57 protein-coding genes and 1 other annotated feature (1 of these 58 only partly in view) are annotated in these 57,671 nt (G+C 40.5%); of the genes, 10 read left to right on the top strand and 47 right to left on the bottom strand.

Annotated elements, in window-relative coordinates; translation table 11 throughout:
• Nucleotides 1-15: 15 nt before the first annotated feature.
• The 3 genes from metK to ACOXXR_RS03635 all read right to left on the bottom strand — a co-directional run bounded on the left by metK (nucleotide 16) and on the right by ACOXXR_RS03635 (nucleotide 2,593).
• The gene (gene metK / locus ACOXXR_RS03645; RefSeq protein ID WP_287515917.1) at nucleotides 16-1,206 is read right to left on the bottom strand and encodes a methionine adenosyltransferase; all 1,191 of its coding nucleotides are present in this window, start codon (nucleotides 1,204-1,206) and stop codon (nucleotides 16-18) included.
• A 208-nt stretch (nucleotides 1,207-1,414) separates the two neighbouring features.
• Nucleotides 1,415-1,951, bottom strand: coding sequence for a hypothetical protein (locus tag ACOXXR_RS03640; protein ID WP_445278752.1), 537 nt, complete (start codon nucleotides 1,949-1,951; stop codon nucleotides 1,415-1,417).
• 192 nt (nucleotides 1,952-2,143) lie between these two features.
• Complete coding sequence (locus tag ACOXXR_RS03635; RefSeq protein WP_445278751.1) at nucleotides 2,144-2,593, bottom strand: hypothetical protein; 450 nt, start codon at nucleotides 2,591-2,593, stop codon at nucleotides 2,144-2,146.
• 687 nt (nucleotides 2,594-3,280) lie between these two features.
• On the opposite strand from ACOXXR_RS03635, the gene ACOXXR_RS03630 reads away from it, so the two are divergent.
• Genes ACOXXR_RS03630 through ACOXXR_RS03615 form a run of 4 tightly spaced genes read left to right on the top strand, consistent with a single transcriptional unit; the run spans nucleotide 3,281 to nucleotide 6,227 of the window.
• Entirely contained in the window at nucleotides 3,281-3,928 is a 648-nt protein-coding gene (locus ACOXXR_RS03630) for an amino acid ABC transporter permease (RefSeq protein WP_343093716.1), read from the top strand.
• A complete protein-coding gene (locus tag ACOXXR_RS03625) occupies nucleotides 3,921-4,598 on the top strand; it encodes an amino acid ABC transporter permease (RefSeq protein WP_343093717.1) in 678 nt (225 codons plus the stop codon). Before ACOXXR_RS03630 ends, ACOXXR_RS03625 begins: the two co-directional genes overlap by 8 nt.
• A 1-nt stretch (nucleotide 4,599) precedes the next feature.
• Entirely contained in the window at nucleotides 4,600-5,358 is a 759-nt protein-coding gene (locus ACOXXR_RS03620; protein ID WP_048716917.1) for an amino acid ABC transporter ATP-binding protein, read from the top strand.
• Between the two features lie 11 nt (nucleotides 5,359-5,369).
• Nucleotides 5,370-6,227: a cysteine ABC transporter substrate-binding protein gene (locus tag ACOXXR_RS03615; RefSeq protein WP_445278750.1), complete on the top strand. Its 858-nt coding sequence runs from the start codon at nucleotides 5,370-5,372 to the stop codon at nucleotides 6,225-6,227.
• Nucleotides 6,228-6,614: 387 nt separating this feature from the next.
• Here the strand turns inward: ACOXXR_RS03615 and ACOXXR_RS03610 are convergent, their stop codons facing one another.
• From ACOXXR_RS03610 to ACOXXR_RS03585, 6 genes are all read right to left on the bottom strand, one after another.
• Nucleotides 6,615-7,082, bottom strand: a complete 468-nt coding sequence (locus ACOXXR_RS03610) for a deoxycytidylate deaminase (protein ID WP_006597396.1) — start codon at nucleotides 7,080-7,082, stop codon at nucleotides 6,615-6,617.
• A gap of 374 nt (nucleotides 7,083-7,456) precedes the next feature.
• Nucleotides 7,457-7,816 (bottom strand): 50S ribosomal protein L20, encoded by a 360-nt coding sequence (gene rplT / locus ACOXXR_RS03605; protein ID WP_000124834.1) that lies wholly within the window; start codon nucleotides 7,814-7,816, stop codon nucleotides 7,457-7,459.
• A gap of 49 nt (nucleotides 7,817-7,865) precedes the next feature.
• Complete coding sequence (gene rpmI, locus ACOXXR_RS03600; RefSeq protein ID WP_003003453.1) at nucleotides 7,866-8,066, bottom strand: 50S ribosomal protein L35; 201 nt, start codon at nucleotides 8,064-8,066, stop codon at nucleotides 7,866-7,868.
• Nucleotides 8,067-8,099: 33 nt separating this feature from the next.
• Nucleotides 8,100-8,630, bottom strand: a complete 531-nt coding sequence (gene infC / locus ACOXXR_RS03595; RefSeq protein ID WP_006597373.1) for a translation initiation factor IF-3 — start codon at nucleotides 8,628-8,630, stop codon at nucleotides 8,100-8,102.
• Nucleotides 8,631-8,645: 15 nt separating this feature from the next.
• Nucleotides 8,646-8,776 (bottom strand) — a sequence feature (ribosomal protein L20 leader region).
• 20 nt (nucleotides 8,777-8,796) lie between these two features.
• Complete coding sequence (cmk, locus tag ACOXXR_RS03590) at nucleotides 8,797-9,480, bottom strand: (d)CMP kinase (RefSeq protein WP_006596044.1); 684 nt, start codon at nucleotides 9,478-9,480, stop codon at nucleotides 8,797-8,799.
• A gap of 10 nt (nucleotides 9,481-9,490) precedes the next feature.
• Nucleotides 9,491-9,931, bottom strand: coding sequence for an SAG1386/EF1546 family surface-associated protein (locus ACOXXR_RS03585; protein ID WP_129269454.1), 441 nt, complete (start codon nucleotides 9,929-9,931; stop codon nucleotides 9,491-9,493).
• 45 nt (nucleotides 9,932-9,976) lie between these two features.
• Here ACOXXR_RS03585 and ACOXXR_RS03580 point away from each other — a divergent pair, with 45 nt between their 5' ends.
• Entirely contained in the window at nucleotides 9,977-10,174 is a 198-nt protein-coding gene (locus ACOXXR_RS03580; protein WP_006596042.1) for a ferredoxin, read from the top strand.
• Here the strand turns inward: ACOXXR_RS03580 and ACOXXR_RS03575 are convergent.
• The 25 genes from ACOXXR_RS03575 to ACOXXR_RS03455 form a co-directional block, all read right to left on the bottom strand.
• The gene (locus ACOXXR_RS03575) at nucleotides 10,171-10,659 is read right to left on the bottom strand and encodes an EbsA family protein (RefSeq protein ID WP_129269458.1); all 489 of its coding nucleotides are present in this window, start codon (nucleotides 10,657-10,659) and stop codon (nucleotides 10,171-10,173) included. The genes ACOXXR_RS03580 and ACOXXR_RS03575 overlap by 4 nt on opposite strands.
• Nucleotides 10,660-10,787: 128 nt before the next feature.
• Nucleotides 10,788-13,310, bottom strand: coding sequence for an LTA synthase family protein (locus tag ACOXXR_RS03570; RefSeq protein ID WP_445278749.1), 2,523 nt, complete (start codon nucleotides 13,308-13,310; stop codon nucleotides 10,788-10,790).
• Complete coding sequence (locus ACOXXR_RS03565; protein WP_445278748.1) at nucleotides 13,310-15,058, bottom strand: rhamnan synthesis F family protein; 1,749 nt, start codon at nucleotides 15,056-15,058, stop codon at nucleotides 13,310-13,312. Before ACOXXR_RS03565 ends, ACOXXR_RS03570 begins: the two co-directional genes overlap by 1 nt.
• A gap of 1 nt (nucleotide 15,059) precedes the next feature.
• Entirely contained in the window at nucleotides 15,060-16,409 is a 1,350-nt protein-coding gene (locus tag ACOXXR_RS03560; protein ID WP_445278747.1) for a glycosyltransferase family 2 protein, read from the bottom strand.
• Nucleotides 16,410-16,421: 12 nt separating this feature from the next.
• Nucleotides 16,422-17,645 (bottom strand): ABC transporter ATP-binding protein, encoded by a 1,224-nt coding sequence (locus ACOXXR_RS03555; protein ID WP_129821966.1) that lies wholly within the window; start codon nucleotides 17,643-17,645, stop codon nucleotides 16,422-16,424.
• Nucleotides 17,645-18,451, bottom strand: coding sequence for an ABC transporter permease (locus tag ACOXXR_RS03550; protein ID WP_048716888.1), 807 nt, complete (start codon nucleotides 18,449-18,451; stop codon nucleotides 17,645-17,647). Before ACOXXR_RS03550 ends, ACOXXR_RS03555 begins: the two co-directional genes overlap by 1 nt.
• Complete coding sequence (locus tag ACOXXR_RS03545) at nucleotides 18,451-19,392, bottom strand: glycosyltransferase family 2 protein (RefSeq protein WP_445278746.1); 942 nt, start codon at nucleotides 19,390-19,392, stop codon at nucleotides 18,451-18,453. Before ACOXXR_RS03545 ends, ACOXXR_RS03550 begins: the two co-directional genes overlap by 1 nt.
• Complete coding sequence (cps2T, locus tag ACOXXR_RS03540) at nucleotides 19,389-20,537, bottom strand: beta 1-4 rhamnosyltransferase Cps2T (protein ID WP_445278745.1); 1,149 nt, start codon at nucleotides 20,535-20,537, stop codon at nucleotides 19,389-19,391. The genes ACOXXR_RS03545 and cps2T overlap by 4 nt, the downstream gene beginning before the upstream one ends.
• A 107-nt stretch (nucleotides 20,538-20,644) precedes the next feature.
• Nucleotides 20,645-21,496 carry a dTDP-4-dehydrorhamnose reductase gene (gene rfbD / locus ACOXXR_RS03535; protein ID WP_445278744.1) on the bottom strand — a complete coding sequence of 284 codons (852 nt, stop codon included), beginning with the start codon at nucleotides 21,494-21,496 and terminating at the stop codon, nucleotides 20,645-20,647.
• Nucleotides 21,497-21,560: 64 nt separating this feature from the next.
• Entirely contained in the window at nucleotides 21,561-22,487 is a 927-nt protein-coding gene (locus tag ACOXXR_RS03530) for a glycosyltransferase family 2 protein (protein WP_445278743.1), read from the bottom strand.
• 90 nt (nucleotides 22,488-22,577) lie between these two features.
• Nucleotides 22,578-24,092: a DUF2142 domain-containing protein gene (locus ACOXXR_RS03525; protein ID WP_445278742.1), complete on the bottom strand. Its 1,515-nt coding sequence runs from the start codon at nucleotides 24,090-24,092 to the stop codon at nucleotides 22,578-22,580.
• Nucleotides 24,089-25,243, bottom strand: coding sequence for a glycosyltransferase (locus ACOXXR_RS03520; protein ID WP_445278741.1), 1,155 nt, complete (start codon nucleotides 25,241-25,243; stop codon nucleotides 24,089-24,091). The genes ACOXXR_RS03525 and ACOXXR_RS03520 overlap by 4 nt, the downstream gene beginning before the upstream one ends.
• 4 nt (nucleotides 25,244-25,247) lie before the next feature.
• Nucleotides 25,248-26,507 carry a lipopolysaccharide biosynthesis protein gene (locus ACOXXR_RS03515; RefSeq protein ID WP_445278740.1) on the bottom strand — a complete coding sequence of 420 codons (1,260 nt, stop codon included), beginning with the start codon at nucleotides 26,505-26,507 and terminating at the stop codon, nucleotides 25,248-25,250.
• Nucleotides 26,500-26,841 carry a DUF2304 domain-containing protein gene (locus ACOXXR_RS03510; RefSeq protein WP_445278739.1) on the bottom strand — a complete coding sequence of 114 codons (342 nt, stop codon included), beginning with the start codon at nucleotides 26,839-26,841 and terminating at the stop codon, nucleotides 26,500-26,502. Before ACOXXR_RS03510 ends, ACOXXR_RS03515 begins: the two co-directional genes overlap by 8 nt.
• A gap of 1 nt (nucleotide 26,842) precedes the next feature.
• Nucleotides 26,843-27,541 carry a glycosyltransferase family 2 protein gene (locus tag ACOXXR_RS03505; protein WP_445278738.1) on the bottom strand — a complete coding sequence of 233 codons (699 nt, stop codon included), beginning with the start codon at nucleotides 27,539-27,541 and terminating at the stop codon, nucleotides 26,843-26,845.
• A 160-nt stretch (nucleotides 27,542-27,701) separates the two neighbouring features.
• The gene (gene galE / locus ACOXXR_RS03500) at nucleotides 27,702-28,718 is read right to left on the bottom strand and encodes a UDP-glucose 4-epimerase GalE (protein WP_445278737.1); all 1,017 of its coding nucleotides are present in this window, start codon (nucleotides 28,716-28,718) and stop codon (nucleotides 27,702-27,704) included.
• A 169-nt stretch (nucleotides 28,719-28,887) separates the two neighbouring features.
• A complete protein-coding gene (locus ACOXXR_RS03495; RefSeq protein WP_445278736.1) occupies nucleotides 28,888-31,875 on the bottom strand; it encodes a CocE/NonD family hydrolase in 2,988 nt (995 codons plus the stop codon).
• Nucleotides 31,876-32,151: 276 nt separating this feature from the next.
• A complete protein-coding gene (locus ACOXXR_RS03490; protein WP_445278735.1) occupies nucleotides 32,152-33,222 on the bottom strand; it encodes an ABC transporter substrate-binding protein in 1,071 nt (356 codons plus the stop codon).
• A complete protein-coding gene (locus tag ACOXXR_RS03485; RefSeq protein ID WP_445278734.1) occupies nucleotides 33,219-33,992 on the bottom strand; it encodes an ABC transporter permease in 774 nt (257 codons plus the stop codon). Before ACOXXR_RS03485 ends, ACOXXR_RS03490 begins: the two co-directional genes overlap by 4 nt.
• Nucleotides 33,989-34,795, bottom strand: coding sequence for an ABC transporter permease (locus ACOXXR_RS03480; protein ID WP_048687974.1), 807 nt, complete (start codon nucleotides 34,793-34,795; stop codon nucleotides 33,989-33,991). The genes ACOXXR_RS03485 and ACOXXR_RS03480 overlap by 4 nt, the downstream gene beginning before the upstream one ends.
• Complete coding sequence (locus tag ACOXXR_RS03475; RefSeq protein ID WP_129821952.1) at nucleotides 34,776-35,933, bottom strand: ABC transporter ATP-binding protein; 1,158 nt, start codon at nucleotides 35,931-35,933, stop codon at nucleotides 34,776-34,778. The genes ACOXXR_RS03480 and ACOXXR_RS03475 overlap by 20 nt, the downstream gene beginning before the upstream one ends.
• 205 nt (nucleotides 35,934-36,138) lie before the next feature.
• Nucleotides 36,139-37,041 (bottom strand): UDP-N-acetylmuramate dehydrogenase, encoded by a 903-nt coding sequence (murB, locus tag ACOXXR_RS03470; protein ID WP_445278733.1) that lies wholly within the window; start codon nucleotides 37,039-37,041, stop codon nucleotides 36,139-36,141.
• Between the two features lie 132 nt (nucleotides 37,042-37,173).
• Complete coding sequence (locus ACOXXR_RS03465; RefSeq protein WP_445278732.1) at nucleotides 37,174-38,100, bottom strand: hypothetical protein; 927 nt, start codon at nucleotides 38,098-38,100, stop codon at nucleotides 37,174-37,176.
• Between the two features lie 157 nt (nucleotides 38,101-38,257).
• Entirely contained in the window at nucleotides 38,258-39,133 is an 876-nt protein-coding gene (gene thrB, locus ACOXXR_RS03460; protein ID WP_195213768.1) for a homoserine kinase, read from the bottom strand.
• 1 nt (nucleotide 39,134) lies between these two features.
• Nucleotides 39,135-40,421, bottom strand: a complete 1,287-nt coding sequence (locus ACOXXR_RS03455; RefSeq protein WP_445278731.1) for a homoserine dehydrogenase — start codon at nucleotides 40,419-40,421, stop codon at nucleotides 39,135-39,137.
• A 248-nt stretch (nucleotides 40,422-40,669) separates the two neighbouring features.
• On the opposite strand from ACOXXR_RS03455, the gene ACOXXR_RS03450 reads away from it, so the two are divergent.
• A complete protein-coding gene (locus ACOXXR_RS03450; protein WP_195213767.1) occupies nucleotides 40,670-41,560 on the top strand; it encodes a polysaccharide deacetylase family protein in 891 nt (296 codons plus the stop codon).
• A gap of 57 nt (nucleotides 41,561-41,617) precedes the next feature.
• Here ACOXXR_RS03450 and ACOXXR_RS03445 read toward each other — a convergent pair whose 3' ends face one another.
• The 8 genes from ACOXXR_RS03445 to ACOXXR_RS03410 all read right to left on the bottom strand — a co-directional run bounded on the left by ACOXXR_RS03445 (nucleotide 41,618) and on the right by ACOXXR_RS03410 (nucleotide 49,357).
• Nucleotides 41,618-42,574, bottom strand: coding sequence for an ABC transporter permease (locus tag ACOXXR_RS03445; RefSeq protein WP_445278730.1), 957 nt, complete (start codon nucleotides 42,572-42,574; stop codon nucleotides 41,618-41,620).
• Between the two features lie 2 nt (nucleotides 42,575-42,576).
• Nucleotides 42,577-43,632: an ABC transporter permease gene (locus ACOXXR_RS03440; RefSeq protein WP_048716841.1), complete on the bottom strand. Its 1,056-nt coding sequence runs from the start codon at nucleotides 43,630-43,632 to the stop codon at nucleotides 42,577-42,579.
• Nucleotides 43,625-45,157: an ABC transporter ATP-binding protein gene (locus ACOXXR_RS03435; protein ID WP_129269500.1), complete on the bottom strand. Its 1,533-nt coding sequence runs from the start codon at nucleotides 45,155-45,157 to the stop codon at nucleotides 43,625-43,627. Before ACOXXR_RS03435 ends, ACOXXR_RS03440 begins: the two co-directional genes overlap by 8 nt.
• Nucleotides 45,158-45,294: 137 nt before the next feature.
• Entirely contained in the window at nucleotides 45,295-46,350 is a 1,056-nt protein-coding gene (locus ACOXXR_RS03430) for a BMP family lipoprotein (protein WP_006596011.1), read from the bottom strand.
• 78 nt (nucleotides 46,351-46,428) lie between these two features.
• Nucleotides 46,429-46,818, bottom strand: coding sequence for a cytidine deaminase (locus tag ACOXXR_RS03425; protein WP_048687941.1), 390 nt, complete (start codon nucleotides 46,816-46,818; stop codon nucleotides 46,429-46,431).
• Nucleotides 46,805-47,467 carry a deoxyribose-phosphate aldolase gene (gene deoC / locus ACOXXR_RS03420; protein ID WP_061564122.1) on the bottom strand — a complete coding sequence of 221 codons (663 nt, stop codon included), beginning with the start codon at nucleotides 47,465-47,467 and terminating at the stop codon, nucleotides 46,805-46,807. The genes ACOXXR_RS03425 and deoC overlap by 14 nt, the downstream gene beginning before the upstream one ends.
• A 22-nt stretch (nucleotides 47,468-47,489) precedes the next feature.
• A complete protein-coding gene (locus tag ACOXXR_RS03415; RefSeq protein WP_445278729.1) occupies nucleotides 47,490-48,767 on the bottom strand; it encodes a pyrimidine-nucleoside phosphorylase in 1,278 nt (425 codons plus the stop codon).
• Nucleotides 48,764-49,357, bottom strand: coding sequence for a class I SAM-dependent methyltransferase (locus ACOXXR_RS03410; protein WP_414280028.1), 594 nt, complete (start codon nucleotides 49,355-49,357; stop codon nucleotides 48,764-48,766). The genes ACOXXR_RS03415 and ACOXXR_RS03410 overlap by 4 nt, the downstream gene beginning before the upstream one ends.
• Nucleotides 49,358-49,452: 95 nt before the next feature.
• Between ACOXXR_RS03410 and coaA the strand changes: the two genes are divergently transcribed.
• The 3 genes from coaA to ACOXXR_RS03395 all read left to right on the top strand — a co-directional run bounded on the left by coaA (nucleotide 49,453) and on the right by ACOXXR_RS03395 (nucleotide 51,325).
• On the top strand, nucleotides 49,453-50,373 hold the full coding sequence (coaA, locus tag ACOXXR_RS03405; protein WP_061564125.1) for a type I pantothenate kinase: 921 nt from the start codon (nucleotides 49,453-49,455) through the stop codon (nucleotides 50,371-50,373).
• 107 nt (nucleotides 50,374-50,480) lie between these two features.
• Nucleotides 50,481-50,729 carry a 30S ribosomal protein S20 gene (gene rpsT / locus ACOXXR_RS03400; protein ID WP_023023719.1) on the top strand — a complete coding sequence of 83 codons (249 nt, stop codon included), beginning with the start codon at nucleotides 50,481-50,483 and terminating at the stop codon, nucleotides 50,727-50,729.
• Nucleotides 50,730-50,794: 65 nt separating this feature from the next.
• Nucleotides 50,795-51,325: a DNA topology modulation protein gene (locus tag ACOXXR_RS03395; protein ID WP_445278728.1), complete on the top strand. Its 531-nt coding sequence runs from the start codon at nucleotides 50,795-50,797 to the stop codon at nucleotides 51,323-51,325.
• Between the two features lie 26 nt (nucleotides 51,326-51,351).
• Here ACOXXR_RS03395 and ACOXXR_RS03390 read toward each other — a convergent pair whose 3' ends face one another.
• Nucleotides 51,352-51,930, bottom strand: a complete 579-nt coding sequence (locus tag ACOXXR_RS03390; protein ID WP_125329939.1) for a TetR/AcrR family transcriptional regulator — start codon at nucleotides 51,928-51,930, stop codon at nucleotides 51,352-51,354.
• A gap of 127 nt (nucleotides 51,931-52,057) precedes the next feature.
• Between ACOXXR_RS03390 and ACOXXR_RS03385 the strand changes: the two genes are divergently transcribed.
• Nucleotides 52,058-52,900, top strand: a complete 843-nt coding sequence (locus tag ACOXXR_RS03385) for a DegV family protein (RefSeq protein WP_445278727.1) — start codon at nucleotides 52,058-52,060, stop codon at nucleotides 52,898-52,900.
• Nucleotides 52,901-53,218: 318 nt separating this feature from the next.
• On the opposite strand, the gene ACOXXR_RS03380 is transcribed toward ACOXXR_RS03385, so the two are convergent.
• The 4 genes from ACOXXR_RS03380 to ACOXXR_RS03365 all read right to left on the bottom strand — a co-directional run.
• Nucleotides 53,219-54,865 (bottom strand): hypothetical protein, encoded by a 1,647-nt coding sequence (locus tag ACOXXR_RS03380; protein WP_445278726.1) that lies wholly within the window; start codon nucleotides 54,863-54,865, stop codon nucleotides 53,219-53,221.
• Nucleotides 54,855-55,598: an ABC transporter ATP-binding protein gene (locus ACOXXR_RS03375; RefSeq protein ID WP_006596000.1), complete on the bottom strand. Its 744-nt coding sequence runs from the start codon at nucleotides 55,596-55,598 to the stop codon at nucleotides 54,855-54,857. Before ACOXXR_RS03375 ends, ACOXXR_RS03380 begins: the two co-directional genes overlap by 11 nt.
• A gap of 105 nt (nucleotides 55,599-55,703) precedes the next feature.
• Nucleotides 55,704-57,278, bottom strand: a complete 1,575-nt coding sequence (locus tag ACOXXR_RS03370) for a M20/M25/M40 family metallo-hydrolase (protein ID WP_445278865.1) — start codon at nucleotides 57,276-57,278, stop codon at nucleotides 55,704-55,706.
• Between the two features lie 120 nt (nucleotides 57,279-57,398).
• On the bottom strand, nucleotides 57,399-57,671 hold the end of the coding sequence (locus ACOXXR_RS03365; protein WP_445278725.1) for a CocE/NonD family hydrolase. It continues 2,820 nt past the right edge of the window; 273 of the gene's 3,093 nt are visible here — the last part of the coding sequence; its start codon lies off the right edge, out of view; the stop codon is at nucleotides 57,399-57,401.

Below are 57,671 nucleotides of genomic sequence, written 5' to 3'. Positions count from 1 at the left end.
TCTCTTTCTATCTACTTACTGAACTGCTTCTTTCAAGGCTTCTACCTTATCCAAGCGTTCCCATGGAAGATCAATATCCGTCCGTCCCATATGTCCATAAGCCGCTGTTTGACGGTAGATTGGACGTTTGAGGTCCAGCATTTGAATGATTCCTGCAGGACGAAGATCAAAGATTTGACGCGCTGCTTGTTCCAGCTTGCTTTCTGCTACTGTCCCTGTACCAAAGGTATCAATACGAACAGATACAGGGTGTGCGACACCGATTGCGTAAGCCAATTGCACTTCTGCCTTCTTAGCAAGACCTGCAGCCACAATATTTTTAGCAATGTAACGAGCTGCATAAGAAGCGGAACGGTCAACCTTAGTGGCATCTTTACCAGAGAAGGCACCACCACCGTGACGTGAGTAACCACCATAAGTATCTACGATGATCTTCCGACCAGTCAAGCCTGAGTCTCCTTGAGGACCTCCGATAACGAAACGACCGGTTGGATTGATGAAGAATTTAGTCTCATCATCCAGATAAGAAGCTGGAATCACTTCCTTGATCACCTTGTTAATCACATCCTCATGGATTTGTTCATTGCTCACTTCTGGATCGTGTTGTGTTGAAATAACGACGGTATCCACGCGCACTGGCTGGTCATTTTCATCATATTCAACCGTAACTTGTGATTTAGCATCTGGACGAAGGTAGCTAATTTCACCTGACTTACGAAGCTCTGCCAAACGACGAACCAACTTGTGGCTGAGTGAGATTGGCAATGGCATGAGTTCTTCCGTTTCATCCACCGCAAAACCAAACATGAGACCTTGGTCTCCAGCTCCAATCAAATCAAGTGGATCTTGATCCGCATTTCCACGAACTTCCAAGGCTTCATTAACCCCTTGGGCAATATCTGGAGATTGCTCTACCAAGGATGGATGAACTCCTACTGTTTCAGCTGAGAATCCATACTCGGTATTGGTATAGCCAATCTCTGCAATCGTATCACGTACCACACGGTTAATATCGACATAAGCTGTCGTTGAAATCTCACCAAAGACATGCACTGAACCAGTATAAACAGCTGTCTCAGCAGCCACGTGTGCTTCTGGATCCTGCTCTAAAATAGCATCCAAGATAGCATCTGAAATTTGGTCTGCAATCTTATCCGGATGCCCCTCAGATACAGATTCAGACGTGAAAAGTTTACGTTCTGACATAAAAAATGTCCCCCCTTAAAAAATATTCGTTATAGAGTTACAAAGAACTGGTAGGAAGAGCATTTGCAATCAGTCCTACCACCTTATCGGGACCATATAACACTTCATTATACCATAATTTCCCATAGAGCTTCTTTGTTTCTAAAAAGAAAAAGATATAGTTTCAAACTATATCTTTTTTTGTTAAACAGCTATCCAACACTTATCCTTACAATAGCAAGGTCCCTATTAATACAAGGACAGTTGAAATCATAGATGGAATTTGAATAGCTAACCAAGCTGGATCACCAGCAAAAAGCATGGAGGCAAAATAGAGAGCTACTGAAACAAATAGCATCGTCTTATTAGCCGTTTTTGTTCCAATACCAAGTAAGACTGTCGCAGCAATATAACAAGTAAGGTAATAGCCCAAAAAGATCAAAAAGACAATCGCCCATCCTCCCATTAACACAGCACTACCTATAAAAAGCATCAGTAAGCCCATGTTTACGAAAAATACAAGAGTTAGAAGGCCCCTATTAGGAACAGAATTTTCTGGGGCTTGTTCCGCCATTGGTGGCTGAGCAGAATTTTCTGGACCTTGATACGCCATTGGTGGCTGAGCAGGATTTTCTGGACTTTGCCCCATCATTGGTGGCTGAGCAGGATTTTCTGGACCTTCCCCCATCATTGGTGGCTGAACATTTTTTTCAGGCATTCCGTTTTTGTTTTGGTTTGTTTCACAATTTAGCTGTTGATCTGTCATAATTTTCTCCTGACATTTTTCTAAAATATTTTGCTTTTCTTAAAAAGCTGGAATTAACGATTTTCTATGTGATATTCACTGAATTCTTCCATGCATCTAATGACATTTTAAAAATATACAAGTTGATAGAATTTCTTGACTCGATAAGATCATTGATCAAGCAAATACTGATTTAAAAGAGTTTCTCCCTTCTTAATATCTCAATACTTCTTTAACTTCTTTCGCTAGGATTGTTCCAATTAAAACAAGAATAGCTAAAACTATCGGTGCAATTCGGAAAACTCCCCAGTCTGGATCATAAGCTAAAATAATGGACAGTATATAAAGTACGAAACTCGTATAGAGTAGCGTCTTATTTCCTTTCTCGATCCCTATTCTAAGAAAAATGGCCCCAATAGCAATACTTAATAAGTTTGGTCCTAGAAAAATTAAAATGAAAAGTCCCCAAGCATTACCCGAAAGTGCAAAGTAAGAGATAAACAATACAAGATAGATAATGGATAAGTAAAAGGCGACTGAAAGAAGAATGGAAGTAAATTTGATTTTTGTTGGATAATTCTGAATAGGTGCCGAATTAAAACCATCTCCACTTATCCTAATCCTATCTTTATTTTCTTCAACATTATTCTGCTGATCTGGCATAGCTTTCTCCTTTCCTTTTCTTATTATTTTATTTATGTTTTCTTTTAAAACAATTATACACTATTCCATTATTCTTTTATTATATCCATCTATTCAATACTATCTCTTAAAAACTAATTTCAAGAGGAAGCTTTAGCCTATCTAAACTACAAGTTCTCTTTATTCTTTATTTTATCCTTTTATCCCATAGAATTGCTCCTTGTAAAATGTCGAGGACCAAACAAACTGAGATAAACTGTAACGGAAGGATTGGATACCAGGTATGCTCTTTTCTAATCGAAGAACATCATCGTACCCGATCCATTTTCATTACCTGCTATCCAAACAGTCGAAATATAAAGAAAGGTTACAAAATAAATTAGCCCTGATACCATTTATTTCACTCCACTTTCAAAGTAAAGTATAAATTGATTTATTACCTCTCATTATACCACAATTTGTAACCGCTTCCTCCATGTTTTCTCGCTATATAAAAAAGATAGGATTTTACGCCCTATCTTCTATTTATACCCCATTTGATAATCTATTGCATCGGCTATGATGAGTGATAAATTTTATCTATCAGCTTGATAAATTTTCCATATTATTCAAATGTTTTTTTTCGTGTTACAATGTGACAGTATTATTTTCTAATCAGTAAGGTAGCATTTCTTTTTTCCTTGCTCATTAGAGAGGAGGAAATCATTTTTGGATTGGTCAATTGTTGAACAATACTTTCCACTCTATCAGCAGGCATTTATCTTGACCTTCCACATTGCTGTATGGGGGATTTTAGGTTCATTTCTTTTAGGATTGATTGTCAGTATCATCCGACATTATCGTCTACCGATTTTAAGTCAACTAGCTGGTTGTTACATCGAACTTTCTCGAAATACACCGCTCTTGATTCAGCTCTTCTTCCTCTACTTTGGCTTGCCAAGGATAGGAATCGTCCTTTCTTCAGAAGTCTGTGCAACCATTGGTCTCATCTTTTTAGGTGGTTCCTATATGGCTGAGTCCTTCCGAAGCGGTCTAGAAGCTGTCAGCCAAACCCAGCATGAAATCGGTCTCTCCATTGGACTAACACCCAGACAGGTCTTTCGCTATGTGATTCTACCGCAAGCGACCGCAGTGGCTCTGCCTTCCTTTAGTGCCAATGTCATTTTCCTGATTAAAGAGACCTCTGTATTCTCTGTAGTCGCTTTAGCTGACCTCATGTATGTCGCAAAAGATTTGATCGGACTCTATTACGAGACAGACATCGCCCTGACCATGTTGGTCATTGCCTATCTACTTCTCTTACTACCGATTTCACTTCTCTTTAGTTGGATAGAAAGGAGATTACGCCATGCATGATTCGGGAATCCAAGTACTCTTTCAGGGAAATAATCTCCTTCGAATACTCCAAGGCTTGGGCGTGACCATTGGGATTTCCATTATCTCTGTCTTCCTATCCATGATCCTTGGAACTTTACTCGGAATCGTGATGACTTCTCATTCAAAAGTCATTCGTCTGCTCACTCGCTTTTATCTGGAATTTATCCGGATCATGCCTCAGTTGGTCCTGCTCTTTATCGTATACTTCGGCTTGGCCCGCAACTTCAACATAAACATTTCTGGTGAAAGTTCAGCTATTATCGTCTTTACCCTTTGGGGAACGGCTGAGATGGGGGATTTAGTCCGAGGGGCCATCACTTCTCTTCCAAAACACCAGTTTGAAAGTGGACAAGCCTTAGGATTAAGCAAGGTCCAACTATACCGCTACATCATCATCCCACAGGTTCTCAGACGCTTGCTTCCGCAAGCTATTAACCTGATTACCCGTATGATAAAGACAACCTCCTTAGTGGTCCTCATCGGGGTTGTAGAAGTTACCAAGGTCGGCCAACAAATCATTGATAGCAACCGCCTGACCATCCCAACCGCTTCTTTTTGGATTTATGGAACCATTTTAGTCTTGTACTTTATTGTCTGCTTCCCTATTTCCAAATTAGCAGGACTGTTAGAAAACCACTGGAGGAATTAATATGTCTGAAACCATTTTAGAAATCAAGGACCTAAAAAAATCCTTTGGAGACACTCCTATCCTCCAAGGGCTTTCCCTCAAGGTTCAAAAAGGGGAGGTCGTAGTGATCTTGGGGCCTTCTGGTTGTGGTAAGAGTACCCTCCTTCGTTGTATCAATGGCTTAGAAAGCATCCAAGCTGGCGATATCCTCTTGGATGGTCAATCCATTACAAAAAACCAAAAAGACTTCCACCTGGTCCGCCAAAAGATTGGGATGGTCTTCCAAAGTTATGAACTCTTCCCCCATTTAGACGTCCTCCAAAACTTGATTCTTGGTCCTACAAAAGCTCAAGGACGAGCTAAAGAGGAAGTCATCAAGGAAGCAGAAGAGTTACTGGAACGGGTCGGTCTCTTGGAGAAGAAACATAGCTACGCAAGGCAGTTGTCTGGTGGACAGAAGCAACGGGTAGCCATCGTCCGCTCCCTCCTCATGCATCCAGAAATTATCCTCTTCGATGAGGTGACAGCCTCTCTAGACCCTGAGATGGTGCGGGAAGTCCTAGAACTCATCAACGACCTGGCTCAAGAAGGACGGACCATGATTCTGGTGACCCACGAGTTACAGTTCGCACAAGCTATTGCCGATCGAATCATTTTCTTGGATCAGGGCAAAATTGCCGAAGAAGGAAGTGCTCACTCCTTCTTTACCAACCCACAAACCCAACGAGCACAAGAATTTTTAAATGTATTTGACTTTAGCCAATTTGGCTCATATCTATAAAGGAGATTTTTATGAAATTCATTAAACCAATTTTAGTTCTTTTTACCTTCGCTCTCGCTTTGCTCTTTATCACTGCATGTGGCTCTAGCAAGTCATCATCTTCTTCTACCGGCTCTAAAGCACGTACTATTGAAGAAATCAAGAAAAGTGGCGAGCTTCGTATCGCAGTCTTTGGAGACAAAAAACCTTTTGGTTATGTTGATAATGATGGATCATACCAAGGTTACGATATTGAACTAGGAAACCAATTAGCTAAAGACCTTGGTGTCAAACCGAAATATGTATCAGTGGATGCGGCTAACCGTGCGGAATACTTGATCTCCAATAAAGTGGATATCACATTGGCCAACTTCACCGTAACTGATGAGCGGAAGAAACAAGTAGACTTTGCCCTTCCTTACATGAAGGTTTCACTCGGTGTGGTATCTCCTAAAGATAAGGTCATCACAGATGTGAAACAATTGGAAGGAAAAACCTTGATCGTAACCAAGGGAACTACTGCTGAAACCTACTTCGAAAAGAACCATCCAGAAGTAAAACTTCAAAAATATGACCAATACAGCGATGCCTATCAAGCTCTCCTAGATGGACGTGGCGATGCCTTCTCAACAGACAACACAGAAGTTCTTGCCTGGGCCCTTGAAAACAAAGGATACGAAGTTGGAATTACTTCACTTGGTAATCCAGATACTATCGCACCAGCGGTTCAAAAAGGAAACAAAGAACTCCTCGATTTCATTAACGATGACATTCAAAAGCTTGGAAAAGAAAACTTCTTCCACAAAGCTTATGAAAGAACTCTTCACCCAACCTACGGCGATGCTGCAAAAGCAGATGACCTCGTTGTTGAAGGTGGCGAAGTAAAATAACAAATAAAGACTCTATCGCAATGATAGAGCCTTTTTTCTTGTCAAAAACTATTTTCCCAAGTATCCTATGGTCGTTTCACCCAAAAGAAAGTAGCTAGTAGGACATCGATGGCTAAACAGAAAGAGAGAATCTGTAGAGGCCACAGCAAGCCATAAAAGAATCTGAATGATTGACAACCAGATAATAGGGGGATTCTCTCCGTTTCCAGGCTCTCCTGAAAGAAGCATCCATACTTGAAAAAAGCCCCAAGAACATGGACTAGTAAGAGAATGAGGTAGCAAATTTTACGGTTCATCACAATCTCCTCCCTCTAGACGAATCAGTGAAGCGTGAACTCAAAAATAAGCTTTCAATTTAATTGTAGGTAGTGAGACAGCAATCCATTCTTAAATAAAGTCTGCCTCTGCAATAGCTTCTTTGACCACTTCCAATGGAAGATGGACTAGCTCTACTTCTTTTTCACGGTAGAGATACTGAGCATATTCATCGATGCGGTATTGATGGATATAAACTACCCGCTTGCAGCCTACTTGAAGCAGCTGCTTGGTACAGTTGAGGCAAGGGAAATGGGTCACATAGGCTGTGAAACCTTTGGGAATCCCCCGTTCCGCTCCCTGTAAAATGGCATTGACCTCTGCATGGAGGGTCCGAACACAGTGTCCCTCCACCATGAGGCAGTCATGATCCAAGCAATGCTCCGTACCAGAGACAGAGCCATTGTAACCCGTCGCAACCACCTTATGATCCTTGACCAATACAGCCCCCACCTTGGCCCGCTTACAAGTTGCTCGATTTGATATTAACAAAGCCTGTGCTGCAAAATACTCATCCCAAGCTAATCGTTTATGTCCCACAGTCTTGTCCTCCTTCATAAACATTCTAAATTTTTTTCATTATAGCACGAAATCAGCAAGAAAAAAAGGGAGTGGGAAAGAACTCTGAAAATTTAATAAGATTGAAAAGGTTCCCCGAACTTTTTCAATTTTCCCACCCCCGCATAGCTCTAACAGTCTGGGAGACTGTTGGAGGTTGCAGATAAAGGAAACTAGGTTTCCTCATTAGGCTATCTTTGGAGCTTATTAGGCGAACAAAGACTTAGGAAACTTGCTTCACAAGTACTATCTACTACCTCAAAGCAGTGCTTTGAGCAATCAACCACTGCGACATACAGTCATTTCTCTTAAACATTAAAAAGCTGGACAGTTTTTGCCCAGCCTCTTATAAAAAATTATTTACCAAGTTTTGCTTTAGCTGCGTCTGCAAGAGCTGTGAAAGCTGCTGCATCGTTAACAGCCAAGTCAGCAAGCATTTTACGGTTAACTTCGATCTCAGCCAATTTCAAACCATGCATCAATTGTGAGTATGAAAGTCCGTTCATACGAGCTGCCGCATTGATACGTGTGATCCACAATTTGCGGAAGTCACGTTTCTTTTGACGACGGTCACGGTATGCATAGTAGTAAGAGTTCATTACTTGTTCTTTTGCAGTACGGAACAAGATGTGTTTAGCTCCATAGTAACCTTTAGCTAATTTAAGAATACGTTTACGACGTTTGCGTGATACAACGCCACCTTTAACACGTGCCATTTATATTTCCTCCAATATTTCCTAGAATTCTTTACTTACAAATACGCGATTATTTCAAGCGAGTAAGCATTGCTTTGATACGTTTGAAATCTCCTGCATGCACCATAGATGCTTTACGAAGATGACGACGTTGTTTCTTAGTTTTTCCGTGGAAACGGTGAGAAGTGTAAGCACGGAAACGTTTAAGTCCACCAGAACCTGTACGTTTGAAACGTTTAGCTGATGCGCGGTGTGTTTTTTGTTTTGGCATGATATTTTCTCCTTTTTTTAACTTTCTGACAGATTACTTCTTGTCAGTTGCTGGTGCCAACTGCATGAACATTTGACGACCATCCATTTTAGCACGTTGTTCGATGATAGCAATATCTTGAGTTGCCTCAGCGAAGTCGGCTAAAACTTTTGCCCCAATCTCTTTATGGGTGATCATACGACCCTTAAAGCGAATGGAAACCTTCACTTTGTTCCCTTTTTCAAGGAACTTGCGAGCATTGCGAAGTTTTGTATCGAAATCACCCTTGTCAATCACTGGGCTCAAACGAACTTCTTTCACGGTCACAACGCTTTGTTTTTTGCGTTGTTCTTTTTGTTTCTTCTGGTACTCAAATTTGAACTTACCGTAGTCCATAATTTTTGCAACAGGAGGTTTAGCTTGAGGTTGAATGAGAACCAAGTCCACATTAGCGTCGTCCGCAAGTGCTTGCGCTTCACCAAGTGGTTTGATACCCAATTGTTCGCCCTCAAGACCGATTAAGCGAACTTCACGTACACGAATTTCATCATTGATGAATAAGTCTTGCTTTGCTATGGTTTTCACCTCTTTTTTTATTTTAGAGAAAAACAAGAGCGGACTTGCTAACGCAAACCCGCACTACATGATTATAGTTCATTTCTGAAACTTGATCCGTAGGGGCCAGACAACGTTAGTCGCAAGGCGAGAAGTTCTCACTTCTGCTTTTCTCAACTTTTATATGATATCAAGTTTATGATGGATTGTCAAGGATTTTTTTTGCTTTTTCTTCAATAAATGCAACTACTTGATCAATCCCGACACCAGTCGTATCAAAATGAATGGCATCGTCTGCTGGTTTCAATGGCGAAACCTCTCGGTGACTGTCTTTATAGTCCCGCTCAGCAATTTCTTTTTTCAATACTTCTAAATCTGTTTCAATGCCCTTGCTCAAATTTTCCTTATAGCGACGTACTGCACGTTCTTCTACAGAAGCCACTAGGAAAATCTTCAATTCTGCATCTGGTAAGACAACCGTCCCAATATCACGACCGTCCATGACGATCCCACCTTGAGCAGCAATTTGTTGTTGCTGGGCTACCAAGCGCTCACGCACAGGAGCCAAGGCAGATACCCAGGAGACATTGTTGGTCACTTCATTGTCACGAATTGGATGAGTCACATCGACATCAGCTACGAAGACTAATTGTTGCCCGTCTTCAGAGCGCCCAAAGCTCACAGGATATTGGTTCAGCAAATCAACCAACTGGTCAACATCTGCTTCGGTCAGATCATGACGAAGAGCAAGATAGGTCGCTGCGCGATACATGGCACCCGTATCAAGATAAGTGTAGCCTAAATTTTTAGCAATAATCTTAGCAACAGTTGACTTCCCGCTAGATGCAGGGCCATCAATCGCGATTTGAATCTGTTTCATAGCTTATCCTTTATTTAATCTTGACGACATCTCCTGGATTTGCATACCATGATCCAGTAGACATGTGAGATGGATTCAGTTGCTCTAATTCGGCAATCGAAATGCCAGCACGCGCTGCAATTGCTGCTTCTCCTTCACCAGCTAGTACTGTAATCGTACCTTCTTCAGATTCTTCTGCACTTGCTTCCTCTGTCTGTTCTGCAGCTGGAGCACTACTTGATGCAACGACTGTTGTTTCACCATTATAGAAACCACTCATCTGTTTCTTCTTATCACTTCCACCTGTAGAAAGGTAAACTAAGATGCAGACCATCGCTACAATAATAATAAAGAAAATAATCGCCAAGATGGTCAACAAGCGATCAGCCTTCATCCCATTTAATTTGTTTGTTCGTTTCAATGTTTCTTCTCCGTCATCATAAATTTCTTCTTCCCATGGCTCTTTCGGCATAACTTCCTCCTTGTGTTTTCCTGTTAAAATCATTACAATATAGATATGAAAATAACCTTAATACCTGAACGTTGTATCGCATGTGGCCTTTGCCAAACATATTCGGACATTTTTGACTATCACGATAATGGCATCGTTAAGTTCGCCTCTGAGGATGAACGATTGGAAAAAGAATTTCCTACCGATGCTTCTATCCAAGAAGCGGTTAAAAATTGTCCAACCCGAGCTCTTATTAAAGATTAAGAGCTTTTTTCATTATCTGCATAGTAGAGTTGATAATAGTCCACATGGATAAAGTTATCTGTCAACTCAATCTCACCCTTAAAATGATCATTCAAGGCTAAGGCATTGATAAAGTATTTTTTGGGCCACTTACGCATACAGAAGGTCCGACTTCTTGATCCATCGTTGAAAATCAACTTGATGGAATTCTTTGTAACTTCCACTTTTTCAATCGATGAAATCGGAACTTTTATAGGAGTTAATGGGTTCGCCGTGATAATCCGTAAAATCCCATCATCGTAGATTGTAAAATAGCGATGAACTCCTACAGCCAGCAAGGCCATAAAGAGAAAGAATGAAAAGAGTACCAACGTCGGGATACTGGAACTCTCATACATCAGAGCTAGTCCAATAAAGACGGGTATAACCGATAAAGACCAATAGGTAATCAGCATGGATAAATCAGGCTGCCAATGGTATCGGATTTTCCCAAAAATCTTAATCATATGCGGAACCCCCTCCTACTAGTTTAGCATAAAATCAACAAAAATAGAACAGGAAAGCCTGTTCTATTTTTAATAATTTAAGTTATCAAATAACCTGATCAAAACGGTAGGAAATTTGTAAGCATGAATCAATTTTTGGCAGTAGGTACTTTGAAGAAATCTTTTGATAAATAGCCTTTGCCACTAATCAAATCATATTCAACCATTTTGAGATCCTCAGCGATTTCCAACGCTTCTCCTTCCAAAGCTTTTTTGTCAACACTTGCTTTCTTCAACACTTCCGTCAAGAGAGCATAGTAAGGTGAGACTTTAGAGTTGGTCTGTTCAAAGACCATAGCAGAGAAATCACTGGAGTTGACTAAAGGATAGTCTAATTTAGGAGCATCGAAATTACTCCAAATAAAGTAGTCTGTTTGGTATTGACCTTCTGGATAGTTCTTAAAGGCAGATTCTGGATACAAACCAGGCAAATGATCCCCGTAAAAAACAACTGTAATCTTTTTATCGATTTTGGATAGCTTTTCTAGGAAATCTTGGGTGGCGCTATCAGTTTGGTATAGTAGACGACTGTAGAAGGTTAGTTTAGAGTTCTCCTCGTCGCTAAATCCATTTCCTTTTGCATCCAAAGTTTCTGGATTAGCCTCTAACCAAGGTGAATGATTCTGCATAGTCATTACTGAAAAGAATTGTCCCTTTTGAGGAATTATATTTTCTAGTACTAAATCATAGGTAGATTCGTCACTTGGACTAATCCCTTCTTTTCTATATTTGATTCCCTTTGTATTCGTCGTGATAAAATCCTTAAAATCTAGTCGAGAATAGACGATATCTCTAGAGTAATTTGACTTCCCAGCGAGGTGAATCGCGATTTTGTTCTTCGTTTCATAAGAATTACTAATTGAGGGAACATTATGAATTTTTGGAAATACTTCTGTATACAAAACAGATACTGTTTGAGAAATATTATAAAAAGGTAGCCCCGTCAATGTCTGAAATTCCATATTGGCAGTTCCACCACCATAGCCATCTGATTGCATTTGGCCACTCGTGTGGTTACGCATAACGTTCTCAATATTAGGAATTGGATTTTGAGTTAATTCAACTCCTTCAATTTTTCTCGGATCTGAAAAACTTTCGCTTAAGACGTAAATAACCGTCTGGTCATTCAAATAGTTTGGTCTCTCCTTATTTATACCATTCGCTAATTCATTGTACTTCGCTTCAATCTTAGCTATACGATCTTTTGAATAACCTTCAGGCTTCTGAATAACTTCCGTCGTCAATTGGTTCATCCAAACATATGTAAGTCCTTTATAGCGAGCATTGGAGGTATTCCCTAACCAATCGATATCTTGATAATTATTGAGGGTGCTTATAATCGGAACATTCGATTTAATTTTCCCATTTTCTTTATCAGAAAAAACAGATGCTACGTTTATAAATAAGAGAAACATTGATAATACAAGTAGAACTTGTGCTTTCCAAGAAGAAATAATTTTTCCTTTGAAAAAGTACCTCATTCCAAGAAGAGAAAGAACCACAATTGCTACTAATCCACCAATTGTATATAGTATTTGAGATGCATCAACAAATCCGAGTAAGGTAGCTGGCTTTGTTAACCAAGTTAGATCACTCGGCAATACTGGCTCATTTCTCATTCCAAATTTGATAAAATTCGCAATGACAAAAGGCACTGAAACCAATAGAATCAAACAAGAAGCAATCCAATATTGGTTAAGACATACATAAACAAAGCAGATTATAGCTGTCAACACTAAAATTTGGAACAAGATAGCATCTGGGATTGTATAATGTATTCCTAAAAATGGTTCTGTTCTTCCTAAACTAAATTGGAAGAAATAATTTAGAACGATTGCAATAGTTACACTTGAGAAAAATGCTAATGATAAACTGGGTTTATTTTTCACGAAATCTCTTTGGCCTTTCGTATAGAAAAAACCAAATATGGAAAGAATCGGAAAAGCAAGCATTAAAAATTCATTTGTCATCCAAAACTGTTGAGCAGAATATTTACCAATTTCTAATGCTTTATACAAAAAATTATCTGTTCTGTATATTAATAACGAAAAATTCTTATCCGTTACGATAAATGTTATCAAAATCTGTGACAGTATAATGTATTGATAGTTATCTTTTATTTCTTCTAAATTCTTTTTTCTAGAAAATAATCCATCCGAATAATACCTATATAGAACAAGAATCATTGTTAATAAAAATAGGGTACCAATAACTACAAAGGAATCCGTTCTAAAAAAAGGATTTTTTTGAAAGTTCCAAACCTTATATTTGGGATTGTTTAGAAACAGAGAAATTTCTGTAATATAAGAAAGTACATTATAAATTAAGTAACTAATCAGTAATTTCAGAGGAAACCATTTCTTAAAGTTAAAATGTGACATTAATACAATTAACAATAAAAAACTAATTCCAAACAATATTCCCAAATAGTTGACGTACTTAAGTACAGTCCCTGTCGCTTTGTTATGTATGGCTAAATTATTTTGCGCTAAATAAAAATTAAAAAAGAAAAATAAGACAAAGGTGATTACATAATAAAATTGAGTCCTTGAAATTTTGGATTTCAAGTTATTTAAAAACGTATAAAAATTAAACTTCTTTTTCCGTTTCATTATTTCACTTTCTTTATCATTCTTTTTAGTATATACTTCACAGCTCTTGCTGGGCCAATCACAATATACTTCAAGGCTCCTTTAATCCCACCGATTTGATTAAAGTCCACGAAGGTATGCGGTTGGAGATCCTCACGATTGTTCAATTGCTTATTATCGATAAACGGTGTCAGAACATGAGGATTTTGAGAAATCCTAAAGTCATATTTTTGATCCCAGGCAATGTAAACTAATAAGCGTTCAATCGCATGAAGGACTGAATTTTGAGGAAGAGGTTCAGCTGGAACATCTGCTGCTGTCAAATTCAAATCAAAGAGTGGTTTCAAAGCATCATACTTAAACCAAACAAAAGTCCCATAGCTCATAACAAAGGTATTTAGATTTTTGAAATCAATTGTTTTGGTCGCTCCCATCCGTTCCCAGAGCTTGTTCATCTCTGGTGAAATAAGAGCCTCATTCCAGGCAACCACTATTCGATTGTAACGGAAGAAGGTTGGAATATCTGCGATGGTGATTCCGACTTTTGGATTGGCTTCCATATTGGCAAGGATTTGATCTGCCGGTTTAACCAACATATCAATCAATTCTTTCCGCCAAGATTCACCTGCCCAGAAATCTGCTTCTTTGGATTTCTTGGTATGGAAATGGCCAACATAATCGTATTTTGAGAGTTGCTCTTTTAAGAGCAGCATTGGTAACACATCTCGTCCAATGTTTCCAGTCACCACGACTGTCGCAACTTGGGCCCGATTAGAAAGAATCTCCTCAATAGCCTGCTTCTTCTCTTCTACATCTGTCGTGATCCATAAGTCATAAGAGAAATGAAAGGCTTGAAAAGCATCTAGAAATTCTTCCAAGAGGTCCACATAAAAGACATGGAGATGAACCGCAACTTTTTTATCAAATGTGTCTCCTAAGTTTTGATCCTTCAAATACTTACGGGATAAGAGATAAGGATAGTCCGGACGGTCAATCATAGACATGTGGTTAAGAATCAAATCCAATGGATAGTCCGATACACGCTCCAATTCATCAAAAATATAAGGCATGATTCCTTCATTGTTTGCAATGGTTTTGACTTTGATGAAAGGAACCTTATGTTTGAGAATCGCTGTAGGATTGTAGTAAGAAAAGTCTGGATAGAGCATCCCAGTTGTATCTTCATGGATGGTATCAAAGACAGTTTTATAGCGAAAACCAGCATCCAAGAAATTCGTTGTGACCTTAGTCTCGTAGTTATCGATCACATCTTGGACATTGGTAAAGTCTTGAACGCCCTGCCAAAACTCATGGAAAGTACTTGATTCAATAACCTGTTTTTTAAAGCTAAGATAATAACTTTGAATATGCTCGTTAAAATCCTTGTCTTTCCGGTAATTGGTCATTCCCCAGAAATCTACTTCAGAGTCATTTTCAAACTGCTGATAAATTGGTTCTAAATCCCAAAGCGGTCCAAAACAGGTATCATTCATGAGGGTAACCGAATCAAAGTGGGCCAGTTGGTCAAAGCCAACTGTCTTCATTCCATCACGCCAAGCAGCGAAGTCAAAGCCACTATTTTGGCGCTCAAGAATATCATCCACCAACTGTTGGGAAGACAAATGATCCTTCACATCTTCTGGTAGCTGACTATTAGAGATAAAGACCACCCGTGAATACAAGGGACGAATTTTTTCTAATTGGTAGAGTACATGCCCACTAATAAAATTAAACTTATTGTAGTGAACATATAAAAGTAAACGTTGCATATTATTTCCTTATTCTTAAGAATTTCAAGATCTTTGTTGGAATGGTCCAACGGCGCGAATGAATGACTGTATTATATGCTTCTTTCGTAGCTTGTAACTCTGCCTCAAGATTTTTCAAACTTTTTTGACAATCTAACATTTCGGCAGCAAAAACTTTTCCGATATAATCCGGAGCAGAGGGATTATCTATAGAAATCATTTTATAGCTCAGTTGATACACCCCTTCTTCTTCAACTTCATAAATCAATTGAGGATCCGGTTCGCTAAACAAATACAAATTATCAACAACAACGCCATTACTATAAACAGCTGAACAAACCTTACCTGACGAATCTTTCAATTCAATATCAGAATAATAACTTGGACGTTCCGAAAGATCCACTCGAATGACTGATGTTCCTTTCGGAATTTCGATTGTCAGGCAATCTTCTTTTTGAAGCAGTTTGGTCATGGTACGATCTTCCGAATAGGTATTCTCTTCATCACCGAAATAAATGGTAACAGACTCCATTCCAATGTGTGACAGAGAATCCATCGGTTTGGAAAGGCGAATCTCATAAGTATTATTCCGATCTAAAAGAATCCTCGTCATCTCTTTAAAATCAGCATTTGGATACTTATCAAGATAGTCCAGTTGTGTTTGTAGCAACTTATGAAAACGATGTTCTAATTTTTTAAAATCGGTGGGACGAGAATCCGATCCTTGGTTGATAGTATAGGCAACCGTTGCTTCATCCAGATACGCTAAAGAAGTCCGTTGAAAGAGTTCTAGTTGTAGATTAAAGGTATCGTCTGATGTCGTAAGATCTAGCTCTTGATTGACTTCTAGCATCAGATCTCTATCTACTAGCCATGTAGAGGCCATGGTAAAGCCTCTAGTCGCAAGCATTTTTTCGTAGGTATCTGCTAATGGAATCGTATGATTAGCAAAGCCAGCCTTAGAAACAAAATTGCCATGCTCATCATAAATATCAAAATCAGTATTGGACCATTTGCAATCCGGTTTACTTTCTAATAAGTCAACCTGTTTCTGCAGTTTTAAAGGATCCAACCAAAAATCATCTCCGTCACAGCGGGCAATATACTTTCCACGCGCTTCTTTACAGATAGCTACCCAGGTTTTGGCGATTCCCTGATTTTCATCCTGATAAAAAGCCCGAATCAGATTAGGGTAGTTTGCTTGATAGTCCTGAATAATAGAGCGAGATCCATCGCTTGAGGCGTCGTCCACCAAGATAATCTCAATAGCAAACTCTGTTTGTTGGGTCAAGAAGCTGTCAATTGTCTTCTTTAGCCAGGGTTCTTTATTAAAAACTGTACAAATTATCGAAACAAAAGGCGTCGTTTCCATATCTCCCTCAGTCTAGTCAGTTATTGACCATGTTCCATTACGTTGGATTAAGCCACTTGCCGCATCCATTGCTGATTTATCATCCAAAGCTATATCATCTCGATTGATAAAGATCAGTGGGGTTTGCGTAGCATCTGAAAAGGCCAGCATCTGTCCTTCGGCATCCCGCACTGTCACTTCTAATTTCATTTTCAAGTCATTCACTGCTGGAAGGGAACAAGTGTAGTGAACCGTTTTATGTCCAGCACCACTCATCAGCTGATCCATAGAATTATCATTATAGATCCAAATGTTCCTATCGATATCTGTTAAAGACAGTGCGATATAGGTCTGGATATCTTCAAGTACATCAAAATCAATTTGGAAGTGAATCGTATCTTGGGGGCGTAATTTGTTCGAGCTTAACAACTGAAGCTGAAAGTTTTCAACCAATACTTGTTCTTCATGGTTGGGATTAGCACCTCCACTAGCTTCTCCTCCCTGTTGCAAAGGAGCTGTATTGTCAAAACTATACTGGTTGGCAACATTTTCAGGACTACCAATTGCTTTCACCAAACCATTTTCAATCAAAACGGCCTTGTTACAATATTTCTTGACGGCCCCCATATCATGGGTAACCAGGATAGTAGTTTTCCCTGATTTTTTCCGTTCTTGGAAATAATCGTTACACTTGCGCTGGAAGGCTTCATCTCCTACTGCAAGGACCTCATCCAAAATCAAGATATCGCCTTGAGCCTTAATGGCAACCGAAAAGGCTAAACGAACCTGCATCCCTGATGAGTAGTTCTTGAGTTTCTGGTTCATGAATTCATGCAACTCGGCAAAGTCTACGATGTCATCATACATGGCATCAATCTCAGCTGTTGAAAAGCCCAGCATGGCTCCATTCATATAGACATTTTCCCGACCTGTCAATTCTGGGTTAAAGCCAACTCCAAGCTCAATAAAAGACACCAATTTCCCATCGATAGTGACAGTACCTTTTTCCGGTACATAGATTTCAGAAATAATTTTCAAGAGGGTTGATTTCCCAGAACCATTTCGACCGAGGATCCCGAAAAAATCTCCTTTTTCAACTTCAAAAGAAATATCCTTGAGAACGTGTTGTTCTTTATAGCCTTTAATACCTTTGAAGCGATTGACCAGGGCAGTTCGAAGACTATTGGTTGCCTCTGTTGGCAACTTAAAGTACTTGCTGACATGGTCTACTTTTACTGCAATTTGTTTATCTGTCATTAGAGAATCTCCGCAAATTTCTTAGCATGTTTGTTAAAGTAAGCAAAGCCAGCGACAAAAATAAGAATTGGTAAAACATAAGGAATCAGAACCAAGAACTTATTCTCTACCAAAAGCCAAACAGGGGTGTTGGCCTTATCAATCAAGAAATACCGCATGTCTTGAATAATTTGTGCTAATGGATTCATCATGACCAACTTAGCCGCCCATGGATTGCGGTCTGCAATAAAGGTAATTGGGTAGATAATTGGCGTCGCATACAAGCCTGCTTGCAAGAGCACTTCCCAGACTTGACCTAAGTCACGAAAACGGACAAAAAATGTCGCTAAGATCAATGCACATCCTGTCGCCATCAAAAACAACTCAAAGAATAGCGGAATCACCATCAAAGCTGTCCAAGAGAATGTCACCCCATTAAAGAATGAAAAAATCAAAACAACAATAAGGTTAATGACAAAGTTAATGGCTGCTCCTGAAATCGCAGACAAGACAATGATATGTTTGGAGAAGTTCAACTTCCGCAACAAGTCGCCTCGACTAACAATCGACACCATCCCCATAGATGTTGCTTCTGAGAAAAAGCCCCAGATTACATTGGCCAATAAGAGGGCAACTGGGAAATGGGGCACATCTCCACCCAAACGTAAGAAGCGGATGAAGACGACATACATGATTGTAAAGGTCATCAATGGCTTTAAAATCGACCAAAGATAACCGATTGCTGATCCTTGGTAGCGTAATTTAAAGTCTGTTTTAATTAATTCTCGTAATAAAATTCGATTTTTCTGACTAAAAACGTCAAACATTATTTTTTACCTCGATATGCAAACTTTGTCAGAATCAAGCTGGTAAACACAAAGGTGTGAAAAGCCCGGTTCTTCCGATAACCATACTGACGAATCCGTCTCAAACGTTCTTTTAGTTGAACGTCCATGATGGTCACAAAGTTTTCAATAATTTCTTTATTTTGGGGACTGACTGGCAGATCCAATAAATTTTTTGCTTGTTCTTGACTGGACTCAATGAGATTCCAATATTTAGCAAAAAGAATATGAGGGCGAACCCAGTTTTTAACCCGTTTTCTTAGGGTTCGAGCTCCAAGAACGTTGCTACTGTGCTGACGGTACAATTCTGTTGGTTGGTCGATATAGATGAGCTTTCCAAAGGCAGTTGCCAACAAGGCCAAGTACCAGTCATGCATAAGGAGTGCATGTTTTTCTTGACCCGTCCATAAGTCCGCCAGGGCATGGTTAATCATGGCTACCCCACCAGTTACTGTATTTTCCGTCAACTCTTGAATCAATTCTGTATTGGCATGATCAGACTGGGTGCGAATCATACTCTCATGTTGCACATTCAAGTTTTCATCGACCACTTTTAAATCTGTGTAGACCAGCAAAGGGACTTCTTGAGGGTGCTTGGCCACTTCTGCTACTTGAAGAGCAATTTTTTCAGGAAGCCAAACATCATCTTGATCACTGAAGCAATAAAGATCTGCTTTTTCATATTTCAAGAGGGCGTGGAAGCTCTTGATGACACCAAGATTTTCGATAGCTCCTTGATTGATAAAGCGAATGCGCTCATCCTGGTCCACCAACTCTTGAATGATCTCCACCGTCCCATCTGTCGACCCATCATCTCGGATCAAGAGTTGCCAGTCTTGATAAGTCTGGTCTTGGATACTTTTGACCTGCTCTATTAGATACTGTTCACCATTATAGGTGGACAACAAGATATTTACTTTCATGATAAGAATAATTCCTCGTACTCACCTACAATTTTTTCCCAAGTAAAGTTATGCTTCATATTGGCTTTAGCTAATTGACCCCATTCAGATACATCTTCTAAAGAATCAACCTGGTCAATTAAATGCGCCAAATTCCCAGCTTCTTTGGTCCAATAGTGAGCTGCGTCCTTGGCAACCGTTTGGTTAAAGGAGACTCCTAAAACTAAATTCAGATCCGTGTGAGCAAGAGCCTCTAAGAGACCAGGATTGGTTCCGCCCACTTCATGACCATGGATATAAGCAAAGGCTTCTTTACGGATATACTTCAAAAGGTCTTGATCATAGACCGTTCCTACAAACTTAACGCGCGGATCCTGATCGAATCCTGTTCGAGCTCGGAGTTCTTCAAAATAGGGATTGCCTTCATGATTACAAATGATCACCAAATCCCGCTTTGTGGAAGAGGCCATAAATTCACGAATGGCAGTCTCATAATTATTTTCTGGGACAAAGCGACCCAAAATCAAGTAATAGTTCTTCTCCTGGGTCTGCCATTTCTGATAGAATTCTCGGACCTTATTATCCTGACTGGTCAGGCTGGTCGGAGACAAGTCCGTCCCATAGGCAATATAGGTCGTCTTGGACCAAGGATAGGCTTCCTTGATATAGGACTCAATTCCAGGATTATCTGAAATTACCAAATCCGCATGGCGCGTCATGATCTTTTCAGAATACTTGAGATAGGCTTGGATCGGCTTGGCCCACTTGGCCCGCTTCCACTCCAGTCCATCTGGATTGATATAAAATCGTCCACCCAATTTATGGATCTTACGCGCAAAAGGCGCCACAAAGGCTCCGATTGTATTGCCTAAGACGTAAAAAATCGGCTGTTCAATTCCTTGTTTCTTGATAACCTTCAAGGCATAGTTGATGGCCATCATATCATAGGCAATGACGCGAGCTGGCCCAAGTTTCGGTGCTTTAATCGTAAAACAATCGACACCCTTGTAGTCAAAATGATGATAGGCTTGATCGTTAGAAAGGCAAGCAACATGGTACTGGATATCTGGAGACACTTGATGGGAGACCAATTGGTCTACAAAAGTCTCAAAACCGCCATATTGAGCCGGAAGCCCACGACTTCCGATAATAAAAACGTGTTGCATAATATTCCCTTTCTAACAATTTACAGTCTATTCAATTATACCATTTTCTAGGCTTTTTGCCTAATGCAAACAGAAAAGCGACCCTTAAGGGTCGCTTCAAATTTCTCTTATTTCACTTCTTGTTTATAGAACTCTTTCAAGGCATCTTGCCAAGTTGGAATAACGAATCCTGTAGCTTTCGCTTTTGCCAAGCTCATCGTTGAGTTCAGTGGGCGTTTTGCCTTAGCTGGGAATTGGCTAGAATCCACTGGTTTCACTTCAACATCCGTATCTTTGAGGATTTCAACTGCAAAGTCATACCAAGTTGTATCTTCTTTCGCATCGTTAGACAAGTGGAAATAACCGTACTCCTTACGGTTTTCAGCCAAATAAGTCATGAACTCTGCAAGAGTACGTGTCCAGGTTGGACGACCATGTTGGTCATTAACAACTGTTAAAGTCTTGTGAGTCTTGGCTAAGTTTTGCATGGTGAAGACAAAGTTCTTACCGTAGTTCCCGAAGACCCAAGCTGTACGGATGATGTAGAAGTTCGAAACATGCTTCTCAACCAATTCTTCTCCCATACGTTTTGTGCGACCGTACTCTGTTTGGGGATTTGGTTGATCGTCTACTTCCCATTCTTGTCCAACTGGCTTATTCCCATCAAACACATAGTCCGTAGAAATATAGACTAGGGTTGCCCCATGTTTTTCAGACGCCTTCGCTACATTTTCCGTACCAGTCACGTTGATGGCATAGTCCAACTCTTTTCCTTCATCTTCTGCCGCATCAACAGCTGTGTAAGCAGCACAGTGGTAGACAAGAGTTGGTTTCACTTCTGCGAAAACCTCATCTACTTTCTCTGCATTTGTGATGTCCATTTCAGCTACATCAACAGCTACATATTCTTCATTTCGTTCATCTAACAAATGGCGAAGCTCCGTTCCAAGTTGACCATTTGCACCTGTAATTAAAATCATGGTAATATCCTTTCAAATGCTTTTTCCCTTTCATTATAGCAAAAAAAGCAGAAGTTTTCTGCTTTTACTTGCTTTTCTCTTTGATAACATAGATTGGACGTTTCTTGGTTTCCATGAAAATCTTACCGATATATTTCCCTAAAATCCCAATAGTTAGCAATTGGAAGCCCCCAAGGAAAAGAATCACTGTCATGAGGGATGGCCAACCTGAAGTAGGATCTCCAAAGACTAAGGTACGGATTACAATCAGAATCACCATGATAAAAGCCAAAATCCAAGATAACAGTCCACCAATAAAGGCAATATTTAGTGGGGCATCTGAGAAGTTAACGATCCCTTCAATCGAGTATTTGAAGAGAGACCAAAAATTCCAAGATGTCTCTCCTGCTACGCGCTCTACATTTTTATATTCGAGGTATTCTGTCTCAAATCCAACCCAGGCGAAAATCCCTTTTGAAAAACGATTGTACTCGGATAACTCCATGATGGCATCAACCATGGGACGCCGCATCAAACGGAAATCACGCGCTCCATCAACCATTTCCACTTGGCTGATATGATTAATCAATTTATAAAACATCCGTGCAAAGAAGGAACGAATCGGTGGCTCCCCATCACGGGTCAACCGACGGGTACCGACACAATCTAGATTTGGCTGCTGATCCAACTTCTGCTTCATTTCAATCAATAGCTCTGGAGGATCTTGTAGGTCCACATCCATGACGGTCACGTATTCACCACTAGCACGCTCAAGTCCAGCATATAATGCAGCCTCTTTTCCGAAATTTCGAGAAAAAGAAAGGTAATGCACATTTGAATCTGTAAGATGTAGCTTTCGAAGAACGGATAGCGTACCATCTGAAGAGCCATCATTTATAAAAATATATTCAAACTTTTCTCCCATCTTCATCCGAACACGTTCCATTTCTCGATAAAATAATGGAATCGATTCTTCTTCGTTAAAACATGGGACTACAACTGATATGGTCATCTCTTACTCCTTGACTTATTCACTTTCTATTGTAACAAAAAACTAGGGTTTCCCCTAGTATATCACTTAATTGGATGGTAAAACAACAATTTAATAATATTGACTAATGGTTGTAATAATTGAGACAAGAATAAACAAAGAAGCAATGTAGGTATAGTTAAATTCTACTTTATTCTTATCATATTCAATAGGTTCTGTTCTATTCTGATTCCAAAACAGTCTTCTTGAAAAATCCGTTATACAACCAATGAGAACAAAAATCCCGGAAAAATATCTACCCTGAATCCCTTTAATGGAAATATCAGCAACCTCACCCCACATGAGATAAGCTGTCATTAGGATTCCGAAAATAATTCCCATCGAAACAAGTATTACTCCAAACTTTGTAAATGGTTTTATTGGTTTCCCATTTGGAAGCACAAATAGAGCAACAGATAAGAAAATCAAATAGAACCACATAAAAGCTTTCGTATCATAGGTCAGCCAACCAAAAGTAAACAAGGATTGCAGTTTAAATGGAATAAAATTCACAACTTCTTTAATCATCATTCTAATAAAATCTGAGAAATGATGCATTGTAAAAATAATCTTTTTCATTGGATTAATAGCTGGATTCGGATGAACAACCGTTGCATTTATCCCACTTGTCACTTTCAACCAAATCACACTGGTTAAAGCGACAATAAAAATAGAACCAACAATCAAAAGATACTGTTTTTTATTTAGTTTCTCTTTGGGCAAAAATACTAATAAACAAACTAGTAACACATATGGTAATTTTGAAAAAGCAATTAAAATACATAAAAAAGTATAGATTAATAAATCTCTATTACTCACTCTCTCTTTTTCAAAATAGGACAGGAATAATCCAACAACTAAAAAGATAAGACCATTGGCAAAAGCATCTTGATTAAATGATGCAGCAATATAAATATTGATAGGAATAATCGCTAGTAGGGAGAAGATCAACTGCTTATCACCAGCTTTTTTTATGGCAAATCTTACAAGCAATGCAAAAACTAATAAATTGAAAAATCTACCTAGAAAAATTGAACCGAATACACTTAGATGTAAGAGACGCGCTATAAGAATTCCTAATGTTTGGGGTAAATAACTTACAAATGAATAGCCATTGGTATTACCTAAATTAGAATATACTACCTGTTTGTCAGATAATTGTTTCTCTTCCAAATCAGTTTGTAATAAAGGCTTCTTAAATTCTTCTTCAACTTCAGATATATCCGATGAAACCTTCATCTCTTCTACTGATGAAGGTAAATATAAATGTCCATCACTAATATAAAGAGCTCTAGAATAATGAAAATTTTCATCTGGTGTATCCATATTCGGGGTATAGACACAAAAAATTAGTCCAGTAAATAAAACTACTGAAAAAATTTTATTGTATAACTTCATATTTATTAGCGATAGAAGGGTGAAAATTCCTCCAATGATAACAAATGTTTTAATTGGCGCATTATTGAATGGACCATCGAAATATAAATACGTTCCAAATATCAGAAACCAGATAAGCAAAATATAAAATTTCTTTTGCCAAATATTGTGAAAGAAATCTGAACCATTTTTAAAAAGTAGATTTGTCATGTAACACCTTTCTTTTCTTCTAACTGCTGAAACAGATCATACCACTTTTGAATGATAATATCCTCTGCATAAGTCCCTATGACATATTCACGTCCTCTTCTTCCAATGTCCTCTAGAAAAGCAGGATTGGTTAGAAAATACCGCATTTTAGTTGCTAACTCCTCAATACTTGGATCAAAGAGCATCTCAGGCGTACCAGCTTGAAGTTCAGCAACTCCTTGTGAACAATTATAAGTTAATACTGGAGTACCTAAAACCATTGACTCAACAACCGACATACCAAATGCTTCCGATTTAGAAGTTAATAAGGTAAACAATGACTCTTGATAAACTTCTTTAACCTGAGTTGTTTTCCCTTTTAAGATAATACGCTTTGTCATTCCTAATTGATTGATGAGCGATTGGAGAGTTTCCCTCAAATTACCAGATCCGTAAATATTAAACTTAACATCAGGAAATTCACCAGCCACTTGTGCAAAGGCCTGAATTTGATGATCAATTTGCTTAACTGGATCTAGTCTACCCACAAAAGAAATCACTTTTGACTTCTCATTATCTAACACCTCTGATACTTTTATATATCTAGGCAGAGGATTTGTAATCGCAACAAATTTTTCCAATGGAATATTGTAATGATTGCTAATCACTTCCGAATAAGAATCCGATAAAAACATTATACAATCCAATTTCGGATATTTATTTTTAATAATATATGGATAAACTTTATAAATTCCCTTACATTCCAATACAAAATCAGCAGAAGAATGCATTTGTCCAATGAAGAAAGCACAATTAGAAAATTTCTTCAAACTTTTTTCCATCAAAAGATAAACAATTGGGTTTGCTAAAATGACCATTGGATTCTTTGATTGTGACAAAAGTACAGTTAATTCTTTTTCTAATTTTTTTGAGTAATACTTTTCTTTTAAGAATAACCACGGCTTTTCAAAGAAAATATCCTCCTGATATAGAAGAATTTCATGATAATTCTTTTGTACCTTCTCATACTTTTCTTGTGATTGAACAGCACAGCCGACAACCGTCACTTTGTTTCCATCTTCAGCAAAACGTGTAGCGAGCTGATCAACTACACGCTGAACACCACCGATTCCACCTAAATGGTGAGTGACAAAAATAATATCTCTTGTCATTTTTCTATTTCTTTCTTGATTTTATAATACTAAAGATTGTAAAACTTCCCATTATATAAACTAACATAGCAATGCAAAAACTAATAGAGGCTCCCATAATCTGATACTTATTAACCAGCTCACTGGTTATCATTTTAGTAACGATAAACATTAGGGTATACACGGATAATAAATAATAGTGTTTTCTCATGATAATTAAGATATTTTCGAGGATAATTGAAAATGAATATAAGACACCTGAAAAAACGAGAATAGTCAGTTCTATCTTATATTTTAATAGATCTATTCCAAATATTAAACTAAGAACATTGACACCAATTAAATAAGCAAAAAAAGTAATAACTATCCCTATTAAGAGAGTAAAAAGCACTATTTTGAAGAACATTTTGTAAAACATCTGAAACTGTTTCTTCTGCCACAGTTCAGCCATTTGAGTAATGAGAGGTCTTACTACCAAAATACAAAGACTCATAAAAAATACTGGCATAAACAGGATGTTGTAATCCCTTTGAGCACCAGTCTCGACTATACCTTTAGCATAAGCACCAGAAATCGATAACTTCGCCTCATTAAAAACAAGTGTCAATAAAAACCCATAAATAAATAATGAGAAACAAATTTTAATAATTTTTAAGGATTCATCAAAAATATCCCTTGAAAAAATATGACTAAAACTCACCCTGTCAAACAATTTGAAATGTGCATAATCATAAACAAATACAAAAAACAGATTGATGAAAGCTAGGACTATCAGAGTCAAAACCATAGAATGAGACAACAAGAGTCCGAATAAAAGAACGAGTACACTTAAAGTATATCGATAAACCATGGCCTTCCCTGCAATATCTAAACGACCATGTTGCTGAAAATAACCTTGGAATAAGTCCGAAAAAGCATCTGCTACACGATACACAATAATCCAAATAATAATCATCACAGAGCTATTAGTAAAATCATAGTTTATTATCCTCAAGTAAGGAAATAAAGTAATCAACATCAGGACAACAGTCAGCAATCTTGTAAAAAAGTAAGCTGAAAAAGGATGACTTGAGTTGACATCAGTGGCTTGATAGTTTCGAACTTGAAATTGTCCGATAATAATCCATAAATTACCAATTGAGGTAGCTAGACTAAATTGGTCTGCCACCTCACTGGTTTGCATTCTAGATACAATTAACAAATATAATACCGAGACTGCCGCTGCTGCTAAATTACCCAGTAGATTCCAAATGTAAATACTTTTTTGAGAAGGAGTATTATTCATCTTTCTCCTCATTTTTGTTTAAAGCGATAACTTGCACAAGATTTTTAAACTTAGTATCCAATTTTGATAACCGTACAGTTAACTGGAATTGATTCATTAATAATAAGAAAATAATGAAAAGAAAAATAAAATTAACAGCAGATGCAATTCCCAAGGATGCTGCGATAAACTCTGCTAACTTTGGAAAAATACTAAAAACTAATAAAATTAATGAAAAGAAAATCCAAAACAAGGCATCATTAATCTGTACACGAGATTTTCTAATGTTCTGAAGGATAAACCCACATGTTCCTAATGAAACAACAACTAATACAATTTGAAACCAGATTGACATTCTATTTTCCTCTCTCTCTAAAATTCTGAATAAATAGAATAGATACAAACATGTGAATCATGTACTTAATGGAGCGTGAAAAAGTTAGATAACTTTCTCCCGCTTGTCTCTCTTCCATTCGAACTTGAACTTCTGAAATTGGAACACCATTCCTTAATAGATAAGAAACAGTATCTGGTTCTGGACCATAATTAATATTTTTTGCAAAAACTTGTATTAAATCTTTAGAAAACATTCTCATTCCAGATGTTGGATCATTAATGGTTTTTCCAGTGGTTAATTTAATAGCAAAACTTATAAGGGTATTCCCTAACATACGAAATGAATTTGGTCTTTTCTCTGTTACAAATCGAGAACCAATCACCATTTTATTTCCTTTATCAATTTCTTCTTCTAAAGCAGCAATATACTCTGGAAGATGCTGACCATCTGCGTCAAATTGCACTGCTTTTTCATAACCGTATTGATAAGCATATAATAATCCAGTTTGAAACGCTCCAGCTAAACCGAGATTAACTGGTAAATCAATAATATTATATCTATTTTTATGGCAAATTTCTGAAGTTCGGTCTCGAGAACCGTCGTTGATAATCACATAATCGTACTGAGGATAATTTCGGATAATATTATCCACTACCGTTTGAATAGAACCTTCCTCATTATAAGCAGGTATAATAATCAATAAATCTGAGGATTTCAATCTCCCTCGTCCTCCATTACAATTCTTTTTAACCATTATACAATAAGAGGCCTATTTTATCTACTAATCTCAGAATTTTATACCATCAATAACAATTATTTTATACATAAAAAAGCTTGATATTAGTTACAAATATCAAGCAGTTAGTTAAATTTAGGTTTTATTCAAATCCATTTGGATGCTTACTCTGCCATCTCCAAGCATCTGTGCACATCCGATGAATATCAAATTGGGCACTCCATCCTAGTTCTTCACGTGCCTTAGATGGATCTGCATAACAGGTTGCGATATCTCCTGGTCGTCGATCAATAATCTTGTATGGAATTGGTTTTCCTACAACCTTCTCCATATTTTGAATAATTTCTAATACAGAGTAGCCCCGACCAGTACCCAGATTATAAATATTCAATCCAGAGTCTTTGGAAATTTTTTTCAAAGCTGCAACGTGGCCTTTTGCCAGATCAACTACGTGAATATAATCGCGTACACCAGTTCCATCTGGAGTTGGATAATCGTTCCCAAACACATTAACAGACTCTAATTTTCCTACTGCTACTTGTGTTACATAGGGTAATAGATTATTTGGAATACCATTTGGATTTTCACCAATGTTTCCACTTTCATGAGCCCCAATTGGATTGAAATAGCGTAACAGTACAATATTCCATGAAGAATCAGCCTTGTATATATCTTGAAGAATTTCTTCAATCATGAGTTTCGTTCTACCATATGGATTTGTAACAGATAAGGGAAAATCTTCCAAGATAGGAACTGTAAGTGGATCTCCATAGACAGTTGCTGATGAACTAAAGATGATATTTTTACACTGAACTTCTTCCATAACCCGGAGCAAAGTCAATGTTCCACTAATATTATTCTCATAATACGTTAGTGGAATTTGAACAGATTCTCCAACAGCTTTTAACGAAGCAAAGTGAATCACACCAGTTGGTTTTTCTTTTAGAAAAATTTCTAGAAGTTGTGATTTATTCCGAATATCCTCATTGTAAAAAGCAATAGATTTCCCAAGGATTTTTTCTACTTCTTGTATACTTTTCTCACTACTATTTACTAAATTGTCAACAATCACAACTTCATGACCTGCATTTACTAACTCAATGATGGTATGAGAACCGATAAATCCGGCCCCACCAGTTACTAATATTTTATGATGCATGTAATCTATCTCCCGTCTGAATTAACTTTATTCCATTATCCCACAAATGTAAATATTTTTCAAAAATATCCAATATCGTCTCAAAGAATCTCCTATGCTTTTCAGTAAAAAGACCATAACCGTTCTTCAAACGACGATTATGGTCTTGTACTCACTGTCCTTTACAGTACTAATTTTCTCTTTCTTTTAGTCGGATCATTCCCATTCCAACTAAAAGAACGATTCCCAATACACTTGAAATGACTTCAAAGTTGGTGGTCATTCCAGTTTGCGGCAGATAATGTCCATCCTTACGAGTACTGCTTACTTGAGGGAGATTTTCATCCACCGTCTCGGATGTTTCTTGTTGGTAGTTAACAGCTAGTGGTACCAGAGTATTTTTCTTGCTAGTCTCAACTGCTAATGAACCTGACTCGTATGGTATATAATCCTTGTTTGGTGTCTGCTCTTTCTGATCCACAGTATGCACAAGGGTATCCAGTGGATACTCTGGCAGGGGTTCTTCAACCAATGGAAGTACCTGATAAGTTTCATCCTTCTCATTTGGAACATACCAAGCATAGCGAAGACTACTTTTTTGAACAGTTGGTATTTCTGCTACGATGGACTGTGTTTTCAAGCGATAGGAGTACGGATCATCCGTCCAGACATAGTTACTATCAAAGGTAGTAAAGACTAAGCCCAGTTTATGCCCCTTCTTAACCGTGTAAAGATTTGGTTGTAGATAGACGGTGTAGTTCCGAAACTCCCCTAGCTTGGGATCGATGCTACTACTTGAGCTAGCGGAGGCATAGCCTGCATCTGGATTGGCTAGGTTGATCCAACCAGAAGAGATGACCTTATACTTGGTTTTAATGGTTCCAAATTGCTTGTTAGGAATGTTTTTCAAATTACTTCCCATCCAGTAGCCTGTTTCAGAAAGGGTATTTAGAGGCATTTCTTGGTACTTGTAGCCTGCTTCATCATAAGTGATCTTATTGGATGCAACATCAAATTCCTCATCAGAGAGATCGACCAGTTGCACATTAACTTGATAGTCTTTGTGCTTTTGATCAGTCAGCTTGGCTAAGGCAGCTTGGAAATGGACAGGAATATGCCCTTTAATGGTCACATCTTCTGTCACTTCTGCTGTAAACAAAGCATTGGCAGTAGAGGATTGCTTGGTGGTATGAGAATCACGATTGGTCCAATCCATCCCTGCACCATAGTAATCATTATCAATGGTTTCTTCCTCACGTCTAGAAAGTGTCTTCAAGGTCAATTGATTGCTAGACTTCCAGCTAGAATAATGTTCCCATTTAGATGGATCATAGTTATTAGACACGGTTACTTCTGGTAAAGACTCTACCTGATTTTCTGCATCATATAGGTAGTGACTAAACCATAGATTGAGAAGGTCACTGACACTTTGTTGCCCCTCTTTAATTCCGAAGCGTTTATTGACAGGATAGATATGATCTCCTTGATAGAGATAGAGCTTCACGGGCTGGCCAGCCTTTTTCAGAGTCTCATACATCAGGTCAAAATGTTTGGTTCTGACATTATCATCATTCAACCCATGCATGACTAGGGCACTGGCCTTGAATTTTTCTGGATGAAGGGTATAATCACGATACTTCCAAATATCACTATAATTGTAGCCATGTTTATGCTGGTCACGATTCAACTGAGTAATGTAGCGGGCATAGTCCTCTTTAATTCTGTTCCAATCAGCCGGATCTAAAATCCGATTGGATACATAGACAGACAAATGTGATAAATCTCTATAAGGACCCACGTTAAAGGTCGTTCCTTGGCTGTTGTAATAATCATACCAACTCGCAATTCCAGCCGCAGGGACGATAGTCTTCAAGCCTTCGACTCCTGTCGCAGCCACTCCAAAAGTAGTGGTTCCTGCCCATGACAATCCCGTCATACCGACTTTTCCATTCGACCAGTCTGCTTTAATGGCAATATTCGATGTCTTATCTGTATAAGCAACCCGTTTGCCATTTAGCCATTCAATGACACTCTTATAACCAGCTACTTCCAAGTCACTTCCTGTTGTATTGATTCCCTCCGACTGATAGCTTCCCAATCCTGATGTGGTAACGACCGCATAGCCTCTCACCAAGAAATAGTTGTACCAGTTAATATTTTCATAATCGTACCGGCTAAATGTCTCATCACTCTCGTTTGGATTTTTATAGTACCAGTCTTTGGAATCCGCCTTTTTAGCATGTTCTAAAGTTGTGGTAGAGCCAGTTTGCCTACGAGGATCTACATAACGATAGAGTTTCTTGTTGTCAAACTCGCCCTCCTCTTTTAGACCAATTTCTCCAAGGGTTTCCTTATTGGTCGTTCCCGCTACGTAAGGACTTGCCTCATAGATGGTCGAAGCCTTATAATCTCCATTGGCAGCTGCTTTAGGAAGTTGGACAAATGTTTTAATGAGGTCCCTTTTCCCATCACCATCTGTATCATAATCTGACTCAACATAGACAACAAAGCGGACAATGTCACTCTTTTCATTGGAATAACCAGTTTCTACATCACCTGGAGTAAAAGGAAAAATAGGCTGGGTCTTTCCATTAAGGATGAGAGGTTCTTTTTTCTCTGCACGATAGGCCTCTCTTAATTTCTTAGCGATTGAAATCATATGGTTTAGATTCTGGACGGGCTCATCCTTCCCTACCCCGTCTGGAATCATCCCCAAGCTCTTTGCAAACTCAAGTCGATCTTCAAACGTTGCACCTGTTTGGTCCGGTTTGGCCTCCGCCCATTTCAGCAACTCGTCTGCTGTTTCCCCTATGGTCAAATTTTGATTTGCTACATTTGGATTTTCAATCAAACTAGAGAGTTTTTCCGACGTATCTGAAACCGATAAAGGTTTCGGTAGCTCTTCTAAAGCATTATTTGTTTCAGTTAGCTTGCTAGCGTCCCCCTCCACTGGGCGCTCTATCTCAGTATCTGCCTCCACTACTGACTCAAGGCTTGCAGTTTCAGACTGGGCATTTGTTTGTGAATTCTCAGTAGAAATAGCTTCTGGAGAACGAACTAGGTCAGAAACTGCTTCGGTCGGCTTTTCAGCCTGCTCCTCAGCTTGAACCTGATTGGCTATTACTATAGGCGATAGTAATAAAGCAGAAAGAATAAAAGTAAGCTTCTTTTTCCTCATAATGAAACTCCTTTAAAATTGTAGAGATTTGAAAGAAGGAAGGCCTTCAAATAAAAATGATAGCGTTTACAACTTCATTGTAGTCTCTCTACACTTTATAGTCAAATCAAATAAAAAGGCATCATAAAAATATAATCTTTCTGAAAGTTGAGATAATTGAAAGAACCTATGAGAAAGGTATTTTCGTTTTCAATTCTTCTTTTCACACAAAAAAGCAAGTTTCGAACCGACTATTAACCGGTAGAAACTTGCTTTAACTTTTATAGAAATCCTCTCCTACTTCCGATACATCTTCACTTGTAGGTAAAGGTCGTTATAGACGCCCAACCACTTCTTGCCAAGTTGTTCGTAGACTTCTAAGTTCTTTAGCGTGTCATCACTTGGATAGAAGGCCTGGTCTTCTTGGACCTCTTTTGGTAGCATCTTCTTAGCTTCTTTGTTCGGTGTGGAATAACCGACATAGAGAGCATTCTTATATGCATTTTCTGGGCGAAGCATAAAGTTGATAAAGGCATAAGCTGCTTCTTTATTCTTCACCGTCTTTGGAATGACGATATTGTCAAACCAAAGGTTGCTGGCTTCTGATGGGACGACGTAGCGGAGGTCCTCATTGGCCTCTAGCATTTGGCTGGCCTCACCGGAGAAAGTCACCCCAATAGCCGCATTGTTTTGGATCATGTAGCCTTTCATTTCATCGGCTACAAGGGCCTTGATATTGGGCATCAAGGTATAAAGCTTATCAACAGCTTCTTGGAGTTGCTGAGGATCCTTGGAGTTGAGACTATAACCTAAGCTATTAAGTCCAATCCCCATGACCTCACGCGCCCCATCGTACATCATGATATCATTCTTGTACTCTGGTCTCCATAGATCCTCCCAGTGCTCAGGTGCCTTATCAACCATCTTACTGTTGTAGATGATACCAAGGGTCCCCCAGAAGTAAGGAACTGAGTATTGATTGTCCGGATCAAAGTCCAAGTTTAAGAAGCGTGGGTCGATATTGTCTAAGCCTTTCAATTTGGACTTATCCAACTTTTCAAGCAAGTTTTCATCCATCATCTTGGCAATCATGTATTCACTTGGAATCGCTATATCGTAAGCCGTCCCCCCTTGCTTGATCTTGGTGTACATGGCTTCATTGGAATCAAAGGTATTGTATTGGACTTGAATGCCTGTCTCCTTGGTAAATTCCTTGAGCAATTCTGGATCGATATAGTCTCCCCAGTTGTAGATGACCAACTTGTCACTGTCTTTTGGATTGGTCTTGGCTTCAAGACGGGCACTTACCCCTGCTAACACGAGGATCACAACGACAATCCCTAGCAAGAATGAATAGAGTTTTTTCATACTGTCTCCTCCTTCTCTCTAGTGATGAAGTAATAGCCGACCACCAGTAAGATACTGAAGAGGAAGACCAAGGCAGAAAGGGCATTGATATTCAACGAAATCCCTTGACGAGCCCGTGAGTAGATCTCAACAGACAAGGTCGTAAACCCATTTCCTGTAACAAAGAAGGTCACCGCAAAGTCATCCAAGGAATAGGTAAAGGCCATAAAGTAACCAGCGATGATGGCAGGTGTCAAATAAGGAAGCATGATTTCCTTCAACATCTGTACCTGAGTAGCTCCTAGGTCATAGGCCGCATTGACCATATCACGGTTCATTTCCTTCAAGCGCGGCAAGACCATCAAGACCACGATTGGAATAGAAAAGGCCACGTGACTCATCAAGACAGAAGCAAAGCCCAGCTGGAACTTGATGGTCGTAAAGAGGATCAGGAAGCTAGCCCCAATCATAACGTCAGGTGCCACCATAAGGATGTTATTGACGGACAAAAATGGTCCTTCAAACTTCTTCTTAGACTGGTAAATGTAGATTGCCCCAAAGGTCCCAATAATGGTCGCAATCAAGGCTGACAAGAAGGCCAAGAGGAAGGTCTGTGAGAGGATCAACATGAGACGCGTATCCTCAAAGAGACCTTGGAAATGCTCCAAGGTAAAGCCTGTAAAAGCATTCATATCCCCGCCAGCATTAAAGGCATAGGCAATTAAGTAAAAGATTGGCAGATAAAGGAGCAAGAAAATCAATCCTAAATAGATACGTGAAATCTTTTTCATCGTTCACTCCTTTCTCTCGTTACCCACATGACTAAGAGCATAGCAAGGATCAAGACCACCCCAATGGTGGATCCCATTCCCCAGTTTTGCGTCGTAAGGAAGTGCTGCTCGATGGCAGTCCCAAGGGTAATGACCCGGTTTCCTCCGATCAAACGCGTCAACATGAAGAGACTCAAACTTGGAATAAAGACTGATTGGACACCGGAGCGAACCCCATTCATAGACAGCGGGAAGACAACCCGACGGAAGGTATCCCACTTATTAGCTCCTAGGTCATAGCTAGCATTGATGAGGTTTGGATCCAAATCATCCAATACATTGAAGATTGGAAGGATCATAAAGGGCAACTCAATGTAACTAGCGACAAAGATGAAAGAAAAGTCCGTAAAAAGGATCTGTTGCGGACCGATTCCGATGAAGCTCAAGAATTGGTTAATAGATCCCCCTTGACCAAAAATCCCGATAAAGGCATAAGCCTTGAGCAAGAGGTTGACCCAGGTTGGAAGGACAATCAGCATGAGCCAGAGTTGGCGGTGCTTAAGCTGGGTCAAAAAATAAGCTGTCGGGTAAGAAATCAAAAGCGTCACAAAAGTAACGATCCCAGCATAGAGAATGGAGTTGAAGCTCATCTTGAGGTAGGTCCAATTCTGCGCTGTAAAAAAGGTTTGGTAGTTCTCTAAGGAACCTTGTCCTTGGACATTGACAAAGGATTGCCAAATAATCAAAACTACGGGAGCCAAGACAAAGAGGAGGATCCAGAGAAAGTAGGGAACCACAAAGAGGTTAGAGGTTGTTTTCTTCATCTCTTTCCTCCTCGATGGCATTGATCAATCCGGCTTCTTGCTCTTCCACTTCTACGTATTCTTCGATCCGAGCATCAAACTCTTCTTCCGTTTCATTGAGACGCATGACGTGGATATCTTCTGGCTCAAAGTCCAGACCGATTTCCTCACCCACGATAGCCTTACGGGTTGAGTGGATCATCCACTCATTTCCCAATTCATCATAGGCGATGATCTCATAGTGTACCCCACGGAACAGTTGGGTATCCACTTTTACCTGGAGCTTACCTTCTTCGGGCAGGGTGATTCGCAAGTCTTCGGGACGAATGACGACTTCGACCGGTTCGTTTGGTCTCATCCCTCCATCGACTGACTCAAAGCGTTTACCGTTGAATTCTACTAAGTAGTCTTCAATCATGATCCCTGGAAGGATATTGGACTCACCGATAAAGGTCGCAACAAAATGGTTAATGGGCTCATCGTAGATATCAACTGGCGTTCCTGATTGGACGATTTCTCCTTCGTTCATGACAAAGATCCAGTCACTCATCGCTAGCGCTTCTTCCTGGTCGTGGGTTACAAAAACAAAGGTAATACCCAAGCGTTGTTGCAATTCACGGAGCTCATACTGCATGTCAGTCCGTAACTTCAAGTCAAGGGCAGACAAGGGCTCATCCAAGAGGACTACTCGCGGTTCATTGATAATCGCCCGTGCAATGGCTACCCGCTGGCGTTGACCACCAGAAAGTTTCTGGATGGACCGTTTCTCAAAGCCTCCCAATTGCACCATCTTGAGGACTTCTGTTACTCGTCTCTCGATTTCAGACTTGTCAACTTTCTTCAAACGGAGAGGGAAAGCAACATTCTCAAACACATTCATATGTGGGAAAAGGGCATAGGATTGGAAGACGGTATGGACGTCCCGTTTATTGGTCGGTACATCATTGATCCGAACACCATCCAAGAGGACATCTCCTGTCGAAGCGTCTAACAAACCAGCAATGATGTTCAGAATCGTTGATTTACCAGATCCTGAAGCACCGAGGAGGGTATAGAATTTCCCTTCTTCCAACTCAAAGTTGATGTCTTTGAGAACCACTGTATCACTGTCTTCAAATACTTTTGAGACATTTCTAAACTCAATAATTGGTTTTTTCAATTCACATAAATTCCTTCTTTTTCATGCGTTTCCTTCTGAGACCAACCATTAGTCTCATAGGCTGACGAGCGGACCCGTCAGACCACCAACACCTCTCGGGGACTTATAAGACTGCCCCACCTATTTTCGGTATCGATAGGCACTCACCCCCCTTCTAAAGTAGGAAGGGTCTACCCTATAGTAGCCCCTATTCCATCTCGAACCGTTAATTTTTCCCAATAATACGGACTTCGCGCTCCAAGGTCACCCCAGCTGATTTTTCAACTGTCGCAATGACATGGGCAATCAAGTCTTCATAATCTTTGGCAGTACCATGATCGACATTGATCATAAAGCCGGCATGCTTTTCAGAAACCTCCACACCACCAATTCGATGCCCTTTCAATCCTGCTTCACTGATCAATTGACCCGCAAAGTGCCCGACTGGTCGTTTAAAGACCGAACCACAAGACGGATACTCCAGTGGTTGCTTAAGCTCACGCAAATGAGTCAGGCGAGCCATTTCTTGATCGATCTGATCATAATTACCAGGTGCTAAGGCAAACTTGGCAGAAATCACTACGTCACCAGTTTCTTGAATCTTGGAATGGCGATAGCCAAAAGCTAATTCTTCTGCTGTTAAGGTTTTAATTTCTCCTTCTGGCGTCAAGACCTTACATGATTGAAGAATATGGGCAATCTCACCGCCATAGGCACCAGCATTCATATAGACTGCTCCACCGATGCTACCTGGAATCCCACAAGCAAATTCAAAACCTGTCAAGCTATGGTAGCGGGCTACATGAGTCACATCAATTAGCTTAGCTCCCGCCTCCGCTTCAATCACATAGCCATTGACTCGGACGTCATGAAAATGATCAAACATGATCACAAAGCCTTCAATCCCACTGTCACGGACGATAATATTGGAAGAATTCCCCAAGACCATCCAAGGAATTTCCTGAGCATTAGCAAAGGTGACAATTCGTTTTAATTCATATTGATTGCGTGGAAAGGCTAAATAATCTGCCGCTCCTCCAACCTTGGTATAGGTGTATTGTTTGAGTGGCTCATTGAACAAAATCTCAATACCAGCCAACTCCTCTTTGATTTGCTTTAGGATTTCCATCTCACAACTCTCTTCTATACGTTATCTTATCCATTATAACAAAAACTAGCCCACTTTTCGACTCAGAAGTAAAAAACAGAAGCAGCCAAAGGACCGATTCTGTTTTAATTTTTTAAACAAGGGTTAATTGAATTAGCCAATCTTACGTGCAATGCCACGTGTCTTATGAGTGGACAAGGCTGAACTAATGGCAACACCACCCCCAATAATAGTGAAGACTGCCAACATAAAGAAGTTAAAGAAGTATTTTTCAGGTGCTTCACCATTTAGAACAAGGGTATTGATCAAATCAAATCCATCACTAAAGTCGACTCCAAGTTGCTTAACTGCTTCTAAAGCGTAGTCAAATTGTTGCACGAGAACGATAGTCACTAACAAGAGAATGCTAGAAATAACTGCTCCAAGTTTACTAAATTTCTTCCCTAAGATTTCATAGCCTTTGACAACACAGATACCAAGGATAAAACCAGCATAAAAAGCTACGTAGCCGAGGCGAGCAATGAAAAGAGTAACAGCTCCTCCGATAATGGCACCAATAAAGGCACCGACTGTTCCAAGAAGGACATTTTCTTTCTGACTATTATACGAATCCGTATCAATCTTTAGTTGAGTACTGAGCTCTTGGAAGCTATCTTCGTTCATCAAGAAGAGGGAATCTCCAATCTGATAGAGACCAACTGGTCCTTTTTCACCAGAGTAACCACAAACAGTGTAGAAGCCATTGGTTTGCAAAAATTGCAGGATTTCTGTTAAGGCTTGACGAACGTTTTCAATCGTTTTTGTTTTGGTCATTCCAGCTTTTACAGTGAAAGTTGTGACATATTGGTTGAGGCTAATGCTCTTCAAAACAGAAGAGTCTTTCACCATTTGATGCAATTGAGCCGCTGCTTCTTCTGCATCATCACGCGACACAGAAAGTGCAATGCTAAAAACATTTTTTGTGTCAGTTTCACTCAGTAAGAAGAAATAGCCAGCATTTTCCCCATAAATAGATGAAGTTTCAGGATCATACTGGAATCCAAGTTCCGTAGCAAGTTGATGACGTTCAAAGCCTTTCATTAGAATTACAATCTCCTTTACAATTCTATCTATCTTACGAATAATTGTTTATTATCCTAAAATAATTTGATAGACAAATAATTTATAGAACTATTTTATCATAGATAAATAAAATTAGATAGACTAATTTAGCCTATCTAATCATTTTTTCAACAAATCAGGATTCGCTGCCCTCAATCTTCACACCAGTTGTGTCAATTTTTAAAGAGAAGACCTGACCATTTAAGTCCTTAGATTCCAAGTCTTTGGCAAAGGCTTCTGCATGTTCAACAGGGAGTAAGGTCATAATAGTTGGACCTGCACCAGAAAGGTAAGTGGCATAAGCATCGTGTTGATGTGCAACTTCTTTCACCTGAGGGAACTCTACAACCAACTGTTGGCGGTAGCGTTCATGGAAGCGATCCGCTTCGATAGCTTTCCCTGCGACTCTCAAGTCTCCCTTAGCAAGGGCGGCAATAGCCACGTTTGCGATTGCACTAGCTGCAACAGCCTCCTTATAAGTCCACTCACTTGGAAGGACATTTCGACTATCGCTGGTCTTGAGTTCGTAATTGGGAACAAAGGCTACCAAAGCACATTCAGGGAAGGGAAGGACCAAATGATTGGTCTGCTGATCCACATAGCTCGCTACGACCAGATTTCCAAAAATGGCTGGCGCTACGTTATCCGGATGACCTTCGATTTTTGTCGCAATTTCTAGTTTATCTTCATCACTTAGGGTTAGCTTGCCCAGTTGATTGGCCAACTCAATCCCCGCTACGATAACAGAGCTGGATGACCCCAAACCACGCGCCAAAGGCACTTCACTGGTCATCTTGAGACGATGAGGAGGCAAATCAGATGCAACTTGGAGAGCGGTTTGAAGCAAGAGATTCTCTTCATTGCTTGGGATTTCCTCTCCCAAGTCATGTTCAATCCACCAGTTTTCTTGCGCTTCTAGCACATCAATGGTCAAATACTTAGAAACAGCGATTCCAACAGAATCAAATCCTGGACCGACATTGGCACTGGTCGCTGGTACTGTAATTCTCATCTTATTCTCCCAATACTTTAAAGGTATTCAACAAGGTGAAGTCAGCTTCAGCATCAATTTTCTCAATGATGTGGTGCAATTGTGTTTGATTCAATTGGTGAGTGATAATCACAACACGAGCCACAGAATCTTTGGCACCTGCTTGGAGAACCTGCTTAAAGGAAACATCTTCTTGGTTGAAAATTTGTGCCAACTTGAGCAATTGTCCCTTCATATCTGGAGTTTGAATAGAGAAGTAATAATCACTCTTCACATCTTCTGGTTTAGCCAATTGCACAGGACGGCTGTATTCGTTAAAGGCTTTTCCAATTGTTCCTTCATTGAGGCGACGAACAATGCGAATAATGTCAGCGACTACACTAGTGGCTGTTGGTTTTTGACCTGCACCAGGACCATAGTACATGGATTCCCCGATTCCGATAGACTCCACATAGACTGCATTCATGACACCATTCACGCCAGCTAGTGGATGTGCTTTTGGTAAGAAGGTTGGAGTTACTTCTGCTGAGAGACCAGAAGGAGTTTCTTCGATAGATCCCACCAATTTGATCACATAACCTAAACTTTGAGCCACAGCAACATCCTCAGGAGTAATGTTGCGGATCCCCTTATGACCTACTTGGTCAAACTGAACATTCATCCCAAAAGCAAACTGGCTCAAAATCACCATTTTGTAGGCTGCATCAATCCCATCTACGTCATTGGTTGGGTCACTTTCCGCATAGCCCAACTCTTGAGCCTTAGCTAAAGCATCTTCATAAGACCAGCCCTCTTCGACCATCTTGGTCATCATAAAGTTGGAGGTTCCATTGACCACACCCAGGACACGAGTCACTTTATCTGCAGCGAGAGAGTTTACCAAGGTCCGAAGGATTGGAATACCTCCAGCTACTGCCGCTTCATAATAGAGGGCAACGCCATGCTCTTTGGCGATCGCAATCAACTCAGCTCCATGAACCGCAAGCAAATCTTTATTAGCTGTTACGACATGTTTTCCAGCTTGAAGAGCACGGGTGATAAAGGTCTTAGCTGGCTCAATTCGACCCATCAACTCAACTACGATGGCAATGTCTTTGTCTTCAATGATCTCATCTACATTGGTCACAAAGTTATAGTCATGACCAGCAGCTAATAAGCGGGCTTTCTCTTCTTCATCTTTGACAAGAACTTTAGATACTTCAATTTCAGACTGAGCAGCTTGGCTGATCTTCTCATGGTTTTCTTTTAATAAAAATGGTACGCCACTGGCAACAGTACCAAATCCTAGTAAGGCAATTTTTACAGACATGTTGGTCTCCTTAAAAATCTAATATAGTCTATTATATCAAAAACAAACCCCTTCTGACTAGTTCTATGGTTCTCTTCCTTTAGAAGAACACTTCTTTTCCGGATTAAAACCTTCACATCAAAGCAACTCCCAAATCATTCCTTCAAAAGTCAAGGAGATTTCCCAAAATTTTAGTCCATTTGTAACTTTTTCTTGAAGAGATTTCCTGCCCCTATGATATAATGATAATGAATTAGAAAGGGGTCTCTATGAATCACCGAAAAAGACGTGTCCCAAAGAAAATACGATTGCTACTAATTTTAAATGCTTTTCTGCTATCCTGCATCTTCATTTTAGGCTTTCTTCTATTAAAACGAGCTGCTAGTACTCCCGTTGCTGACAAGCAAGAAACAAATACAAGTCAGACTGTGAATCAGCAAGGCTCCACCACTAAATGGGTAAAACAAGATCAACCTGTAAAAATTCCAATTCTCATGTACCACGCTGTTCACACGATGGCGCCTTCTGAAGAAGCCAATGCCAATCTCATCGTGGCACCAGAAACCTTTGAGAGCCATCTCAAAGCTCTTAAAGAAGCCGGCTACTATACCTTGACACCTGAGGAAGCCTATCGGGCACTCACTAAAAATGAACTGCCTGAAGGGAGAAAAGTCGTTTGGTTGACCTTTGATGATGGAATTGCTGACTTTTATACCATAGTCTATCCACTCTTAAAAAAATACCAAATGACCGCAACCAACAATATCATTACTTCCTTTTCTGACGAGGAAAGACCCAGTGTTTTAACCTTCGATCAGATCAAAGAAATGAAAGCGCAAGGTATGACCTTTGAGAGTCATACAGTATCTCATCCAGACTTGGCTCAATCAGATAGCTCTCGTCAGAAATCTGAACTCGCAAATTCCAAACAAGTACTAGATAAGAAACTCCATCAAAACACTACCACCATTGTCTACCCTGCCGGTCGCTACTCTGATGTTACCATGGAATTAGCAGAAAAAAATGGCTACAAAATGGGCTTAACGACCAATAATGGACTAGCCAGTCTAGATGATGGCCTTTACTCACTAAATCGCCTGCGAATCTTACCGACTACGACAGCAAAAAACCTACTTGCAGAAATGCAAACCAATCCATAAGTACAAAAAAGCACGAGTCCGAATGACTCGTGCTTTCTTTCTCCATAATGGAGGCTTTTATTTCGATTTGATGTAGTTCACACCATCTGCTTTTGGTGCAACCGACTTACCAAAGAAGGCTGCTAGTACGATGATGGTCAATACATACGGAGCAATACGGAGGTATACTCCAGGAATATGGGCAAGGAAAGGAATCTGCGTAGATACAACTGCCAAGGCTTGTGAAAGTCCAAAGAATAGACTGGATAGCATGGCACCGATTGGGCTCCATTTACCAAAGATCATTGCCGCTAGGGCGATAAATCCTGGTCCCACAATGGTAGTGGCAGAGAAATTGACAGAAGCAGATTGTGCATACAAGGCACCCCCAACTCCTCCTAAGAATCCAGAGATGAGCACACCATAGTAACGCATGAGGTAAACATTGATACCGAGAGTATCCGCAGCTTGAGGATGTTCACCAACTGAGCGAAGACGAAGACCGAATTTCGTTTTAAACATGATAAACCATGCTACAAATGAAAATGCAATCGCTACATATCCCATTAAGCTAGTATTCTTGAAGAAGATATCACCAATGACAGGGATATCAGACAAGAAAGGAAAATCAAATTTACCAAATGACAAATCGATATTGTTGGTTTGGCCTTTTCCGTAAATAGCTTTAACCAAGAAGACAGCTAGGGCAGGAGCCAACAAGTTCAATACCGTACCACTCACCACGTGGTCAGCACGGAAGTTAATAGTCGCTACCGCATGGATGGCGGAGAAAATGAGACCAACCACCCCCCCTGCAAGAAGAGAAAGCCAGATTGTCATGCCTCCAAGAGAACTAGCAAAAGTCAAGTTAAACACGACTCCTGTGAAAGCTCCCATAACCATGATCCCTTCCAAACCGACATTAACGACACCAGCATGTTCGGAGTAGGCACCTCCGATACTAGTGAAAATGAGGGGAGCAGCATAGACCAGCATATTCGATACAAGAATCGTTAGTATAGCAACAATATTCATCCTTACTCTACTCCTTTCATTTGTTTTTTAGGCTTGATATATTTTTCGATAATATAGTGAGCACTTACAAAGAAGATGATCGAAGCTGTCACAATATTGACAAGTTCTGGTGGAATAGTCGCTGTGGTCATACCTGGCGCACCTGTTTGCAAGGTTCCAAGCAAGAAGGCCGCAAAGACAATCCCAATAGGGGAATTGCTAGCAAGGAGAGCCACTGCCATCCCATTAAATCCAACAGCCAAGGAACCAGCTTGAACATAAACGTTCTGGAAGGTACCAATCCCTTCTACAGCTCCTCCAATCCCACAAAGGGCACCTGAAATCACCATGGAAAGGATGATGGTACGTTTAGCTGACATCCCTGCATAGTCTGAAGCATTCGGGTTGAGACCAACGGAACGGATTTCAAAACCAAGTGTTGTTTTCTTAATAATGAACCAAATAACTGCAACAGCAATCAAGGCGATAAAGATACCGATATTCATCCGTGACTTAGTCAATTCCGTCAGAAAGCCTAAACGATAACTTGCATTTGCCCCAACTGTGATACTGGATTCAGAATCGACCATAAACTTTTTAGGGAAGTTCCGGATAATTTCATTTCCAGCAAACAGTACGATGTAGTTCATCATAATGGTAACGATGACTTCACTCGTCCCCAAAAATGCTCGCAGAAGTCCTGGAATTAAACCAATGAGACCACCGGCAATTGCAGCCACAAGGACCGTCAAAGGAATCATTAGGATACGCGGAATATCTGGGAAGGACAAAGCAAACCATACTGCCGCAATCCAACCAGCCAAGGCTTGTCCTGGTAAGCCGACATTGAAAAATCCAGCTCGACTGGCTACCGCAAATCCGAGAGCGATCAAAATCAGCGGCCCCATAGTACGGAATATTTCACCCACATTTTTAATGGAACCAAAAGCTGTCTTGAAGAGTTCTTCATAACCCCAAAGAGCATCATAACCAAAGATCCACATGATAATGGCTCCGAGGACGATTCCTAGGATTACAGAAATAAAAGGAATAGCAATTTGTCTTGTATTTTTATTCATTTGAAGCCTCCTTGATTTCTCCACCAGCCATAAGAATACCAAGCTCTTGTTTGTTGGTCTCAGATGGCTTCACAATACCTTGGATTTTTCCATCATGAATAACAGCAATCCGGTCGGATAGATTTAGAATTTCATCTAATTCGAAGCTGACAACGAGGACGGCTTTCCCTTTATCACGTTCACCAATCAAACGTTTATGGATGTACTCAATCGCACCAACGTCCAATCCACGTGTCGGTTGGCTAACGATCAACAAATCTGGATTCCGATCAACTTCACGAGCAATAATGGCTTTTTGTTGATTTCCTCCTGATAGAGCACTTGCTGGCACAATCTCGTTGGCTGCACGAACATCAAATTCTTCCATCAACTTGCGGGCATAGGAATTAATTTGATTGTAATTTAAGACACCATTTTTGCTAAGTGGTTCTTTGTAGTAAGTTTGAAGTGCGATGTTTTCAGAAAGCATCATTTCGAGCACAAGACCATCACGATGACGATCTTCAGGCACGTGGCTGACATTCATTTCAGTAATCTTACGTGGGGAAAGGCCAACAACTTCTTGTCCCTTAATTTTGATACTACCTGATTTGACTTTACGGAGTCCGGTAATAGCCTGAATCAATTCACTCTGACCGTTCCCATCAATCCCTGCAATCCCAACAATTTCGCCTGCGCGAACATCAAGAGATAGCTCTTTGACCGCAGGAACACCACGGTTTTCATTCACGACTAAGTCAGAAATTTGCAGAACCACTTCTTTAGGCTGCGCTTCTTCTTTTTCTGTTACGAAGGAAACTGAGCGCCCAACCATCATTTCCGCCAAATCTTTATTGGTAGCACCTTCGATGCCAACAGTTTGAATAGATTTACCACGACGAATAACGGTGACACGGTCTGCAACGGCACGAATTTCATCTAGTTTATGAGTGATAAGGATGATAGATTTCCCTTCTTTAACAAGGGTTTTCATGATTTCCATCAACTCCAAAATTTCAGCAGGAGTTAGCACTGCTGTAGGCTCGTCGAAAATCAGAATATCAGCTCCGCGATAGAGTGTCTTCAAGATTTCTACACGTTGTTGAGCCCCAACAGAAATATCTTCAACTTTTGCTGTAGGATCCACAGCCAAGCCGTAGCGTTCAGATAACTCTAGAATATCTGCATTAGCTTTTTTCAAATCTAATACACCCTTGTTCGTTACTTCTCTACCAAGAATGATATTTTCTGCAACAGTGAAAGCCTCTACCAACATGAAGTGCTGGTGAACCATCCCGATCCCTAAAGAAGCAGCCTTAGAAGGAGAATCTAGTTTTTCAGACTTCCCATTGACCACAATTTCTCCGCTCGTTGGTTCCAAAAGACCAGCCAACATATTCATCAGGGTCGATTTCCCAGCTCCATTTTCACCAAGAAGTGCATGAATTTCACCTTTACGCAATTCGAGGTTGATTTTGTCGTTTGCGACAAATTCACCAAAGATTTTGGTAATTTCACGCATCTCAATGACGTTTTCGTGTGCCATTCGAATATTCCTTTCTAGAAAACTATATTTTATTTCAGTAGGACCTGCTAAACGAGTTAGTAAGTTCTATTGAGACAAAATGTCCCAACACCTCATAAAAAAGCGACCCAAGAAGGATGGATCGCTTCCGGAAGGTTTTATTTCTCAGGTGCTTTTACACTACCATCGATAATTTGTTTTTTAGCATCTTCTACTGCTTTTTTAGCATCTTCAGAAAGATTAGAAGTTGTCAAATCAACACCACCATCTTTCAAACCAAATGTGATCACTTTTCCACCTGGGAATTTGCCATCAGCAGTTTGAGTTGCGATTTCTTGAACAGTTTTACCAACTTGTTTTAAAGTTGAAGCCAATACGAAGTTAGATTCTTTACCATCTTTTGAAGTGTATTTACCTTCGTCAACTTGGTCACGGTCTACACCAAGAACCCAAACTTTTTCGTCTTCATTTTTCTTCTCGTTCAAGTCTTTTGCTTCCTTGAAGACACCAGCTCCTGTACCACCAGCAGCTTGGTAAATAACGTCAGCTCCTGCAGCGTATTGTGTCGCTGCAATAGTTCTTCCTTTTTCAGGGTTGTTGAAGTCTTCAGCATATTGTACGTCTACTGAAATGTCTTTGTTTACAGACTTCACGCCTGCTTCAAATCCTTTTTCGAAACGAGTGATAACTTCACCACGTGCTCCACCGATGAAACCAACTTTGTTAGTCTTAGTTGTTTTGGCAGCAGCAACCCCTGCAAGGTAAGCAGCTTCATTATCCGCAAAAACAGCAGATGCTACGTTCTTTTTATCTCCTACAACAGAGTCAATGATAACGTAGTTGATATCAGCATTTTCATCTGCAGCAGCTGTAACAGCTGGAGCAAGTTTGTAACCAACACCGTAAACTAATTTGTAGCCGTTTGTAGCAGCTTGGCTAAAGTTATTTGCAAAATCTGCTTCACTTGTAGATTGGAAATAAGTGAATCCGTTATCTTTAGAAAGACCGTTTTCTTTACCCCAAGCTTGTAGACCTTCCCATGCAGATTGGTTAAATGATTTATCATCAACACCACCTGTGTCAGTAACGATAGCAGCTTTTAAATCAGTTTTTGCATCTGAAGAATCTTTGCGAGACGCACGATTTCCACATGCAGCAAGTCCGATTGCAGCGACAGTTACTAGACCTAGGCCTAACCATTGTTTCTTGTTCATTTCTGAACCTCCTAAATAAGATATGCAACTAAGTTGCGGATTAATGAAAGGGTCAATAGACCGCCTTTACAGATGTTACTAGGTAAGATCTGTAAAGGAATATGGAAGCAATTCCTTGACCGTCATCACGACCGTCGATTTATCTTTGGCTACCAGAGTAACCGGTAGGTCTGGCTCGAAAAATTCAGCCATCACCTGGCGACAAGCACCACAGGGTGAAACTGGTTTTTCCGTCTGACCATAAATAATTAATTCCTTAAATGAACGCTCCCCTTCTGAAACAGCCTTAAAGATGGCTGTCCGCTCGCCACAATTGGTCAAGCCGAAGCTCGCATTTTCAATATTGACGCCTGTATAAATCTTCCCCTCATCTGTCACAAGAACAGCTCCAATTGGAAAATGAGAATAAGGTACATAAGCATTCTCACTTGTTTTTACAGCTAGGTCAATCAACTCAGTAGTCGCCATGGGCTACTTCTCCCTTCATGATTGCTACTCCAGAGGAAGTGCCGATTCGGTTAGCACCCGCTTGGATCATGGCTTGTGCATCCTCATAGCTACGAGTACCTCCAGATGCTTTCACTCCCATATCCGGTCCAACAACCTGGCGCATGAGGGCAACATCCTCAACAGTTGCTCCTCCAGTAGAGAAACCAGTTGAAGTTTTGACAAAGTCTGCTCCTGCCAATTTGGCAATCTGGCAAGCCACTACTTTTTCAGTTTCAGTTAACAAGCAGGTTTCGATTATCACTTTTACCAAGCGATCACCACTTGCATCTACAACAGCCTGAATGTCCTCTTCTACTAATGTCAGATTTTTTGATTTCAAGGCACCGATATTGATGACCATATCGATCTCATCGGCTCCATTTTGGATGGCATTTTGAGTTTCAAATGCTTTAACAGCTGGTGTATTTGCGCCAAGAGGGAAACCAATCACTGTACACACTTTTACATCTGAATCCCGAAGTCCTTCTGCAGCGAAGTTGACCCAGGTCGGTTGGACACAAACACTTGCAAAATCATATTCTTTCGCTTCTTCGATCAAAGCCTCGATTTGTTCTTGTTGTGCATCAGGTTTTAATAATGTGTGGTCAATATATTTGTTTAATTTCATTAATAAATCTCCATCAAACGAATTACGAAACAATTTCAATAATTTCTGAAACGCTTACAACCTTGTCTAGTATTTTAACATTTTTTTGGAATTCTGCAATGTTTTTTTGACAAATTTCTAAATTTGTATAAATAGTTGCAACAAGGTCGCCTTTTTGAACAGGATCCCCAACTTTCTTAGCAAAAACAATCCCTGTTTCATAATCTAAATCATCTGATTTGACAGCTCTGCCAGCTCCTAGACGCATAGCGAAGAGTCCGTGTTCCATAGCAGGCAAGGCTACAATATAGCCATCCTCTTCTGCATAGACAGGCACTTGTTCTTTTACCTGAACTGGACGATAGAGATCGTCTAAATCTCCACCTTGAGCAAGGACCATTTCTTCAAACTTCTTCAGTGCTTTGCCGGCTGTCAGATGCTGCTTGATTTCTTCCAAGCTGGCCGTCACCCCGCCGAGTTCCAGCATAATTTGAGCCAATTCACAAATGAAGTGAGTCACATCTTCTCTACCTTTGCCTTGAAGAATATCTAAGGCTTCAAGAATTTCGAGACGGTTCCCGATACTGGTTCCTAAAGGCTGGCTCATATCTGTCAAAACAGCAATGGTCTTACGACCAACAGCATTACCAAGATCCACCATGGTACGAGCTAGTTCACGCGCATCCTCAATGGTCTTCATAAAGGCCCCTTCTCCAACGGTGACATCGAGAAGGATGGCATCTGCTCCAGCCGCAATCTTCTTACTCATAACGGAGCTAGCAATCAATGGAATCGTATCAACCGTCGCTGTCACATCCCGAAGCGCATAGAGAAGCTTATCCGCCATGACCAATTGGTCCGACTGTCCAATGACAGAAAGGCCAATCTCTTGTACTTGTTTAATGAACTCTTCCTGGGTCCGCTCAATTTGGAATCCTTTAATGGATTCTAGCTTATCGATGGTCCCCCCCGTATGTCCAAGACCACGACCGCTCATCTTGGCAACTGGGACGCCAAAACTAGCCACTAGAGGTGCCAGTACAATTGTTACTTTGTCCCCTACACCACCTGTTGAGTGTTTGTCCACCTTGATGCCTTTAATAGCGGAAAGGTCGAATTGCTCCCCTGTCTCCACCATCTTCATGGTCAAATCTGAAATTTCTCGGGTCGTCATCCCCTTGAAATAAACCGCCATGGCAAAGGCAGCCATTTGATAATCAGGTACTGTTCCAGCCACATAGCCTTCGATCAACCAATGAATCTCATCTTTACTCAACTCAATGCCATCACGTTTTTTCTGAATGATATCTACAGCTCTCATGTGACTTTTTCACTCCTTAAAATATAATAACCCTTGTCTTTTTTGAGAATTTCACAGTTTCCAAAGACTTCTTCCATTTTGGCCTTCGCACTTGGAGCACCCTGCTTTTTCTGGATAACAATGGTTAAGTCTCCCCCAGGATTCAAATGGTCAAAACTCCCTGAAAGCACTTCATGAACTACCTTTTTCCCAGCCCGAATCGGAGGGTTACTGATAATATGATCAAAACTTCCCTCAACCTGATCATAAACATTGGATTGGAAAATCTTTGCTTCAACTTGATTTAAATCTGCGTTTTTCTGAGCTAGATCTAAAGCCCGTGTATTGACGTCTACCATAGTCGCATGGATTCCTTGGGCCTTAACCAAAGAGAGACCAAGTGGACCATACCCGCAACCAACATCCAAAACCGCCTCTCCTTGCTGAAAAGACAGACATGACAAGAGGACCTGGCTACCAAAGTCGATCATTTTCTTACTAAAAACACCGGCATCCGTCAGAAATTTCATCCGCTCCCCTAAAAGAACCACCTGTAACTCATGGATATCATGTTGGGCATCTGGATGTTCGTCATAGTACATTTTACTCATATTAGCATTATAGCATAATTTAACCTATTTTTAAATCGTTTACAGAAGATCTCAAAACTGATATACTAAAGGTCACTATGGAGGAAAGGCTTGCAATGGATAAAGAATTTCTACACTTCGAAAAGATCAATCGACAAACTTGGCAAAATCTCCACCGGAAATCAACTCCTCCTCTATCTGAAGAGGAATTGAATTCAATCAAGAGTTTTAACGACCTCATTAGCTTGCAAGATGTAACAGATATCTACTTACCCTTGACACATCTGATTCAAATCTACAAAAAAGCGAAAGAGGATTTAGCATTCTCAAAAGGCATTTTTCTCCAACAGGAAAGTAAAAAACAGCCTTTTATGATTGGAATTTCAGGGAGCGTGGCTGTCGGCAAATCAACGACTAGTCGCCTCCTTCAAATCCTTCTTTCTCGGACCTTTTCCGGTTCTACAGTGGAGTTAGTGACGACAGATGGCTTCTTATATCCCAATGCGACCCTGATTGAACAAAACATTCTCAATCGTAAGGGTTTCCCTGAAAGTTATGATATGGAACTTCTCTTAGATTTCCTGAATCAGCTTAAAAATGGTCAGAGTTACCAGATTCCCGTTTATTCTCACGAGATTTATGATATCGTCCCTGACCAGAAGCAAACCATCCAAGCTGCGGACTTCATTATCGTGGAAGGGATCAATGTCTTTCAGAATCCCCAAAACGATCGGCTCTATATGACAGACTTCTTTGACTTTTCCATCTATGTGGATGCTGAGGTTGCCAATATTGAGTCCTGGTATATCGATCGCTTTAAAAAGTTGTTAGACCGTGCGAAAGATGACCCAAGCAACTACTACCACCGCTTTACCAAGCAACCTGAAGAAGAAGTCCTCGCCTTCGCTCATCAGGTATGGGAGTCGATCAATCTCTTAAATCTAAAAGACTATATCGAGCCCACCCGTAACCGAGCCGAACTGATCCTGCACAAATCTGCCAACCATGAGATCGACGAAATCTATCTCAAGAGATAAGAGTTTTAAGACAAAATGATCTTTAAAAAAATAGCGATTCGAAGAAAAATTAGTTTGGGCTTGTCAAAAGAAAAGTTTTCAGATATAATAAGAGAGTTAGATTATCATTGGAGGTGAAAAAATTGGCAAACATTAAATCAGCTATCAAACGCGCTGAATTGAACGTTAAACAAAACGAAAAAAACTCAGCTCAAAAATCAGCTATGCGTACTGCAATCAAAGCTTTTGAAGCAAACCCATCTGAAGAACTTTACCGCGCTGCTAGCTCAGCTATCGATAAAGCAGAAACTAAAGGCTTGATCCACAAAAACAAAGCTAGCCGTGATAAAGCACGTCTTGCAGCAAAACTTGGCTAATCAAGCATTGCATACAAAATGAGCTCTCCGGAGCTTTTTTTGTTGCTTCCAAATGAGGAGAAGACATGAAAATTATGATTATCGGCTATTCAGGATCTGGTAAGTCAACTTTGGCTGAAAACCTAGCCCGCTACTACTCCATCCCCAAGCTCCACATGGACACCCTTCAATTCCAACCGGGTTGGATAGACAGTGACCGGGATTGGATGGAGAAAGAAATGAAACAGTTTCTCAGCAATCATAGAGACTGGGTCATTGATGGCAATTACTCTTGGTGCTGCTATGAGGAGAGAATGGAGCAAGCCGACCAGATCATCTTTCTCAACTTCTCTCGTTGGAACTGTCTCTATAGAGGGTGGAAACGATATCGCCGTTATAAAGGCCGCGTCCGTGAGAGTATGGCAGCCGGCTGCCCTGAACGCTTTGACTGGGAATTCATCCGTTGGATTCTCTGGGACGGTCGAACTAAGAATGCCAAAGAAAGGTATCGAAACATCCACTCCACCTACCCCGAAAAATTTATCTCTCTCAAGAATCAAAAGGAACTGGACCGTTTCCTAGAAAAAGTAAAAAATGATCTACTGAAATCGAAGTAAACACTCGATTTAGTAGATCATTTTTCTTATTTTCTTTTCTTTTGAGGAAACAAGGGAAGACCTAAGGAAGCCATCTTCTCCGCCGGCACCTTCATGCCATCCTTAATCCACTTGGCTAGGACAGAGACAATAGCTGAGCTGAGGAAGGAATTCAGATAACTAGCTGGGCCTTGTGAGGATTTTTGACTTTTACTCCTCTTTTCCAGAAATTCATAAACGGCCTTGGTGAGCAGTTTCTCAAAATTATAATCGACGGCCAAGCTGATAATGCAGGCTTCCTTCTTGGCCTCTTTAAAGAGATAAACCCAAATCTGGTACAAATCGGTCTTAAAATTATAGCCTTCCAAAGACTTGGTAATCTTAGAAACAGTTGATTGGAATATGGATTCGAGCAATTCTTCTTTTGACTCATAATTTCGGTAAAAAGCTGCACGAGAAACGCCTGCTCTCTCCACCAATTCTGAAATGGTAATCTTTTTCAAGTCCTTTTTATCCAACAACTGAAGCAAGGAAATCTCCAAGGATTCCCGTGTGATGGCATTGCTTTCTTGATTGGATCGCTTTAGATTTGCTAAGGATTTTTCTGATATCTTTCTTTCTGCCATAACACTTACTTTCTATCTGTATCATCTGAATGTATCTGCTTTCAGAGAATGCAACTTCATGATATAATTGTAAAAAAAGACTAACTACTTGTCAATGTACAATTTTTTACATTTTGAGGTAATAAAAATGAAATGGAAAATTATTGCAGATTCTGGCTGTGATTATCGTACTTATGAAAGTGCTGCACCAGATACTAGCTTTGTTTCAGTTCCCCTTACCATCCAGATTGGTGAGACCATCTATACAGACGACGCCAACTTGGATACAGACAAAATGATGGAAGATATGTATGCTACTACTACTGCTTCCAAATCGGCTTGTCCTAGTCCTGATGACTATATGAAGGCCTTCGAGGGTGCTGATAATATCATCGTTGTTACCATCACTGGTACTTTGTCTGGTAGCCACAATAGTGCTCAGGTCGCTAAAAAGCTTTATCTAGAAGACCATCCTGCAACCAATATCCATGTGATTGATAGTTTATCAGCTGGTGGTGAAGTGGACCTCCTCGTCCGCAAACTCCATCAACTCATCGCCCAAGACCTTGACTTTGATCAAGTGGTCGAAGTCATCACTAAATACCAAGAAAAAACCAAACTGATTTTTGTCCTAGCTAAGGTCGATAATTTGGTTAAAAATGGTCGACTTAATAAAATTATCGGAACGGTTGTCGGCCTCTTAAACATCCGTATGGTCGGCCAAGCTAGCGATACTGGAACCCTTGAGCTCCTTCATAAAGCCCGTGGCCAAAAGAAAGCTATTTCCACTACTTTTGAAGAAATGCTCAAAGCCGGCTATAAAGGTGGACACATCACCATCGCTCACCGCCGCAACGATAAATTCGTAGAACAACTCTCTGCCTTGGTCCATGAAAAATTCGCCAATGCGGATATTGAAGTTCTTCCGACCTCTGGCCTCTGCAGCTTCTACGCTGAAGAAGGTGGCCTCTTAATCGGCTATGAAATGTAACAACAAACTATTTTAAAGTAAAATAAGTTAAGCGATTCTGCAGAAATAGAAATGAGTTCCAATTTTTAAATCGATTCAAAAAAATACCAAAACTTTCCGCTGTGAGAAAAGTGCCTGAAACAATAACGTTTCAGGCACTCGGAATTATTGAGACGTTAGGCTCAATAATTAGTCTTGGAACTTCGAAGAAGTTCGCTGACGTCCGTACTCACCTAAGGAAAGTTTTTAATATGACTTTGTCTTCAATCTGAAAGGCTAGAACTCATCCCAGTATTTTAAAATACAGATTCCCTCCGGTCAGGACCAGAGGGAATTTTTTTATTCACCAATCTCTTGGTTAAATTTATAAAAAGTACGTTTATAGATAGAAACAGTTGCAAGAGCTCCTATAGCTGCAATGAGAAGATAAATCACACTAGCAATCAAGGTGGTGAAGGCCACAGCGGATAAATAGAAAGCAAAACCTATCAGGACTAGCATGACGATAATAAAGACGAAGATCAATAAGCCTCTCAGGGCAGCATTTCCTCTATTACGGTTCATCAGATCCGTTACAGTCGACCAATTGGTCGTTAAGAGCTTGTAGTCTCGTCTAAAAGCGATCACACTCAAACTCAAACTGGTCAAAAACCAAATCAACAGCATAGCTAGAAGGGAGAGGGGATGGACCCCAAAGTAGCAAGATACCCCTACTAAGAGCACGATCGGTAAAGCAGACTGAACCGAAAAGAGGATCCAAAATTTCTTCAAACAATAGCGTTTAAAGTCAATCGGAAGGGCACGAAGATAAGCGAAATTTTCCCGCTCCAAGGAGATCCCAATACTGGTCAAGCTTTCGACAGAGTTGAAAACTCCAATCATAAAAGCAATCAACGATAAAGGAAGGAAGTATTGGGGCGTGAGGAAGTTTTCAATTTGGAGGGAAGCACGTGATGCCCCTAAAAACAAGCCAAAGGTGAAAAGATAAGGGAAAATCGCCATCATGAAGATGACCTGCGTCAGCAAGGTACCATCACTCAGAAGCCGTTTATGATAGGAAACGGTAAAACGATGGAAGGCTTTCTGATCTCCTAGCTTCATCTGACTCACCCGCTCCTTGACCGCATGACTGGAAGAAACCTCAAGGGCAGCATCATAGAAATGAGGCAAGACCTGACTTTTGACCAGCCAAAGGAGGACTGCTAGAACCAATACCCAAGCCAACATCCCCACTAGAGCTCCTGAATCCAAAGGATTCAAGATAAAGTTATGGAAGACCTCTATTGGAGGAAAAATGCTGGGTTGAGTGACCAAATCACCAGCTACCGAGTGCTCTGACTGGAGCATATTGATATAGAGGTAGGCTCCAATGGAAATGAGACTACTCAATCCAATGATGAGGTTAGACACCAAACTGGTGTGTTTCTTAAAGACAGCTGATTTGGTGATCAGATGGGATAGGAACAAGGTGCCTAAGAAGAGGATGGAGAGGAGAATCATGGCACAAAGAAGGCCAAGAAGAAGCCCCACCAAAACATTTCCCCCTGCTTGGATAGGAAGAATGATGAAATAACTCAACATTGGAAGCAGGGCCATCAAAAGCACTAAGATGACCGAAATACTCTTTCCTGCAATCACTTCTGCATCCGAAAAGGCATAGGGACGGTAAAATTGTAAATCCTTGCTTTCGTAAAAGACATTGTAAAAACTCATCAAGCCTTGGGATATGGCTAAGAGCGCAAAAAGCGTAATCATATTGACAAAGGGACCAGGGCTAGAGACAAAATCATTGGCACTAGAAAGTATCCCAAAAAGGAAGAGATAAAGGAGACCGATAAATATATAGGTCCGAATGGACTGGGCGGAAACATTGACTTTCCTAGTCGGATCCTTTTCCTGCTTCTTTCTAAATTTCGCTAATTGGGCTGGCTGAGTCGCATAGATAATGTTGACATCGACTAGGCGACGAACCATTTTAAGACGCATCTGGACTCACCTCTTCTCTTCGACCAGCCAATCCAAGATAAATGGACTCTAGACTTTGTTCTGGGTGTTGCCCCTTTAATTCCTCGATGGTTCCATAAAAGATGAGATTTCCCTTCTTCAGGATGGCAATCTTATCACAGAGTTGCTCTGCTACTTCGAGGACATGGGTAGAGAAGATGACCGTGTTGCCCTTGTCCGCATGCTCCCGCATCATCTGCTTCAGATCATAAGAGGCTTGTGGATCCAAACCAGTCATGGGCTCATCTAGAACCCAGATGTCTGGATCAGATAGAAGAGCCCCGATGACAAAGACCTTCTGGCGCATCCCATGAGAGAAAGACTCGATGACCTCATAGCGATGACTAGCAAAGTCAAACAGATGCAGCAAATGCTCCAAGCGGTCATCACATTCCTGCTGGCTCATATCATAAGAAGTAGCGACCAACTCCCAAAATTCATTGGCCGTCAAACGAAGGAAGAGATCTGGCGAATCGGCTACGTAGCCAATTTTCTTCTTTATTTCCAAGCGATTGCTATAGAGGTCTTTCCCATCTACTAGGATTCTACCAGTCGTCGGGGTGATGACACTGACCAGGCTCTTAATGGTCGTTGATTTCCCGGCTCCATTATGGCCGATCAAGCCGACAATTTGCCCATCTTCAATGGTTAAGTTCAAATGGTTCAATGCCAGTTGACCATCGTAATCCTTGGTGACTCCTTGAAATTCAATCATAGATTCTCCTTCTACCATTCTACTTTCCTAATGAAAGAAAGTGGTTACTTATTTTGCCTATATTTTAGTCCTCTTTTCCTCATTTGTCAATGGAAAACTTAAGTATTAAAGCAATTCTTCAAAACGGTAGAGAAGGCCAAATAGATAGTTAGGGATGGTCTCCAGGAGATCCTCCCTAAAGACCCGCTCCCCTCTTTGATGGAGCTCCTTGCCCCAAGGCCCCAAATTGACTGCTGGCACTTGAATCTGGGCAATTTTTTCCAGATCCAACTCGTAGACTTGAGAAGGGATCGCCAAACTATCCAAGACAACCTGATAGCTTGCTAGGTCTCTCTCCAGGGCACAATAACTGGTGTCACAAATGCCCATGAAGTATTCCTCCACCTTCAGGGTCAGGGCGCGTCTTCCTAAATAATGGCGGTAATCATCCACCAGGGTGCCAATTTTGAGACTGGTGTTTAGTAAAGAGCGACAGTTCATGGATGGGTAATAGGGTGGTGCAAAGCCAATGACGACCAATGGCGTTTTCTCTGCTAGGAAGTCTAAGTAAGCTTGGATCTGCTGGATGGCAATGGCCTGATAGCTGACTCCAGATAAGAAAGCTTGGTAAGCTCTTTGCTCACACTGGTCTTGGAAGCTTGAAAAGCCATCCTTTTTTTGGCAACGATCTAGCAATTCTTGATAGCTGATCACCCATGGCTGAGCTATCACATGTTCTTGTCCTGCTTGGTCCTGGAGGGACAGGTATTTGACATAAAACTCATCAACCGCTTCCTGGCTCAACTCCTTGATGCGTTGCAACAATTCTTGAGGGGTCTTTTTCAGATGTAGCACACTGAAATAGCCAGAAGCGTAGAGGACCGTCGATACATCATACTGGTCCTTCAAATCTCGCAGATAAGACCAAGAAGGGAGAGGAGACTGCTCTCCCAGAGCTTGGTCGGATAGGTCTGGATGGAGGTCCAATTTCGATGCGACTGCTATCAGAAGAGAGAGGGCGTTGATTCCTTTAAGTGGCTCCTTCATATGGGATAAGACCCCTTGGGCCACGACGACTGGCATGAGCTTGCCGACCGTCCCGATGTGCAGAACCTTCTCCTTGTCACTAGTGGCTTCAAAGGGCTCTGAATCGACCGCTAAGACATAGTCCAAGTCAAACTCATCTTTTAACTGACAGAGCAAACTTAATGCTCCTCGCATCCCGCGTGAATAGGACTCCTCATCTCCCACAGAAAGGTAGAGGAGGTTGACCTGACCCCCTTCTGGATCGGAGGCGTAGGCTTCTAAGACTCCCAGTTGGAGCGCTAAGGCCGCCTTCATGTCACAAGAACCTCGTCCAAATTGCCATTGGCCAGAATCTAGGTCCTCCTGCATTTCTGATCGAAAATCAATGCCCTTCAAGGCTTGAACCAGTGCCTCGGAATCCAAAGCTATAGGGGCTAGGGGACCGTAATCTTCTAGATCTACCGTATCGTGGTGGTGAAAAAGGATCACTGTCTTTTTCTTGCCCTTATCGACCAAGGCCCAATTGACACTGCGATGAAGATGGTCATTGGCAAGAGGGTAGCGACCAAAGTGCTGGGGGTGACTCTTGAAATATGGAATAGACCCAATTCGTTGGTCTAGATAGTCTTCTATCTCCCTTTCTGTCTCGGTATTAGTAAAGCTCGGTATGGACATTGCCTCTTGAAAAATGGTGGCAATTTGTTCTTGGAAATGTTCTATGGATCTCAATGAAAGCCTCCTTCTGATGGACTGGATCCTTTGGTATGCTATCACCCTTGGGCGATCAGTCTGGTATTATTGATCTTCTTTGCGACGGTAAACAACTTTCCACAAGCTAGTCGCAAGGACGGTTAGCAAGCCATAAACTGTCCAGATATTTACGGTTTCTCCAGTTTCAGGCAAGTGAGCTTCCTCTTTTTCAGGCAAGCGAGCGACACTTTCCTCTCCTTGGCTTTTGCTTTCGCTGACGTGTGCTAATTGAGCCAATTCTTCTTTCTGTTCTTTACGGAAGTCCATTTGGTCTCGTCCGACTGGTGGTTGTTGTTCCAGATGACTAGCTTGATCAGT

Source organism: Streptococcus sp. KHUD_013, from assembly GCF_052588545.1.
The sequence above is the reverse complement of the archived record's forward strand: the minus strand, read 5'-3'. Positions and strand labels throughout refer to the sequence as shown.

Bases quoted from the DNA above. Each gene is read 5' to 3' on its own strand.
- metK (WP_287515917.1), bottom strand. From the start codon at position 1,206: ATGTCAGAACGTAAACTTTTCACGTCTGAATCTGTATCTGAGGGGCAT.
- ACOXXR_RS03640 (WP_445278752.1), bottom strand. From the start codon at position 1,951: ATGACAGATCAACAGCTAAATTGTGAAACAAACCAAAACAAAAACGGA.
- ACOXXR_RS03635 (WP_445278751.1), bottom strand. From the start codon at position 2,593: ATGCCAGATCAGCAGAATAATGTTGAAGAAAATAAAGATAGGATTAGG.
- ACOXXR_RS03625 (WP_343093717.1), top strand. From the start codon at position 3,921: ATGCATGATTCGGGAATCCAAGTACTCTTTCAGGGAAATAATCTCCTT.
- ACOXXR_RS03620 (WP_048716917.1), top strand. From the start codon at position 4,600: ATGTCTGAAACCATTTTAGAAATCAAGGACCTAAAAAAATCCTTTGGA.
- ACOXXR_RS03615 (WP_445278750.1), top strand. From the start codon at position 5,370: ATGAAATTCATTAAACCAATTTTAGTTCTTTTTACCTTCGCTCTCGCT.
- rplT (WP_000124834.1), bottom strand. From the start codon at position 7,816: ATGGCACGTGTTAAAGGTGGCGTTGTATCACGCAAACGTCGTAAACGT.
- rpmI (WP_003003453.1), bottom strand. From the start codon at position 8,066: ATGCCAAAACAAAAAACACACCGCGCATCAGCTAAACGTTTCAAACGT.
- cmk (WP_006596044.1), bottom strand. From the start codon at position 9,480: ATGAAACAGATTCAAATCGCGATTGATGGCCCTGCATCTAGCGGGAAG.
- ACOXXR_RS03585 (WP_129269454.1), bottom strand. From the start codon at position 9,931: ATGCCGAAAGAGCCATGGGAAGAAGAAATTTATGATGACGGAGAAGAA.
- ACOXXR_RS03580 (WP_006596042.1), top strand. From the start codon at position 9,977: ATGAAAATAACCTTAATACCTGAACGTTGTATCGCATGTGGCCTTTGC.
- ACOXXR_RS03575 (WP_129269458.1), bottom strand. From the start codon at position 10,659: ATGATTAAGATTTTTGGGAAAATCCGATACCATTGGCAGCCTGATTTA.
- ACOXXR_RS03570 (WP_445278749.1), bottom strand. From the start codon at position 13,310: ATGAAACGGAAAAAGAAGTTTAATTTTTATACGTTTTTAAATAACTTG.
- ACOXXR_RS03565 (WP_445278748.1), bottom strand. From the start codon at position 15,058: ATGCAACGTTTACTTTTATATGTTCACTACAATAAGTTTAATTTTATT.
- ACOXXR_RS03560 (WP_445278747.1), bottom strand. From the start codon at position 16,409: ATGGAAACGACGCCTTTTGTTTCGATAATTTGTACAGTTTTTAATAAA.
- ACOXXR_RS03555 (WP_129821966.1), bottom strand. From the start codon at position 17,645: ATGACAGATAAACAAATTGCAGTAAAAGTAGACCATGTCAGCAAGTAC.
- ACOXXR_RS03550 (WP_048716888.1), bottom strand. From the start codon at position 18,451: ATGTTTGACGTTTTTAGTCAGAAAAATCGAATTTTATTACGAGAATTA.
- ACOXXR_RS03545 (WP_445278746.1), bottom strand. From the start codon at position 19,392: ATGAAAGTAAATATCTTGTTGTCCACCTATAATGGTGAACAGTATCTA.
- cps2T (WP_445278745.1), bottom strand. From the start codon at position 20,537: ATGCAACACGTTTTTATTATCGGAAGTCGTGGGCTTCCGGCTCAATAT.
- rfbD (WP_445278744.1), bottom strand. From the start codon at position 21,496: ATGATTTTAATTACAGGTGCAAATGGTCAACTTGGAACGGAGCTTCGC.
- ACOXXR_RS03530 (WP_445278743.1), bottom strand. From the start codon at position 22,487: ATGACCATATCAGTTGTAGTCCCATGTTTTAACGAAGAAGAATCGATT.
- ACOXXR_RS03525 (WP_445278742.1), bottom strand. From the start codon at position 24,092: ATGACAAATCTACTTTTTAAAAATGGTTCAGATTTCTTTCACAATATT.
- ACOXXR_RS03520 (WP_445278741.1), bottom strand. From the start codon at position 25,243: ATGACAAGAGATATTATTTTTGTCACTCACCATTTAGGTGGAATCGGT.
- ACOXXR_RS03515 (WP_445278740.1), bottom strand. From the start codon at position 26,507: ATGAATAATACTCCTTCTCAAAAAAGTATTTACATTTGGAATCTACTG.
- ACOXXR_RS03510 (WP_445278739.1), bottom strand. From the start codon at position 26,841: ATGTCAATCTGGTTTCAAATTGTATTAGTTGTTGTTTCATTAGGAACA.
- galE (WP_445278737.1), bottom strand. From the start codon at position 28,718: ATGCATCATAAAATATTAGTAACTGGTGGGGCCGGATTTATCGGTTCT.
- ACOXXR_RS03495 (WP_445278736.1), bottom strand. From the start codon at position 31,875: ATGAGGAAAAAGAAGCTTACTTTTATTCTTTCTGCTTTATTACTATCG.
- ACOXXR_RS03490 (WP_445278735.1), bottom strand. From the start codon at position 33,222: ATGAAAAAACTCTATTCATTCTTGCTAGGGATTGTCGTTGTGATCCTC.
- ACOXXR_RS03485 (WP_445278734.1), bottom strand. From the start codon at position 33,992: ATGAAAAAGATTTCACGTATCTATTTAGGATTGATTTTCTTGCTCCTT.
- ACOXXR_RS03480 (WP_048687974.1), bottom strand. From the start codon at position 34,795: ATGAAGAAAACAACCTCTAACCTCTTTGTGGTTCCCTACTTTCTCTGG.
- murB (WP_445278733.1), bottom strand. From the start codon at position 37,041: ATGGAAATCCTAAAGCAAATCAAAGAGGAGTTGGCTGGTATTGAGATT.
- ACOXXR_RS03465 (WP_445278732.1), bottom strand. From the start codon at position 38,100: ATGAAAGGCTTTGAACGTCATCAACTTGCTACGGAACTTGGATTCCAG.
- thrB (WP_195213768.1), bottom strand. From the start codon at position 39,133: ATGAGAATTACAGTACCAGCGACCAGTGCCAATGTCGGTCCAGGATTT.
- ACOXXR_RS03455 (WP_445278731.1), bottom strand. From the start codon at position 40,421: ATGTCTGTAAAAATTGCCTTACTAGGATTTGGTACTGTTGCCAGTGGC.
- ACOXXR_RS03450 (WP_195213767.1), top strand. From the start codon at position 40,670: ATGAATCACCGAAAAAGACGTGTCCCAAAGAAAATACGATTGCTACTA.
- ACOXXR_RS03445 (WP_445278730.1), bottom strand. From the start codon at position 42,574: ATGAATATTGTTGCTATACTAACGATTCTTGTATCGAATATGCTGGTC.
- ACOXXR_RS03440 (WP_048716841.1), bottom strand. From the start codon at position 43,632: ATGAATAAAAATACAAGACAAATTGCTATTCCTTTTATTTCTGTAATC.
- ACOXXR_RS03435 (WP_129269500.1), bottom strand. From the start codon at position 45,157: ATGGCACACGAAAACGTCATTGAGATGCGTGAAATTACCAAAATCTTT.
- ACOXXR_RS03430 (WP_006596011.1), bottom strand. From the start codon at position 46,350: ATGAACAAGAAACAATGGTTAGGCCTAGGTCTAGTAACTGTCGCTGCA.
- ACOXXR_RS03425 (WP_048687941.1), bottom strand. From the start codon at position 46,818: ATGGCGACTACTGAGTTGATTGACCTAGCTGTAAAAACAAGTGAGAAT.
- deoC (WP_061564122.1), bottom strand. From the start codon at position 47,467: ATGAAATTAAACAAATATATTGACCACACATTATTAAAACCTGATGCA.
- ACOXXR_RS03415 (WP_445278729.1), bottom strand. From the start codon at position 48,767: ATGAGAGCTGTAGATATCATTCAGAAAAAACGTGATGGCATTGAGTTG.
- ACOXXR_RS03410 (WP_414280028.1), bottom strand. From the start codon at position 49,357: ATGAGTAAAATGTACTATGACGAACATCCAGATGCCCAACATGATATC.
- coaA (WP_061564125.1), top strand. From the start codon at position 49,453: ATGGATAAAGAATTTCTACACTTCGAAAAGATCAATCGACAAACTTGG.
- ACOXXR_RS03395 (WP_445278728.1), top strand. From the start codon at position 50,795: ATGAAAATTATGATTATCGGCTATTCAGGATCTGGTAAGTCAACTTTG.
- ACOXXR_RS03390 (WP_125329939.1), bottom strand. From the start codon at position 51,930: ATGGCAGAAAGAAAGATATCAGAAAAATCCTTAGCAAATCTAAAGCGA.
- ACOXXR_RS03385 (WP_445278727.1), top strand. From the start codon at position 52,058: ATGAAATGGAAAATTATTGCAGATTCTGGCTGTGATTATCGTACTTAT.
- ACOXXR_RS03380 (WP_445278726.1), bottom strand. From the start codon at position 54,865: ATGCGTCTTAAAATGGTTCGTCGCCTAGTCGATGTCAACATTATCTAT.
- ACOXXR_RS03375 (WP_006596000.1), bottom strand. From the start codon at position 55,598: ATGATTGAATTTCAAGGAGTCACCAAGGATTACGATGGTCAACTGGCA.
- ACOXXR_RS03370 (WP_445278865.1), bottom strand. From the start codon at position 57,278: ATGTCCATACCGAGCTTTACTAATACCGAGACAGAAAGGGAGATAGAA.